A 48992-nucleotide genomic window follows, 5' to 3' on the forward strand; every position below is an offset into this window, starting at 1 on the left:
TCTGTCGGTGTCGCCTCGCCACCAAACCAACTGATGTGATACTGCGAACCCATAGTAAACCCAGAAATACGGCGTAGCTCTGGTTGAGGTTCAGAGCAGGAAGCAAGGAAGACAACACTCAACAGGAGTACAAAGACAGTCTGGAGGTTCTTATTCATTGAAACAAAAGCCTTTTTCATAATTGCACGAAGTATACAGAGTGACTGTAACTTCCACCACGATGGGGAGTTGCTTTTCCGTCTTATAGCCAAAAGCATGGGAAGAATTACGAAATAGAATGACAAAATAACTTAACGGTTATATTTCAGATGCAAACCATACGATATAATGAGACTGAGAATTACTTTTGAAACGATACATCGAGTACCGGACACCATGTCGAACAATGCAGAATCTATGTCAGACGAAATGCTTGAGCTGATTGCACAGCGATTCAGGCTCCTGTCTGACCCTATGCGGCTGAAAATACTTCACCAACTACAGAGCGGCGAAAAGTCTGTCACTGAGCTGGTAGAGAACACCGGCGCATCCCAGCCTAATGTCTCCAAACACCTGTCGACTCTACGCACTCACGGCCTTGTGAAACGTCGCCAGGAAGGCAATATGGCATTTTTCAGTATTGCTGCGCCTTTCATTTTCGATGTATGCAACACAGTATGCGACAGCATGAAGAGCGAGTGGGAGCAGCGATCAAGCCTGCTAGGTAGCTGAATCGCTCATTATGACGGGAGCGACCAGATCGTGCGCGCTCCCTGCCTCACATGCTCGACGTACTCTTCTGATGACCAACCATCCAGTACCCGCCTGAATTGATTCCGCTCGATACGAACACCATCCACTGCATGACTTCCGGGGTTATCCGACAGCAATCTCGCCTTAACCTCAGCAGTCAAAACCTGCTCCATATGCGTTCTGAGACGATCTTCACTGGCACCGAGACGCAACAACGGCAGAACGCTTCTCCAGATTCTGTCTGTCTTCATGGGTAGCTTAACCAACTGGCGAGCAAGATTCCCTCCACGATACACGTTAGCCTGAGCAATCAACTCAATGTCTTTCCGTGGTGGCGTGCCGAGTGGCGCAACTTTCGTTGGAAACGAGCGTTCTGCCATCCTGATACGATCACTGTCGTCGGCGATGTGCGCGAGCGCTTTGACATCGCGCTCCCAGTTCTTCAGGAGGGTTTTCACATGGACGCTTAACTCATCCAGCAAATGCCAGATTTTACCTGACACCTGGCTTCGCACTTGCTGACGCAATTCTTGCAACCTCACGTCACTGGTGCCACTGCCATCCATGCCCGTCTGCATAAGGTAGTAAACAGGCTTGTGCAACGACTGCGCATAAACCAGCTCACGATGCTGAAAACTAATGCCGGTGGGCGTCGTTGGGCCGTAGTTTTCACCCAACAGCAAAAGAAAAGCATCCGCCTGCGCAATCTGCTTTTTTACCAATTCCCAGTCATACTGAGCGTAGCGTGCATCCCAGACAAGTCCTGCGCCCACAGCGCCAGCCAGGGCGACTTGTCGATCGACCTCGAATCGCGCTGCAACATCATCTGGCAGACTGGAGACGTAGACTAGGAGATATTCTTTGCTCGGCATTTCCGTACGAAAGATAGGGTTCTGTTAAGCTGGCAACTATAACAGCCCAGACAGATTCAGAACATAGATAATCGTCGTCACCGTCACGCCTGACCCGAGCGTGGATAGAGCGATCACATCCGCCGTCAGGCGGCTATCAGCATTCATACTCTTAGCCATAACAAACGCTGCAGCTGCCGTAGGAGAGGCAAACATAAGAGCAGCAACCCCCAACGCCGCCCCAGTTATCCCGATATAAACTGCGGAAATAATAATTAATACAGGCAATACAACCAGCTTAAGAGCAACGGCCGACCAGACTACTGAGTCGGCAAGCAATGCTCGATTGATTGTCAGTGATGCACCAATTCCTATGAGAGCCAGAGGGAGTGTTAATCCAGCGAGAATATCGCCTGTCTGAAGAAGCACTTGAGGCAATTCCAGCCCCAGACTGCGGACGACACCCGCCAGCGCAATGGCAATAATCAAAGGATTTCGAGCCGTCGTCATCAGCTGCTGCCCCCAGGAAATATTCTTATCCCCGGAGGCAAGCACCCAGACAGAGAGAAGATTGTAGACTGGTGTAACCACCGCTAATACAAGTGCGCCCAGTATCGCGCCCTCTTCCGGGTATGCATTCAGGCAGAGTGCGAGCCCGACAATCCCCAGGTTCGACCGGAATGCCCCCTGAACAAATGCTCCGTGACGTCGCGGCGAAACGCGAAGCACCTTAGACACAGCAAAAACAAACGCAAATGCAGCGAGCGAAGCACTCAAAGAAAACCACACCAGCGGCAGGTGCTGAGAAACCGCCATATCAGCGGTCACAATCGCCAGAAACATAAGCACCGGCAAAGACACATTGAACACAAGTCGCGACGAGGTCGATACGAAAGCATCATCGATATGCTGCTTATGCCGGAGGTAAACACCCAGTACGACAAGCAGTACGACGGGCACAGTAATGGAGAGAGTCTGGATAAGCAGTGAGATATACATGGCGCGCAGTATACACCCGATGAAAACAGCATGTGAGTCAGGTAAAATGCTCTTTCACTTTTCCTGAAGCAGTCACCATGACCCGTAAAAAGAAAACCCGCTCGCTATCGCGCATCCATCAGGTAAAAACCGGAAGCATCAAAAAGCTGAAGCGAGAGGCTGGCACCGATCGTCAAAGCGGCAAGCGCACCAGCAAAAAGAATAAGTCTGTCTTCGAGAAGTTCCTTGAATCGAATCCAGAAGCCAAAAAGCAACTGAAAGCCGACCAGGAAGCAGTAGCACGCAAGAAGGGAGCTACTCAGCGTGTGGACTCGCAAAAAGACCGTGAACACAAGCGTGAAGAAACCAAAGAAAGAGATCCAGACCTGCTCAGCCTGCTGGATAGCAATAAACGCGACGAAGACCTGTACTGATGCCCCACTGGCCTAAAGCCGACCTGAACCTTCGGTGCTACCCCGATGTGCCTGCCAACGTCAGCATGCCGTGGGATGCTGCTGATGAATTCCTGATTAATGAGGCCGACCAGCCAGTCAGCCTCATATTGAATGATCGCTACGGCGCTCTGTCCTGCGCGTTCCCCGAGGCTCAGTTATGGCATGACAGTTTCTGTGCCCAGGTAGCCACACAACAGAACCGCAGCGAAAACGGACTGCCAGAAGCAAAGTTCCTGAGCCAGCCCGACCTGTCTGATGCCTTCGTTCAGGCCAGCTCAGATGGCGACAACTCAATCGTTCTGATCCGCATTCCCAAGCAAAAAGAGCAGCTATCAGAACAGCTTCACTATCTGTCGAAGATCTCTTCTGATGCCACGATTCTTCTTGCCGGAATGGCGAAGCACATCCCGATACCACTATTAAACTGGCTTGAGGAGCATGCTGGCCACTACGAACAGCTGCCAGTAGTCCGCAAAGCCAGGCTAATAAAAATACGGGGGTTAGCCGGATTCAGAGACCTGCTACCATCCACCCGCAGCTATGAAATCAACGGCTTTTCCCTGTCAGCACCGGCCGGGGTCTTCTGCGGTGACAGGCCAGATCCAGGAGCGCGCGCGCTGCTGAAGCACCTGCCCGCCAACCAGACCGGAGTCATCTGCGATCTGGGGTGTGGCAACGGCATTCTCTCAGTACACCTTGCCAGCAACAATCCGGAAGCGATCATTATAGGTACCGACGATTCTCAGCTGGCAACCCTCGCAGCCAGAGAAAACCTCAGGGCCAACTCTCTGAAGGGTGATATACGTCAGGGCAACATTTTGTCGTCGGTTGAAGAAACCCTGGATACGGTTATCTGCAACCCGCCATTTCACGATGGCCACAAGCAGCTGACCTCCATCGCAGAAAGCATGTTTCATGAAAGCTTTCATCAACTGCGCAGCGGTGGTGAACTGCTCGTTGTCGCCAATCGCCATCTGCCTTACACCAAAGTGCTGAAGCGGCTATTCAGAAATGTGGAGCTGATTTCCGATGATAAGCGTTTCAATATTTATCGCTGCGTTCGTTGATGCCCGTCTTTCCGCTCACCAGTTTCACTTACGAAACAGAAGTCAAAAACAGTCGATTTATCGCTGAGGTGCTGCCAGTGACAGACCCTGAAGCGATCAGATTGCGCCAGCAAATGCTGAAAGGTGCCCATCCTAAAGCCAATCACGTGTGTTACGGCTTTCGCGTGATGAATGCTGAAGGCCAGGTTTCCGAAGGATTCAGTGACGATGGTGAGCCCGGCGGAACCAGCGGTCCGCCAATACTGAGAGTGATGCAACACCATAACCTGATTAATTGTGCGATTCTGATTACTCGATACTTTGGTGGTATAAAGCTGGGAATGGGCGGTCTTCAGCGTGCGTACAGTAGCTCTGCGTCCGATGCCATCATAAACAGCCAGCAGGATAACTGGGTTGAATGGCGTCCCGTCAAATCACTTTGCCTTAAGTGCGATTTCAGAAATGAGGCGCAAGCCCGCTACATTGCGGGCGAAGCAGGCGCCAGCATCGATAAAGAAGAGTACTCTGCGACTGGCGTCAGCCTGACGCTATCAGTTACAGAAGATCAGGAAGCCTCCCTACGGAGTCACCCGGATGCAAGGTTGTTCGAAATCGCGTCAGGCGCGTCTTAGAATTTCTGGAATCTCGCATGGCTCGCGGACGGGATGAATATTGATATTACCAACGCCTGCACCAGCCAGACGATTGTAGATATCGCATGGAGAAGCATCAAAACGCAGGCACAGTACCGATTTATCCGCGCATATACGTCTCACCGAATGAACGCGACAGACGCCAAGGCTTTCCGGGCGGACTTTCTGTACATCGTTAGAGGCACGCAATTGCATCTCGAATTCACGAAACCGGCCACTCTCATCCCGCAATTCTGCGAGTTCACGCTGACTGATTATGCTCTCAAATCCCATTGGGGTGAGCTGATTAATATCGACTGATAGTTGCGTGCCGGTGACATCTACCAGTGTAAGCTCAGTATTCATAGGCCTTGCCGCTTCACTGTACACACTTTAGACAATAGACAACCTTGAGATTTATGCAAAGTCAAGACTACATGGCATGCCACTTTGTAAAACGAGAACTGTCGTACATGCTTCACCATGACCTTGTGATCAAACTCTCATTACTACTTTTTCTGTACAATAACCTCCTACCAATAATCACGGAGCTTAATCAGTGCCATCCGATACCCACCTCAGTCCGATTGCCCGCAGTGCCTGGTGTCTCGCGCTTATCGACAGCTGCATTCCCCATCTGACCCTTGAAGAGAGCGAGACGGCTTCAAACTTTGATCACTGGAAAAAAGCAATATCAAAACTCAGGGCTTTCATCTGTGGTGAGCTGAAGTCAGAGTCGAACCTTGAGCGGTTCTACAACGCATTTTCTGACTGGGAAGCCACCTTCGAGAATGCTGACTCCCTTAATGGGCGCATCTCTGCTTTGGTGTTTTCTGCGACCCACACAGCGTTTGCGGCTCTGTTTGATGAAGACTCGGATGACACCTCGCTCATACGAGGCAACATTAACGATTTGCATCAGGAGCTTGAAGCTCTCGGCGGCGATGGTGAAGGACTGGCCGACTATTGGAAGGAGCTGGACGACGAATGGACATCAGCCCTGAGCAATGTAAAGCAAAGACCCATCTCTGGCGCCATTCTGCGCTCGCTCACAGACGTTGACACCTCGCCTTTTGGCTTGTCCTCCTGATCCGTCGCAGCTGCCAGAAATACTAAATTATGCTAGTCTCCGCGCTCGAATTTGCGCGGAGGCTACACCATGACCTTTACCCCAGAACTGCTATCGCCCGCTGGTACGCTGAGCAACATGAAATACGCGTTTGCCTACGGTGCTGACGCGGTATACGCCGGCCAGCCAAGATACAGCCTTCGCGTTCGCAATAACGACTTCAACATGCAGAATCTTGCCACCGGGATCGAGTACGCTCACAACCTTGGCAAGCAGTTCTATGTAGCGAGCAATATTGCACCACACAACTCAAAGATCGCGACCTATATGCGTGATATTGAGCCTGTCATTGAGATGAAGCCAGACGCGCTGATCATGTCCGATCCAGGCCTGATTATGATGGTCAAAGACAAATGGCCGGATCAGGTGATCCACCTGTCTGTTCAGGCAAACGTCGTCAACTGGGCCAGCGTTGAATTCTGGCGTCGCCAGGGCGTCAGCCGCATTATTCTGTCGCGCGAGCTGTCGCTTGAAGAAATTGCTGAAATCCGCGAAAAGTGCCCGGAGATGGAGATCGAAGTCTTTGTTCACGGCGCACTCTGCATTGCTTATTCGGGCCGCTGCCTGCTCTCTGGCTATATGAACCACCGCGATCCGAATCAGGGCACCTGCACCAACGCCTGTCGCTGGAAGTACGACGCCCACGAAGCGGAAGAAACCGCACAAGGGGATGTTGTCCCTAAGGGCGTGAACGAATTCGACCCAACTCTCGGGCGCGGTGCGACCTCGGATAAGATTTTCCTGCTTCAGGAAGGCAACCGCCCGAACGAATACATGCCAGCATTCGAAGACGAACACGGCACCTACATCATGAATTCCAAGGACCTGCGGGCCATCCAGCATATTCAGAAGCTGGTGGAGCTGGGCGTGCATTCGCTGAAGATCGAAGGCCGCACCAAGTCACACTACTACGTTGCCCGCACCGCACAGGCGTATCGCAAAGCGATTGATGACGCTGTGGCAGGCAGAAGCTTCGACAAAGGGCTGATGGATACACTGGAGAACATGTCGAACCGTGGCTACACCGAAGGTTTCTTCCGCCGTCATGTGCATGACGAGTATCAGAACTACGAACGCGGCAACTCAGCCTCCGTGCATCAGCAGTTTGTTGGCCAGGTCACTGATATTCGCAATGGTCGCTTAACTATTGAAGTAAAAAACCGCTTTCAGAATGGTGACACCGTCGAACTTATGACTATCGCGGGCAATGTGACCTACACCCTCAAAGACATCCGTGACACGGGAGGCAATCCGCGCGACGACGCGCCTGGCTCAGGTTTTATCGTGACCATTCCTGCTGACGGACTTGAGCACCTACCCATGGAACGCGCCATGTTGATCCGCAACCTCCCGGATGCTCCTGACCAGAACGCAGTGATCGCTGCAGAAGAGAGTCAGGCCAGGCCATGAGCGAAGGGCGACATACTTCGAGACGGGACACCAGCCACATTCCAAACGATGGACTGATCCCCCCGCTCTACATCGACGACGACATCATTGTCGTCAATAAACCCGCGGGTCTCTTGAGTGTGCCGGGGCGCTACCTGAAAGATTCGTGCGTCAGCCGCTTAGAAGAGCGCTACGGCGAGATACTGGTGATTCACAGGCTGGATCAGGACACCTCGGGCATCCTCGTATTTGCCCGTGATAAAAAAGCCCTCAACACCGTGCAGCGCCAGTTCGAAGCGCAGACCACGCGCAAAGTCTACGAAGCGGTGGTTACGGGTGAAATATCCGGAAATCAGGGCTGCATCAACCTGCCCATTATTGTCGACTGGCCAAACCGCCCATTGCAGATGATCAGCCACACCGACGGGCGCTATGCCCTGACGCGCTGGAAGAAGCTCTCTGTCGAAAATGGAAATACTCGCGTAGCACTGTTTCCGAAGACCGGACGCTCCCACCAGTTGCGCCTGCATATGCAGCAGATCGGCCATCCGATTGTTGGCGATACACTCTATGCAGGAAAGTCGGCTGAAGCAGAGCCTCGCCTGTGTCTGCATGCCAAAGAACTGGATTTTGATCACCCGACGACAGGTGAGCGAATGGAATTCAGGTTGGAACCAGACTTCTAAATCAAATTTTCAGAAGCCTGCGTACAAGCGACAAATAGCCCACAAATATAAGCAAACCAACAAAACCAATCGTCGCCCCTATCCCACCAAACAGATCGGGCGCCTTCATCATGGTACTCATCAGCGACTCCTGATAGTAAAAGAACCATTGATGGTCATCCGGGAAGATCCAGACGTGCAGCTGGTAGAACACGGCGGTCGGGCCAGCAATCAGAAGTACAAGACCAACAGCCGCGAGCAGCCCACCAAGCAATAGGCCTTGTTGCTTCCACTGGATCGCGATTCGGCGGCGAACCAGCATAAAGGTGCCGATGGCGGCAATCAGAAGACTCACCGCGCCCGCAACCGAAAGAACATCAATCAGATTGGCGACGTCCTGAAGGTGCACGATTTCTGGCTCGCGCAGCAGCGGCTTAGTGCGGCCTCGATCGTCGGTAAATTCGAGTTCTGCAAGCCCTTCCCCCTGAGCGTGAACGGCATCAACGATACCGCCAAATAGATGGAGGTGCTGTTCCCGGTCGAGATCGTCAAATCCACGAATGTAGCGGTTTTTCGGCCCAAAGCGGTCGATATGGCCACGAATATCCATCTGGTCGTACCAGAACCCATAGCCGTAATCGACGGGCTTGTGAAGCATCCAGCTAGTTGCAAGAGACGCCAGTAAGGCGCTCACAAGAACGATAAACCACAATGACTGTTGTATGGCAGGAGTGGAGCGCATCAGAGTCCTTTCCAGAAAGTGATTACCGCATCGGCAATTGCCGGGGCGGTCTCCTCCTCCAGGTGAAAGTGGTGATGGCCGGGCAACTGCAAAGAATCGACATTCTGCAGGTATCCCATGCGATGTTCAAAGAACTTGGCGGGTAACAGTCCGCTCTCTGCACGAATACTCAATACAGGACACTTCACCGCACGCATGAGGTGTTCAACCTGAGTTTCGCTCAAACGAAGGTCAGAAGTCAGTTTCAGCTGCGGGTCCGTTCGCCACTCATAATGGAATTCACATTTCGCCAGATTACGTTCAACCAGTATCGCCAGTGCGCTATCACTGAGTTCAGGAGTCGCTTTCTTTCTGGCGCCGACAGCGTCAGCAACAGAAGCAAACTGCCGCGATGGGCGCAGCTTATCGCGAGAGAGAATACCGTCTCTCAGTTGCGATGCGATTTGATCCTCGGGCGTGACCATAGGGCCCGGGGAATCAAGAAGAACGATGGAGCGGACAAGTTCTGGGAATGCAGCGGCAAGACACAGAGCCAGAGAGCCACCCAGAGAATGAGCAACCAGATCAACCGGTGACGCCATCGAATCGGCAACCGCCTTAAGCTCATGCGTGTAGCCCCAAACGGGGTATCCCTGGCCAGCAGCATGCCAAGGAGACTTGCCATGCCCGGGTAAATCAACCGCCACAACGGAATCACCCAGCAGATTTGCTAGCCTGTCCGCTAATACAGCAAAGCTTGCGGCATTATCCAGCCATCCATGAAGACAAAGAACTTTGCTGTCTCCCTGCCCCCAGCAAAGACCAGCCAGCAGCTTTTCTTTTAACTCAACGGCCACCCAGTAACTCTCTGATTGTGTGATGAATAAGATCAGCCGTCGGTTCAGGGTTCTCCAACGGAAACATATGAGTCCCCTCAATCCAACGAAGTTTCATGCCAATCGCCTTCATATATGCGCCATTCACAGGCTTGAAGTATTCACTGCTTCTGCCGCCGATCACCGCAGCAGGCACCTTCAGCTTACCCTTAACCCGTGAGTGGATGTTGTGAGGAATGGTGCGCCAGATATTGGCTTCCAATTGCGGGTCGTAAGTCAGCTTAAGAACCCCATCCTCTTCCCGGGTACCGCTACGAATATAATCCTCGAGGCAGCGCGGATCAAAATTCTTCATCAGAGACTTACCGCTGAAATACTCCCGCGCATCATCGAAATCAGCCCATTCGGTTTTACGCTCTTCGATTCTGCGGATAGGAAACAACCTCTCATTCAGGCGCGTTAGCTTGAGAAAACGCATGCCGTGCGCCTGCCAGGCAGGCATCACGGGAGAGTCGAGAATGATGAGTGCTTTGACGAGATCAGGCCGGCGCAAAGCAACCAACAAACTCAGCACACCGCCTAACGAATGGCCAACTGCAATCACCGGCTGATTAAACTGAGTTTCGAAGTGATGAATCAGCTCCTGAACCAGATGATTCCAGTTATCAGTCACCGGATACTTCGGGTTATGTGCTATCTGGTCAATAGCATCGACGCGATAATGTTCCGACAACCGGTTGGCGAGAACCTTGTAGGTTCCGCCTGTAAATCCATTGGCGTGGGCAATATGTAGCGCTTGAGTCATAACGTGTCGCTGTAGAAATAAAGAAACGCCAGACACTACCCTGCCATATAGCGGACCTCAAGGTGAAAAAAGTCCTTTATTCAGTGATTTGATGCCTCTCCAAGCCGCCTGTCCAGAGCCGGATACCAGATCTGATCAACCATCATACAGCCAGGCGCAAATAGATCGCCACTCAGAAGCCAGCCTTCTGCCGGCGACCATGGTTGATCCAGTGACCTTCCATCAACCAGCAATGAAGCAAGTCGCCCTACAAGCGGCAGATGAGATACCACAATTACATCGCGGGTTTCTTCTATGAGAAGATCAGACACGACATCGGGATCTCCCGAGGGCGTTAGCTCGGCCCAGGTTTCTACCTCAAACGGCGTTGCAAGAGCCTGCGCGGTCTGTTGCGCCCTCAAATATGGACTGACAATAAGGCGAGTACCTTCTGAAAGAAGCGGCGCCAACCATGCGCCAGCGCATCGCGCTTCGTTCTCACCGGCGGGAGTAAGCGTTCGATCTGAGTCCAGGTCCATGCCCGGAACTGCCGTACCATGTCGAAAGATGAAGAGCCGAGGCATACATACTCCCCCTGTAGTTGCAGACAACCACGGGGGGTCGCCTTAGATTTTATGGCTGGGTAAAGCAAACTCTACATCGGACGCAAATGCGCCTGTCATAAGCCCTTTAGCCACATCTTTGGGATCAGCATGATTAAACAGAATCTCATACGCCCCCATCACCAGAGGCATATATATATCAAGTTCGAGGGCTTTTTCCCTGACATAGCGCAGGGTATTCACACCTTCGGCAACTTCTCCCAGCTCATCCACCGACTCTTCGAGTGACTGCCCTGAACCAATGGCGTAGCCAACCCGATAGTTGCGACTCAAGGGCGACATACAGGTAACAACAAGATCGCCAACGCCAGCAAGACCGAGGAACGTCAGAGGGTTCGCTCCCATCGCTTCAGCAAAACGGCTCATCTCAGCCAGAGAGCGGGTGATAATCATGGACTTGGTATTCTCACCCATCCCCAGCGCAGCAATAAAGCCCGATACAATGGCGTATATATTCTTCAGCGCCCCACCAAGCTCAACACCATAAAGATCATCTGAAGCATAAACACGGAAATAGTTGCAGCTCAAAGATTCCTGAAGATTCCGACGTAAGTCACTGTTTGTACTAGCAATAACTGTTGCGGCAAGCTCGCGCTTGGCAATTTCTTTAGCCAGATTAGGGCCACTGATAACCGCTACCGGATTGTTCGGGCAAAGCTCCTGAAGAACCTGACTCATCAATAGGAAACGGTCCGGCTCGATACCTTTCGTCGTACTGACCAAAGCCTGAGTAGGGTCCAGGTCATCAACAAAAGACCCGACGACCTGGCGCACGAACTTGCTCGGCACAGACACGAAGATGACCTCAGCCCCCCTAACAGCTTCCTGCAGGTCCGTCGTTGCTTTCAATGAAGGATTTAACTTGGTATCGGGAAGGTAATCGGGGTTTACGTGTTCGTGGTTGATAGACTCAGCAACCGACTCGTTGCGCATCCACTGTAAAATTTCGACGCCATTGTCTGCGAGAATATTCGCAATAACAGTTCCAAAACTACCCCCTCCAATGACGGCAGCACGCTTAATAGACACAACATCCCCCTGGTGTGTACATGGTTCTATCTGATTAACTCAGCGGCCCGCTTCTAGCGTGTCCACTAATTCGCGAAAGGTTTCTTCGTTTTTATGATTAAGGCTCATCAGTACTTTATGCGCCTCGATCACTTGCTCGCGAGCGCACTCTTCATCCACCGCATCCGCAGCCCAGCGCTCAAAACCCCCGTCGTCTTCAATTTCGCTATCAACGATATGAAATACCTGATCAAACCCCATACTGAGAAGGATTCGGGTAATACCAGTATTAGGGCTGCTTATGGTGGGAGTTATATCGAAACGATCACGGCAAAGAATGGATATTTTAGCAAGCTGACCCAGCGTCGTGCTGTCGATCCCTTCCGCGGCAGCGAGATCAATCATCACATTGTGAAAATGACCCTGCGCCAGAAATTCATCAACATAGCGTTCAAGGGTTGAGCACAGGTTTAACCTGACATCTCCACTTAAGCGAATAACGTGTACACCTTCTTCAAAGGCGACTTCAACCACACCTGATGTCATAAAACACCTCTGCACACTGTGGCTACGGCTATATCGTCCGGCACTTCTTCGTGCCCGGCAACGCCTGCTATTGACCAGAAGGTGTCCAGCTTACCTTCCGACTCACTGGCCATCGCCAGCAACCTACTCTCCTTATCATTCAAGGACGCTTCATCAATTATTTCCAGTATTCCATCTGAAAACATCATAAGACGAAAGTCATCTGCCAACTCGACATCAATCGACTTGTACTCCGCCTCCTTGAATAACCCAACCGGCATCCCGCGCCCTTCAAAGAACCGTGCCTCGCCATTACTGATCAGGACAGGCATAGGAAAGTGTCCTCCTACAGAGTACGAGAGAACACCCGTCGATAGCGTCAGCACTCCGTAAAACATCGTCAGGTGTTTATCGAGTTCAGACGCCAGCAGCTCATTATTAATACGACCAAGAACCAGATCTGGTTTAAGAATGTCGTCACTCGAGCCCCGCTGAAAGTTTCTTTTCAATCGGTAGGTAAGGTTCTTAAGAAGAACAGTGACAAACGCCGACGACGCTCCATGCCCTGACACGTCGGCGATATAAAACGCCAGGCGGTCATCGTCAACTTCCATAAAATCCAGAAAATCGCCACTGAGCATGAGAGATGGCTGAAGCTTATGCTCACAGAAAACATCATCCATATTCAATGGTTCAGGAAGCATGCGCAGCTGGGCATGACGTCCAGCTTGCTGGTCGGCACGAAGCTCGTCCAAGCCGAGCTTCAGCTCACGATTCGTTGCTTCCAGATGCTCCCGGTAGGCCTTATTTTCGCGCTGCAACGTCTGGTGACTCAGGGCTTTGCGCAATGAATGAACCAACACCTCCAGATCCAGGATTGGCTTCACCAGAAAGTCAGCAGCTCCGAGGCGCAACGCACGCACGACATCATCCATCACTCCTGCACCGGAAACAACGATCACGGGCAGATCCGGGTGGTTTTCGCGTAGCTTCTCGAGAAGCTGAATACCATGCATACCCGGCATCTTCAGATCGCAGATAACTGCGTCCGGAACAGCAACTTCAATCACGTCCAGTGCTTCTTGCGCACTGCCCGCGGACTGCATGTGGTAATCACAGTCATCAAGGTAAGCAACTACACTGTCCCGAACAGTGGAATCATCATCAATGACCAGCACGGTCGCGGCCATCAGCCTCTCCCCAGCGTCGAATATCTGGCGAACGGTACCTCTAACTCATAAGCAGTGCAACGGTTATGAAGCAATTGTCAGAAGCGCCGCAGGCTGAGCTGGCGATGGCATGAACTCTGCTTGATATCTGCTATAGATGTAAAAATAGTTTTGAAACATACCGCCGCCTACCTGAGGGGACCGCATGCAAACATTGTCTCGCACCTACGAAGAAAAACGCCGCCACATGAGAATGCAGATCGACGCGCCGGCTCAATTAATCACCAACGACGGCGAAACGCAGCAGGTGACCTGCATCGACCTCAGTAGTCATGGGATTCAATTAGAAAGTCATACTGCGTTAAAAGACGGGGAGCTGGCTGACTTTGTGCTGGCACCCGGCAGTGGCCCAGTGACGCCCTTACAGGCGAGAATTCGCGTCTGTCGCGTCCGGGAAATTGCACCGCAGGTATTCCGCGCCGGAGCAACGTTTGAATCACTCCAGTAGGTGCTACCCGAGGTAACCAGAGCCGCACAGAAAAGTCGGTTTCTGTTACCTCGAGACACTGGCGTGAAGGGTATTTAAAAGACTATGCAATCGTGCCGGTGGGGTTCAGGTGCCCAGACTGGGGCACCTGACAGGTATTACTTGAAACAGGTATTACTTAAAGTAGGCGTTTTCAGTCTGCGTGTGGTCGGTCACGTCACGCACACTCTGTATCTCGGGCACTTTCGCTACCAGCGTCGCCTCAACACCATCTTTCAGTGTCATATCTACGGCACTGCACCCCTGACAGCCTCCACCAAACTTAAGAATCGCCACACCTTCTTCAGTTAACTCGACAAGGCTGACCTCACCGCCATGAGAGGCAAGTCCGGGATTGATCTCAGTGTAGAGAATGTAGTTGATTCTTTCCTCTACCGGGCTGTCTTCGCTGACTTTGGGCATCTTCGCATTCGGAGCCTTGATCGTAAGCTGGCCGCCCATACGGTCTTTCGCGAAGTCGATCTTCGATTCTTCGAGGTAAGGAATGCTCATTGCCTCAACATACACATTGAGCTTATCCATCTTCTGCAGTACGTCACTCGGATTCACCTCATCCGGGCGACAATACGCCAGGCATGTCTCTGCGTGGCGGGTACCGGGCTGAGTGATAAATATGCGTACAGACATACCTTCGACTGTCTGTTTTTCAAGAAGGCCTGCCAGATATTCTTCAGCATCCGGCGTAATCTCAACGTATGTAGTCATATGACTCCCTCGTAAACTTGCGCGCATTGTAACGTATATGGGGGCTCTTACGAAATACCCAAGCAAAACAGTCGGGTTTTACTCTGCTGCACCACTCAGCCCGAAAACAGGACACAAGACATCCACTCTGGTAATATTTGCCGCCATTTTTCGCCAGTTACCCGATAGTGTTATGAGTTCAAACAACGACAACCTGATCCAACAGCGTCAACAACGAATCGCGACCCTGAAAAAGAACATGCAGGAGCGCATTCATATTCTCGATGGCGGCATGGGGACTCTTATTCAGAGCCATCAACTGGAAGAAGCCGACTATCGGGGCGAACGCTTTGCCGACATCAGTCAGGACGTCAAGGGTAACAACGACCTCCTGGTGATCACCCAGCCTGAAATCATTGCAGGCATCCACCGTCAGTATTACGAAGCCGGGGCGGATATCGTTGAAACAAACAGTTTCAACTCAACGCGAGTCTCTCAGGCTGACTACGATATGGAGGATCTGGTACCTGAACTCAATCGCGCCGCAGCGGCAGTGGCTCGCCAGGTCGCTGACGAAGTAGAAGCCGAAACGGGCATCCCGCGTTACGTTGCTGGTGTTCTGGGCCCTACCAGTAAAACGTGTTCCATTTCACCGGACGTAAACGATCCGGGTTATCGAGCCATCACCTTCGACCAGCTCGTCGAAGAATACATCGAGGCCACCGAAGGCCTGATGGACGGCGGCGCCGACATTATTCTGATCGAAACCGTATTCGACACCCTGAATGCTAAAGCGGCCGTCTTTGCGGTCCAGGAAGTCTTCGAGCAGCGTGGTGAAGAACTGCCGATCATGATCTCGGGTACGATTACTGACGCCTCTGGACGTACGCTTTCTGGCCAGACCGCAGAAGCTTTCTACAACTCGCTGGCGCACGCCAAGCCACTGACCATCGGTCTGAACTGTGCTCTGGGTGCAGAAGAGCTGCGCCCGCACGTCGAAGAGCTGTCCAATAAATCGAACTGCTACGTATCCGCACACCCGAACGCGGGCCTGCCCAACGAATTCGGTGAATACGATCAGTCGCCGGAAGAAATGGCGGTCATCGTTGAAGAATTCGCAGCCAGCGGCTTCCTGAATATCATCGGTGGTTGCTGTGGTACTTCACCGGCGCACATCAAAGCCATTGCTGAAGCCGTGAAGAAGCATAAGCCGCGCACGATCCCTGAGATCAAACCAGCCTGCCGCCTGTCTGGCCTTGAGCCGTTTAACTTTGATGAAACCAGCCTGTTTGTTAACGTCGGCGAGCGCGCCAACGTCACAGGTTCTGCGAAGTTCAAGCGCCTGATCAAAGAAGAAAATTACGACGAAGCGCTGGAAATTGCCCGCCTTCAGGTTGAAAACGGTGCTCAGATCATCGATATCAACATGGACGAAGGCATGCTCGATTCTGAAGCGGCCATGGTTCGTTATCTGAATCTGATTGCCTCTGAGCCGGACATTGCCCGTGTTCCAGTCATGGTCGACTCATCGAAGTGGGAAATCATCGAAGCTGGCCTGAAGTGCATTCAGGGTAAAGCTGTCGTGAACTCCATCTCGCTTAAAGAAGGTGAAGAGGAATTCATCGAGAAAGCCAAACGCTGCAAGCGATATGGCGCCGCCGTTGTTGTCATGGCGTTCGATGAAACAGGCCAGGCCGACACCGAACAGCGCAAAAACGAAATCTGTGAGCGTTCTTACCGCGTTCTCGTCGACAAAGTGGGCTTCGCGCCAGAAGATATTATCTTCGATCCGAACATTTTCGCTGTGGCCACCGGCATCGAAGAGCACAACAATTACGCTGTGGACTTTATTAACAGCTGTAAGTACATCACCGAAAACCTGCCACACGCCAAAATCTCTGGCGGCGTGAGTAACGTTTCCTTCTCGTTCCGTGGGAATGAGCCGGTACGTGAAGCCATCCACTCGGTATTCCTGTACTACGCCATCAAGAACGGTCTGAGCATGGGTATCGTCAACGCTGGTCAGCTGGCGGTGTACGACGACTTACCGGCAGAACTTAAGGACCGCGTCGAAGACGTCATTCTTAATAAGCGCGAAGACGGTACTGACCGCCTTCTCGAAATTGCTGAAAAGTACCGCGGCGATGGTTCTGCTCAGGAGAAAGAAACCGAAGAGTGGCGTTCACTGCCAGTGGCTGAGCGCCTGACCCATGCCCTAGTAAAAGGCATCAACTCGTTCGTCGAAGAAGATACCGAAGAAGCCCGTCAGATGTTCGATCGCCCGATTGAAGTGATCGAAGGTCCTCTGATGGACGGCATGAATGTGGTCGGCGATCTGTTTGGCTCAGGTAAAATGTTCCTGCCTCAGGTCGTAAAAAGCGCCCGCGTAATGAAACAGGCGGTTGCCTACCTGCTGCCGTACATCGAAGCAGAGAAAGACGGTAAGTCTGAGTCTCAGGGCAAGATCCTGATGGCCACTGTTAAGGGTGACGTACACGATATCGGTAAGAACATCGTGGGCGTGGTCCTGCAGTGTAATAACTTTGAGGTCGTTGACCTTGGCGTGATGGTCCCTGCCGACAAGATTCTGAAAGTCGCCAAAGAAGAAAACTGCGACATCATCGGCCTCTCTGGTCTGATCACTCCGTCACTCGACGAAATGGTCCACGTTGCACGTGAAATGCAACGTCTCGACTACCAGATCCCACTGATGATTGGTGGTGCGACAACGTCTAAGGCGCACACGGCCGTTAAGATCGAACCTCAGTTCCAGAACGACATTGCGGTCTACGTGCCCGACGCATCCCGCGCGGTAGGTGTCGCCCAGAAGCTCGTTTCTCCTGAAGCCAAGAAGTTGTTTATTGAAGAACGCCGCGAAGAGTACATCGCTGTGCGTGAGCGGAACGCAAACCGCAAGGCCAAGGCACTGCTTCCGTACGAAAAGGCCTGCGAAAACGCATTCACGGCTGACTGGGCGAACTATCAGGCACCGAAGCCAAATAAGCCTGGCCTGAGTGTGTACGAAAACTTCGATCTCGCCGAGCTGGTTGATTACATCGACTGGACGCCCTTCTTTATGTCGTGGGAGCTGGCCGGTAAATTCCCGCGCATTCTCGAAGACGAAGTGGTTGGTGAAGCCGCAACTAACCTGTTCAAAGACGCTCAGGCAATGCTGAAACGCATCGTCGATGAGAAGCTGTTCAATGCCCGTGGCGTTGTCGGTCTCTGGCCAGCCAACAAGCGCGGTAACGATGACATCGTCGTCTTCAACGAAGATGGCTCGGCGGAACTCGCTGTACTGCATCAACTTCGCCAGCAAACCGACAAGCCAACGGCACAGCCAAACTACTCACTTGCCGACTTCGTTGCTCCCGAAGGCACAACCGATGACTACATGGGCGGCTTTATTGTTACTGCAGGCATCGAGGCTGAAAAACTGGCCAACGATTACGATGCGAACCATGACGATTACAACAGCATCATGATGAAAGCCCTGGCCGACCGCCTGGCCGAGGCCTTTGCTGAGCGTATGCACGAAATCGTCCGCAAGGATCTCTGGGGCTACGCGCCTGACGAGGCTCTCGACAACGAAGCGCTCATCAAAGAAAAGTATCAGGGTATCCGCCCGGCACCAGGCTACCCGGCTTGTCCGGACCATACCGAGAAAGCGACCCTCTTCCGCCTGTTGGACGGAGAAGCGAATACCGGTGTGTCTCTGACTGAAAACTTTGCCATGACACCAGCAGCGTCTGTCAGTGGCTGGTACTTCTCCCACCCTGAGTCGAAGTACTTTGGCCTGGGTAAGATCGACAAAGATCAGGTCACGGACATCGCTGCCCGCAAGGATATGGATCTGGAGCAGATGGAGCGCTGGTTAGCGCCAAACCTGTCTTACGACCGCTAAGGAGTTCTGAGCTGATATGCAGTTCAGCCGTCTCTTACTGTCGAGGCTCAGCCGCGTCGAACTGACGCGACTGAACCGCATCCTTATCATTGGCATCCCAATTATTGGCAGCATGCTCTCTCAGAGCATCACCAACCTGATTGATGCCGCGATGGTCGGCCAGCTCAATGACGTGGCCCTGGCTGGCGTCGGTATCGGTAGTTACGCCAACTTCCTGTGTGTTTCCGTCATGATGGGACTGTCTGCCGCCGTGCAGGCCATCGTATCCCGGCACTACGGCGCCCGACGCCACCACAGGACCACTGAGCCTCTCTTCGCAGGCCTGTTCCTGACGCTTCTGATCGGTATTCCCTCGACCATCCTGTTTATTGCATTTGCAGAACAGTACATCGGCCTATACACCAATGACGCAGCCGTTATTGCTGTGGCGTCCGAGTACTTTTCATGGCGCACCGCCGCCCTCACCTTCGTCGGCATGACCTTTGTATTCAGAGGGTTCTGGAGTGGTATCGGGGAAAGCGCGGTATACCTGAAGATTGCACTCATCATGCACCTGAGCAATATCGTGTTCAGCTATTTCCTGATCTTCGGACTGACAGCCTTTGGGACTACCTATTGGGAAGGTTTCGGCGCCGTAGGTTCTGGCATGGGGTCAGCGGCATCGCTCGTACTTGCCGCAGGACTCTTCTATTGGCGTACGTTTGCGCTGGACACCCGCTTCCGCCAGCTTTATCACTTAAGCCGCAAGACCATCCGCCAACTGGTGCGCCTGGCAATTCCAAACTCGGTTAGCCAGACACTGTTCGCTCTCGGCCTGAGTGTACTCTTCTGGATCATTGGTTTAATCGGCACCCAGGAGCAGGCGATTGGCCACATTCTAACGCAGCTGTCCCTGCTACTGATCATGCCTGCCGTAGGCCTCGGCATCGCTGGCGCAAGCCTTGTGGGCCATGCTCTTGGAGCAGAAGAAAAGGAAAATGCTCACCGCTGGGGCTGGGATGTCCTGAGAGTATCTGTCGTCATCATGGCCCTTCTCGGCCTGCCGATGTGGATAGCCCCACACGCGGTACTGACTATCTTTACGAACGATGCCGCACTCATTGAACTTGGCACATGGCCTTTACGTATTCTCGGCTTCGCCATCGCTTTTGAAGTCGCATCCATCATATTTAACCAGACACTTCTCGGCGCAGGCGCCAGCAAGCAGGTCCTCAAAATCAATCTGGTGATGCAGTGGGCGGTTTTCCTGCCGCTCGCCTGGGTTATCGGACCATACCTTGGACTTGGCCTGACAGGCATCTGGATTTTACAGGCTTGCCAGCGCATGGCTCTCGCGATCATTTACGGAACCATATGGAGCCGTAAGCACTGGGCGCACATCAAGGTTTAATGATCTAAATTTGTCTTGCTCAGGGAAAGATCACGTATTAGCGTATGCGGATAAGACGGACTCAGAGTTTACTTTATGCCTGTTCAGCTACCTGGAACACCGCCATCAGCCTATAAAGGTATTTCGCGGGTGATCGCACACCGTGGAGCAAGTGGTAGCGCACCGGAGAACACAGCGTCGGCCATGATCGAAGCCGTTCGTCAGGGCGCAGACTGGGCAGAAGTCGATGTCACTATCAGTGCTGACGGTCACGCCATCATTTTCCATGACCATAACCTCGTTCGATGCACCGATGGCAAAGGTCTGGTGATTCAGAAGACATTGGCAGAGCTGAAAGCGCTCGATGCCGGTAGCTGGTTCTCCCCCTTTTCATCCGACGAACGGATACTGACGCTTGAAGAGTTGCTCATTCTGGCGGACTCACTCAATCTCAGTCTTAACCTCGAAATAAAACCCACTATTGGCCGCGAAGCTGAAACCGTCTGGGCGATGCAGCAGGTTTTACGCAAGACCCCTTTTGGTCAGTCGATACTACTCTCCAGCTTTAACTACTTCGCTTTAAAGGAAGCGCAGTCGCTACTCTCTCATTACACCCGCGCTCTGAACGTTGAGGCGATTCCTGCTGACTGGCAGGACCGCATGGAATCGGTGGGCGCAACCGGCCTACATTTCGATGCCGAATTTATTGATACCGACATGATCGGGGAAGTAGTCAGCGCAGGCACTCCACTCGCCTGCTTCACCGTTAATAGCCTTGAGTTAGCCCAGAAGCTTTACCGCGCTGGTGTGTCCTCCGTTTTCACCGATTACCCAGACAGACTCCTGCTTGATGCGAGACCTGTTTCCCGCCATTGAGCGCAACAAGAATAATCGGCAAAACCGATTAGTAATATTCGCATTTTCTGATTTTCAGATAAGCCGTTTCAGTTTAAAGTTCGCCCCTATTCCTATAATTCCAATTACTGCAACCGGATCACTATGTACGTATACGATCAGTACGATCAGCAATTGCTGAACGAGCGCGTCGCCCAGTTTAAGGGCCAGATGGAGCGCTATCTGGACGGTAAGATCTCTGAAGAAGAGTTTCTGCCGCTGCGACTTCAAAACGGCATTTATGTGCAACGCTATGCACCTATGCTGCGCGTGGCTGTGCCATATGGCGCACTTAATTCCGCTCAGGTGCGCAAGCTGGCTTATGTTGCCCGCACTTACGACAAAGGGTATGCGCATATCTCTACGCGCCAGAACGTCCAGTTTAACTGGCCAGAACTGGAGCAATGCCCTCAGATTCTCGCGGACCTCGCTGAAGTACAGATGCACGCTGTTCAGACCAGTGGTAACTGTATCCGTAACACCACGACTGACGAGTACGCCGGTGTGATCGCTGAAGAAATCGTTGATCCACGCCCTTACTGCGAGATCATTCGCCAGTGGTCAACCTTTCACCCTGAGTTTGCCTTCCTGCCGCGTAAGTTCAAGATCGCTGTAAACGCAGTACCTGGACAGGACCGCGCAGCCATCACGATGCATGACATCGGCATCAACATTGTTAAAAACGATGCGGGTGACATTGGCTACCGTGTTCTCGTTGGTGGTGGCCTTGGCCGCACCCCGATTCTGGGCGAAGAAATCTGTGCCTTCCTGCCAGAAGAAGACCTGCTGGCCTACCTTGATGCCGTTATTCGCGTGTACAACCAGTTTGGTCGCCGCGACAACAAGTACAAAGCTCGCATTAAAATCCTGGTTAAGGCCCTTGGCGTTGACCGTATGCGCGAGCTGGTCGAGGAAGAGTTCAACCGTCTCAAAGATGGTGAAGGCAAGCTGACTCAGGCTGAACTGGAGCGCGTTAAGCAGCACTTCATCGACCCTGAGTACAAGACGCTCAGTGACAACCCGGTAGAGCTCACTGCAGCTAAGGAAGAGAACAAAGCCTTCTCACGCTGGATGGAGCGCAACGTGCGTCAGCACAAGAAAGCTGGCTACGCTGTCGTTACTCTGACCTTGAAGCAGATCGGTACGCCACCGGGTGATATCACCGCAGAGCAGCTCGATCAGGTTGCTGACCTGGCCGATGAGTACAGCTTCGGCGAACTCCGCTCTACCCACAACCAGAACCTGGTACTGGCTGACGTCGAACAAACCGAACTGTTCGGCTTGTGGCAGAAACTGAAATCATTAGGCATGGCGACACCAACGCTGGGTCTCCTGACTGACATGATCTGCTGCCCGGGCGGTGACTTCTGTGCGCTTGCAAACGCCAAGTCTATTCCAGTTGCAGAAGCTATCCAGGCACGTTTTGAAAATCTTGATTACCTGTGGGATCTGGGTGAAATCGACCTGAATATCTCAGGCTGCATGAACGCGTGTGGTCACCACCACGTTGGCAATATCGGCGTTCTGGGTGTCGACAAAAAAGGCGAAGAGTTCTACCAGGTATCACTCGGTGGCAACTCTGGCGGCAACGATGCAGATGGCTCTTCACTGGGCAAGATTCTTGGACCTTCGTTCGCACGTGAGGCCATGCCTGATGTGATTGCCAAAATTCTCGATTTCTACGTAGACCAGCGTACTGACGGTGAATCTTTCCTCGAAGTCTATCGCCGCGTTGGCCACACCCCATTTAAGGAGGCTGTCTATGGCAAACCTGATTAATACCCAGGGCCCGGTTCAGGACACGGAGCTTACAACTGTAACACTCGAACAGTGGCAGGAAGAGAAAGCTTCTTTCGCTGGTCAGTCACTTGAACTGACCGTTTCCAGCGACCAAACGGCAGATCTCTTTGGTGAAGATGCGGCGAATTTCGCACGCATCTCCATCGATTTCCCTAAGTTTGCCGATGGCCGTGGTTATTCTGCGGCCAGATTGCTGCGTGAAAAATACAAATATACCGGTGAGCTGCGTGCCGTCGGTGACGTACTGATTGATCAGGTATTTTTCATGAAGCGTTGCGGCTTCGATACGTACGCACTGCGTGAAGACCAGATCGTTGAAGACGCTATCGCCGCCTTCTCAACCTTCACCAACCCGTACCAGAATGACGTCCATGATCAGCGACCGCTGTTCAGACGCCGCCTGAGCTAAAACACGCTCTCTTTTCTGTGGCGCTCCCGCCTTCTGTGTCTTAACCTTAAGTCACATTTGGGGGAGTTATGCCACAGGATATCGTTTTTTCTTTCTTTCTTATTTTTGCCGGTGCACTCGTTCTCGCGACTTTCGCACTCTACACACGCCAACCCATACTCGTCGCCTACATAGCACTCGGTGCCATTGCAGGCCCGTATGGCATGGGCTGGATTGAGCACCCAGATGAGCTCACAGACATGGCTCATATCGGGATTATATTTCTTCTCTTTCTCCTCGGGCTGGATATGCAGCCTTCTTCGCTGTTTGCGGTACTGAAGAAAGCGATGTCCGTTGCACTACTCAGCTCGTTGCTGTTCTTTGGCGTAGGGGCCGGCGTCACACACCTGCTTGGCTACGGATTTATGGATGCCATCATCGTTGGCCTGGCGCTTATGTTTTCGAGCACCATCATTGGTTTAAAACTCCTGCCCACGACGGTTCTCCACCACAAACACAGTGGTGAACTCATGGTCGGTCTTCTCCTGATTCAGGATATGATCGCTATCCTGACTCTCATACTACTTGGCGTGCTGAGCGGTGAATCCGACCAGCCTGTCTGGCAGCCGTTTCTGGCCCTGCCTGTACTCGCGGCAGCCTGTTACCTGATCGTGAAGCTAATTCTTCTTCCGCTCATTCAACGCTTCGATCGCTATCAGGAATACCTGTTCATTATGGCCATCGGCTGGTGTCTGGCTGTTGCCGAGGCCGCTGCTGTGATCGGACTTTCCGAGGAGATAGGTGCATTCATTGCCGGGGTGACTCTGGCAACCAGCCCTATCGCTCAGTTTATGGCGATCAGCCTTAAGCCACTGAGAGACTTCTTTCTGGTCATGTTCTTTTTCACACTGGGTGCGGGCGTCAATCTTGGAATGCTGGAGGAGGTGCTGGTTGGCGCAGTGTTACTGGCGGGGGCTGTTATGACGCTGAAACCATTGACGTTCCGGGTGCTTCTCGGGCGCTTCAGTGAGACGCCGAAGCTAGCCTGGGATGTTGGTTTCCGGCTGGGGCAAATCAGTGAGTTTTCACTGCTGGTGGTATTCGTGGCAATTGAGAGCGCACTCCTCACGGAGCGCGCATCCCTCCTGGTTCAGGCAACAGCGATTATCACATTCGTCCTGTCCAGCTATATCGTCGTATTCAACTACCCCAACCCAATCGCCATCAGCGACAAGTTGAGGCGTGATTGACTAGTCTTTATTCAGGTTAACGCGGTAACGACCGACGCCTTCCCCTTTGATGATCCGGGAGAGAACACCAGGAAGTTCTTTCCGTCCGATCTCAGTGGTCATGGTTTCAAGGCTTTCCAGCTTCCAGTCGCCAGCAGCCTTATCCAGTACCGCTTGCTTGTCCGCTCGTGGAATCTCAACCGAATCCACACCGAGAAGACTAACGCCACGCAGAATAAACGGGAACACACTCGCTTCAACCTTGACGCCAGCAATCATACCGCAAGTAGTCACGGCGCCCTCAGGCATCAGCTGCGGCAGTATGGCTGACACCATATCCCCACCGACGGTATCAACAGCCGCCTGATAAACAGGCTTCGCCATCGCTTTACCTTTCAGTGACAGCACGTCATCGCGGCTTACGATGCGTTTTGCACCAAGAGATTCAAGCCAGTCGTTTTTATCTGCTTTACCTGAAAGAGCAACAACACTGTAGCCGAGTTTAGACAGCAGAGAGACAGCCACAGAACCAACGCCGCCTGTCGCACCCGTAACCAATACAGGGCCGCGATCTGGCGAGATACCTGCGCGTTCAAGTTTTTGTACGCTCAGAGCCGCAGTAAAGCCAGCGGTACCCCACGCCATCGCCTCTGACGCTGAAATACCCTCAGGTTTCTTCAGCACCCATGCGGCAGGCACACGAATATGCTGGCCATAACCGCCGTTTGTATTCATGCCCAGGTCGTAACCGAATACGACAACCTCGTCACCCTTCGAGAACGCGCTATCACTGCTTTCAAGAACAGTACCTGCGGCATCAATACCCGGTGTGTGCGGATAGGCTTTTGTGACGCCACGATTACCACTCGCTGAAAGTGCATCTTTGTAGTTCACCGAAGAGTAGGCAACCTCGATAAGGACGTCCCCCTCCGGCAAGTCGGCATCTTCCTGCTCAACCCACGAAGCCTCGAATTTCTTATCCGCTTCCTCTACCCGATATGCTAGAAAACTCATCGTATTACCCTTTTGTCTGCATCTGATTCTGAACGGCAGTCAGGACTCGCGTCACGGCACGCTCAAAGCCTGCCTGAGCGGCAAAGCCCATACGCTCCTGGAATGACCGACGGTACTCATACGCGACCGTATACACATCCGCGCGTTCGCATGCTGAGACAAGATAATCATCACTTGTTCCCACTTCGTCTATCAGCTTTTGGTCGAGTGCCTGCTGGCCGTACCAGATATCTCCGGTAGCAACCGCATCAATGTCAACACGAGGGCGGAACTGTTTCACATGCTGCTTGAAAAGAACGTGGGTATCGTTCAGATCAGACTGAAATTTCTCTCGCGCTTTATCAGTATTTTCACCGAACATGGTTACTGTGCGCTTATATTCACCCGCAGTGAACATTTCGAAATCTACATCGTTCTTTTTGAGAAGCTTATTGAAGTTCGGGAGCTGGGCCACAACGCCAATAGAACCAACAATTGCAAACGGAGCAGCAACCACCCGGTCTGCAAGGCAGGCCATCATGTAGCCGCCGCTTGCGGCGACTTTATCGATGCATACAGTAAGCTGGATACCTTTGTCACGGATGCGCTTTAATTGCGATGCAGCAAGGCCATAGGAGTGCACCATACCACCGCCACTTTCGAGGCGGACAACGACTTCGTCGTCCTTGGTGGCCATGGTCAGGATAGCCGTAATCTCACGGCGCATAAGGTCAACATCAGATGCTTTGATGTCACCATCAAAATCGATGACGTACACACGTTTTGTTTCTTTGGAAGCATCCGCCCCAGCAGAGGCTGCTTTCTTCTCTGCCTTCTGTTTCGCCTTGTCTTCTTTCTTCCGGTCTTTTTCCAGCTGTTTCAGAGTAGCTTCTGTATTGATCTCATTTTCGAGCTGCTCTTTATAGTCTTCCAGCTGCTCGTTCAGCTTACGAATTTTCAGTTCACCCTCGGAGCCCGACTTTTTCTGTCGGCTACCTAGTGCGATCATTCCACCGGCGACCACCAGAATGGCCACGACGAGTGTAACTGTCTTCAAGAGAAAGCTGCCGTAATCTGCAATAAACTCCACTCAGATATCCTTTAATCCTGTATTTGGGAAGAGCCAGCATAACGAAAACCGGGCGTGCCGCAAGCTCTGTCAGGTAAGAGAAGTAACCGCAGTCTGAAATTCAAACAATCGTTCGAATTTCGTTGACACCCTCCAGAGGGCCACTTAGAGTGTCGACAGGCCTGAACGGGCACGAATCAACGGCAGTACTTCCGCCGCCGTAGAACAACACGTAAGTAACCGAAGGATATTGATATGTCATCTGCTGCTGAATTCATCAATGAAATGAACGCTAAATTCAACCCAGCTGCCGCTGAAGGCCTGGATCTGGTTTTCCAGTTCAACATCGAAGACGCGGACAACTACCACCTGATCGTTAAAGACGGCGCCTGCGAAGTTGTTCAGGGTGAAGCGGGTGATCCAAACGTAACTCTGATCATGAACAGCGAGACCCTGCAGGGTATCGTTAATGGTGATCTGGACGGCATGATGGCATTCATGTCTGGTCAGCTGAAAGTCGAAGGCGACATGATGCTGGCGACTAAGCTGGGTGAACTGTTCCCTGCTTAATATCGACAGATACGATAAAAGCGGCCGATGGCCGCTTTTTTTGTACTTGTGTTTTACCACTGCCCGGCGATGGCGCTCTCCGCAACGTCATTCACCGGCCGAGCGACCAGTCCTTTCGTGGTCCGGACAACACTGAACACAGCACCATTCTCCATAGGCATATAGACTGCGCTGCCAAAATCTGCATCCAGCCACAGATCGTAGTTGCGTAACCAGCTCCAGACATCAAAGCCTTCGGAACCACCAAACCCATAAACCGTTCTAGGTGCACTACGTTCCTGCTCAAGACTCAGATAACGCCCTGACAAGCGATCAAACCGATACAAAGGTTCCTTGCCCAATGCCAGTAATGGGCCAGTCCATACCAGCATACGTACATCGAGCTGCCATTGATCGCCTTTTACAACGAAGCGCTCTTCTTCGCCTTCAGAGTCAACCAATGTCAGATCAAATACCTGTGGCTCGATTTCATAAATGCTTACCGACGCCAGAGGCCGTTCCTGAATGGCGGATCGATAGCTGGCCAGATCCCACACGACCAACCCTAACCAGATAGCCCCAGCAATAAGAATCATTCCTGTAGTGCCTCGGAGCCACTGCCTGAACCAGCCTTTGCCGGCCCAGAGAAAGAGTGCCACAACGACCGCAATTAGAATTGCGCCACTGCTGATTAGTGTAAGACTAGTTTGCAACATGACCGGCTCTCAACTGCACCATACTCTCTTCAGCCATGCGTAATGCATCACTGCCGCCAGAGGCTGGAGAATCATACGTGTCCAGATAGTACTCAACTGCAGTTACTGCGTCAGCAAAGGCATCCATATCCTGAGACGAAGGTGCCACTCTTGAGTCCATCACCTGATGCTCGACGAACTCCTCAAGCTCGAGCAACATCGCGCGGAGATCGGCCTTACCCAGAAAAATAACTGCACCACTTACGTCCCGCAGGCTCTTGCCTACATTCTTCACGTGCAGTTTATCTCCGCTATCAACATAGGAAGCCACGGCTCTTTTCACCATCACTAGCGCTGTCACCGACTCAGAGACCACAGCGATATTCGCCTCTTTAAGCGTGACGGGATCAATAACCTGAGAACCTTTCAGGCTGTTAGACTGAACAATTGCCTGAACATCCTGTTCGATACGGATAATGTCGTCAGCCAGCCCTTCAATATCCGCCTGTCCCGACCGTATCTGACGGATTACTCCGTCAGCGAGCTCGGCCGTCGGATTCATATCGACCATGATCAGGGTATCTGAGATACGCTCCAGCCGCTCGATCAACTCAGAGTCTTCGACAGCAAGTTCGGGGTTGCGCTGACTGCGATCAATGATGTCTTTTAATGCTTCAATTTCGTCCTGCAGAGCGCGTGCGAAGGACACCAGCGCAGACTGGTCCGGACCACTAAGATCGTTACGGGTGACCCTCAACTCCCGTTCGCGAACATGATCCGCCAACTGGAAACTGCTGTGCAGCAGTTTCAGACGGTCAGACTCAGGCTGAGCCAACGCAACCAGGTACAGGAACTCTTTCAGCAAAGCGTCAGATGGCTGCTCGTTGAATGCTGCACCTTCAGTTGCCTGAAGTTTACGGACCTGACGATCCAACTGACCAACCAGAGAGATACGCTGTGGTGTGACGTCGAATTCATCCTGCTGCAAAGCATCCAGCGCTCCAGAAACAACTTCCCAGAATATCCAGCTGTGAGATCCTCTGGCCGCCACCTCAAGACGTTCAACAGCCCTGACGAGCACCTGTAAGGGGCCACGTTTGCCGGAGCCACGAATTAGTCCCAGCAAGCCCAGTTGAAGCATTTGCCGCACACGACGATAAGCGACTGCACGATTCGCAGCGGCCCGCGGCTGGTCCAGTTTCGGGCGTAGGTTATTTAAAAAGAAGTACCCCTCGGGCAAGCCTTTTTCTGAACGCTCTCGCCGTACAAGATTGATAGTCGGAATCAACAGCGAGGGGGCAACATCCTGACCTGTGATTACAAATTCGATGTATCGTTTCAGGTACACCACTGCCTGAGTGGACGCATCAAGAAGGCCTTCACTGACACCTGAATTGAGTGATCGGCGGATGGTTTCGGTAAGCTCCTCACACAAGCGCTCACCTGCACGGAAGTCGAGCATCTTAAAAGTGCCGCGAAGCTGGCGAATTTCTTCCAGAAAAGTACGGATGGTCTCTTCACTGCCATCGCTACTGTAGGTATCCAGCTGAACCGCCGCATGGTCCAGCGCGTTTTCAATCTCTTTGCGCACCACGTGTAACGACGATGCGAATTGATTTGAAACTTCTGCGCTAGGTAAATCTGCCATTTTTATTGTCTTCCTGTCCGGCCAATAATGCCGCCGGGTTGTTTATCACTGAATAGTCTCTCTGGCGGATTCTACCGGAGTGATGGGTGTCTTCATCAACTGGCGGACAGACGCACCGATATCCCGTAGAAACGGCATAGTTCAACATAACGTGCCTGGTTGATAAATCCGTGCTCGCCTTCGCAGTTTCGCTATTCAGTTTTTTATTATTAAGAGCGACGCCACAGCGCCCCTTCACTTTTCTTATCAATCAAATCCAGAAACGCCTCGTGGGCGGCTGTTTCCTCTGTAGTGGCCTTTACTACTTTCAATGCCGCTGCATCGACTTTGATGTCGCCCAGATCAAGCTCGACAACCCCCGAATCTGATTCGTCCTCCCCAAGGGCGAGATCCGTCTGGCCGCCGGTCATCATCAGATAAACATCGGCCAGAATTTCGGCATCGAGCAAAGCGCCGTGGAGTTCACGGTGCGAGTTATCAATACCATAGCGTTTACACAAGGCATCAAGGCTGGCACGTGCACCCGGATGCATCTGGCGGGCCATCACAAGCGTATCGAGGATGCCACAGAAATCGCGTGTTGGCGTCATATTCAGGCGCGAGAATTCCGCATCCATCATACCAACGTCAAACGGCGCGTTGTGAATAACAAGCTGAGCGCCATCAATAAACGAACGAAAATCATCAACGACCTGACTGAATACAGGCGCGCCCTGTTCAATCAACCACTCGTTGGTAATGCCATGAACCTCTGCTGCCTCTTCATCAATAGGCCGCTCAGGGTTGATATAAACGTGATAATGCCGTCCGGTCAGCTTGCGTTTAATAACCTCAACACAGCCGATTTCGATGATTCTGTGACCATCGCCAATACCGGTGGTTTCCGTATCAAGTACTACCTGTCTCATTTAACTGCCTCTGCTGCACCCCGATTTGCCAGTTGATCCGCACGTTCATTGCCATCATGGCCGGCATGCCCTTTTACCCAGTGCCATTCAACCTCATGGCGCGAGCACTCCTTATCGAGAGCTTGCCACAAATCTTTATTTTTCACCGGTTGTTTTGATGCCGTCTTCCAACCGTTTTTTTTCCAACCAGCCAACCACTGATTAATGCCTTGTTTTACGTACTTCGAGTCTGTTGTCAGAACAACCTGACAAGGGCGGGTCAAGGCCTTCAGGCCCTCGATTGCGGCCATGAGTTCCATACGATTGTTCGTCGTATTGTTTTCGCCACCCCACAGCTCTTTTTCGTTTTCGCCGTATTTTAACAATGCGCCCCAGCCTCCCGGGCCCGGGTTACCTTTACACGCACCATCGGTGAACAGCTCTACTTTCATGTTTTACAGTGATCCTTTGATTCTGGATACAGGCTTTCTGGTCGTAGGAATCGCGAAGCCCAGTTTCGGTTCGCGCCGCACTTTACGCCCTGAACGTATAGTTGTCATGCCTGCTACCGTTTTCCGTGCCACCAGAAGGTATATATTTCCGGCGACCATCCGATTGCCTGCCAGAACACGATCAACCCGGCGGCTCATAGCTTCTGATCCAATTTTTACAGGCCATAAATGCGCAGCGGTAGTGATATTTTCAACCCGAAAGTCCAGTAGCATCAGCCAGTCTGACAAGCGTAACGGTGCGACAGGGTTCGACACCCAGGGCAATTCTGTCGACATGGTCCGCAGCCACCGAACCCCCCCCCAGGTGCTGTAGGGATTAAATCCAACAACAACCAGATAACCGCCCGAAACAAGCGAGCGAGTGGCCTCCCGCACTAACTGATGTGGCCGGCTTGTCATATCGAGCGCATGCTGAAGAACCACGACATCAAGCGTTTCATCAGGGAACGGCCAACGCGTATTATCGATCTGAGCCTGACAATCAACCAGGCCTTTCTGCCAGGGCAAACCCACGCGAAAGGTATGATCAGCCCGACTGCGCCCCAGAAACTTAGGATCAGTATCTACGCCGGCGTAAAGAAGATGACGTCCTCTTAAGTGGGAGACTCTTTCCTCAAGCCACGAGCCCTCCAGCGCCATCAGTCTTTGTGTATCCATGCGACTCAACCATCGCTTCTGAACCTGAGTTTTTATTCTGTGGCCGTGTTTCATTTGACACTGTTCGCCTTGCGGGCATGGATTATGCTGATAGACTGACAGGAAAACGTAGTCAGACACCAGTTGTATGAAGTTATTGCAAGTATGCCTGCTGACGGCAGTCCTGTCAGCGTGCAGTTCCATCGCCCCTAAAAACGAGCCTGCCTCTGAAGACAACATCGCGGGTATCGCGCCAGAACAGGCAACCAGCGACATATCGTCAACCCCTCAAACCGACCCGGAACCCAAAGAAGAGTTTACTGAGCCTCTGGCGCCGGCAACGTCATGGGATCGGGTCGTCAGCAACTTCGGGCTTGAGCTGGACACGTCAAATGAGCGCGTAAAACGCCACATGGGTTGGTATCTTAAGCATCCCCGCCACCTGGAGCAGGTATCGGATCGTGCCCGTCGCTACCTTCATTACATTGCAAGCGAAGTTGAACGTCGCGAGATTCCGGGCGAACTGGCTTTGCTTCCGGTTGTAGAGAGTGCTTTCGACCCCTTCGCCTACAGTCATGGTCGTGCTTCAGGCGTGTGGCAGTTTATACCGTCGACAGGTCGCGCCTACGGGCTGCATCAAGACTGGTGGCATGACGGTCGCCGCGACATTCGCAGCGCTACCAACGCAGCCCTCGATTACCTCGAATACCTTGCAGGTCGCTTCGATGGCGACTGGATGCTCGCGCTCGCCAGTTACAACTCTGGTGCAGGCACGGTAAGAAAAGCCATCAGAAAGAACAAGCGCAAAGGGCTGGATACCGATTTCTGGAGTCTGGATCTTCCTAAAGAGACCCGTGCTTATGTGCCTAAGCTCGTCGCTATTTCCTACCTGTTAAAGCACAGGGAAGATTACGACATAGCCTGGACAGATATTGAAGACGCTCCCTACTTCGCTATCGTACCAACAGGTGGTCAGATTGACCTGTCACAGGTCGCCGAACTGGCGGACACCGACCTCGATGAGATCTATCGCCTGAATCCACAATTTAATCGCTGGGCAACTCATCCTGACGGCCCTCACGAAGTCCTTATTCCTGCGACGCAGGAGTTTATCTATCGAGAGAACCTCGCCAACCTGGATGAGAACTCGAGACTGAAATGGCAACGCTACGTGGTTCGTTCGGGCGACAGCCTGATCACCATTGCCCGTAAACACAAGATTACTGCTGAGGTTGTGCGCAGCGCCAACCAATTGAAATCAGACACCATTTACGCGGGCCAGCAACTTCTTATTCCTTCGGCACTGAAAGCCGGCGGCGAGTATGGTTTAAGTCTGAATGAGCGCCTGACTCGAAAACAGAACTCCGGCCAGACAGCGAATCGATCACAACGTGTCGATTATCGCGTTAAGAATGGGGACAGCTTCTGGAAAATCGCCCGCATGTATGACACCTCCGTGAACAAACTGAGTCGCTGGAATGGTATGGCACCGGGCGATCCATTGAGAGTTGGCCAAAAACTTACGATCTGGACAACCGAGTCTGACGGACATCGCGAAGAGGTTCGCAAGGTGTATTACAAAGTACGCAGCGGCGACAATCTGAGCACAATCGGTTCGCGCTTTAATGTCACGGTCTCAGACATCAAGCGTTGGAATTCAAGCAAGCTTGGGGGGCGTTACCTTAAGCCCGGCCAGAACCTGACCTTGTATGTAGATGTTATTCGCTAAACCCTGCCTCGCTGCACTGGCGCTCTGGCTAACCCTGAGCGCCTCCGCATCCCTCGCTCTCGACGTATTCATCGAAGATGCACAAACATTACCCGAGCTACCTGTCGTCGATGTCATAGAATCAGAGTCAGCCGTCAAGATAGCAGGTGCGTTCACCACCCTCACCGCTACGCTACCAAAAAACTGGAAGCGCCTGCCGTCAACACCATCAGACGACCTCCTTGACGATCTTTATGTTCCTCTGGCAGGAAAGCCTGGGGCGGATGGTCTCCGGCCACCGCTTCTGGCAGCAAGCTGGCGTGACGAGCCAGAGAGCCACAAAATTATTTTTCGCATCCATCCAGAGGCAACCTGGAGCGATGGCATACCCGTCACAACTAAAGACGCCATATACACCCTTTTCTACTTGTCAGAGTTAACGTCCGGGACACCCTATCAACGTCAGCTGATTAATCAGTCTCTGACGGGGATTACGCAATACGATGCCGAACATTTCGCTCTCCACTACTCACAAAAATATGACAGAGCACCCGAAGCATTATTTGGATTACGAATCATGCCCGGGCACGCCGCGGGCATGGCCGCTGATGCACGTCCACCAGTAAACGGCCCTTACCTCCCTGCCGATCTGAATGGCACCACCATGAGTCTGGAGAGAAACCCTGACTGGTGGGGAGACAATATACCTGCACTGAGTGATCGATTCAGAATACGGAGAATAGTTTTTCATAAAGGTTCAGCGGAGAGGTTCGATCAATTCATACAAGGCCAGGTTGACTGCATCAGCACGACATCAAAATCAGACAGCGCCGATGACTGGCTGAAGACACTGCTTGAAATCAAAAACATTACTCACATTGTCAGTGAAGCCGCGAACCCACTCAGCGTCTTACTGATTACTTCTGGCAGCCTGGATCAAGATCGCTTTACTCTTCTGAAGGAGCAAGTATTCAGCGCAGTTGATGGTGAGAAGTCCGAAGGCCTGGTTGCCGATGTTATTTTCAGCCCCGCACCAACACTGAACTGGGCCAGCCAGGCTGGATACTCTGAAGTGCCACCACGGATATTCAAATCCCGGATACGAACTGGGTTTTATGAGGCGGCAATAATCGCCCTTCCGCAAAGCAAGATCGCAAACCATGCAGAAGTACTACGTTATCTTTCGTCGAATGACAGCAACCTCCATATTGCCGCTCTATACGACATTCCCTATTATCAATATGCCTGCTGGCCATGGGTAACCCTCCCCCAGCCCGGAGAGGGAAAAGGGAATATTCTTTCTCCCACAGATATATACACCGGGGGCTACATAGGGCTAGACAGGCGCCAGCGGGCCCGAGTTCTGGGCCGGCCAGACAGGGATAACGACGAAGAACCTACCGTCGTCCGCTATCCCGCAACTAACAACACGACACAACCAGAATAACAGGAGCCTACCGTGGGTCTACTCAGTGGCAAAAAAGCCCTTATTGTTGGCGTTGCCAGCAAACACTCTATCGCCTACGCCATTGCTGAGGCATTTCATAGAGAAGGTGCAGAACTCGCATTTACCTATCAGGGCGACAAGCTCGGCGAGCGGGTAAAAAAAATGGCAGCAGACTGGAATTCAGATCTATGTTTTCCTTGTGATGTTTCTTCAGATGACGACATTCAGGGAGTGTTCGATTCACTCAAAGAGACATGGGATGGCATCGACATTCTGATCCACTCCGTAGGGTTTGCCCCTGCCGAAGAACTTAACGGCGACTACCTCGACGTCACCAGCCGCGAAGGATTCCGGGTGGCACACGACATCAGCTCATACAGCTTTGTGGCGCTGGCAAAGCATGCGAAACCCATGATGGAAGGTCGTAACGGAGCCATGCTCACGCTGACGTACCACGGCTCTCAGCAGACATTACCTAACTATAACGTCATGGGGCTCGCCAAAGCCTCGCTCGAAGCGTCTGTGCGCTACCTCGCAGGCTCAACCGGCCCCGATGGCATCCGCGTCAATTCGATTTCTGCCGGGCCTATTAAGACTCTGGCCGCGTCCGGCATTAAGAGCTTCCGTAAAATGCTCAAGAAAAACGCAGAGCGTGCTCCACTCAAACGAAACATTACGGCTGCGGAAGTCGCAAATACCGCGGTATTTTTGTGTTCCGATATGGCTTCCGGTGTAACGGCGCAGAATATCTATGTCGACGGCGGGTTTAACACCTGTGCCATGAGTCTGGAAGAGATGGACGATTAATAAATCGTTTTGGGTTAGTGACCCGACTAACCAATAAAAAAGGCAGCCCACGGCTGCCTTTTTTATTGTTCGGACTAACTACTGAATTACCTTACTGGGAAATCTCAGTATTAGCTTTTGACCATGCCTGGTAGCTCACCATATCGTCACGGGCAGACTGATTACGAACAGAGGTTTTAAGCTCATCCGTTACCGCCATTTCTTCCCATGACTTACGATCAACAGACGTCAGTTTGACCACTGTATACCCAGCAGGTGAAGACACTACATCTGACTCGCCTTCAGCCAGTGCAAAGGCCTTCTGCTGTGCAACACGAGGCGCATCTGTTGATTGACGCAGTGTCGTCGTCGCCTCACTCCAGTCAGCATCTGCCTCACCTGCGAGAATAGCTTCAGCCTTCTCAGAAGCAGCCTCAAGCGCTTTCTGGCTGGTCAGAGCAGCAACAACCTGACCACGAACTTCATCGAGTGGCTTAGGCTGAGCATCCTGATAATCATCAACAACGAACACCATAGAGCCAGCTTCCAAATCAACAAGGTCACTCAGCTCACGATCAAGCTTCATGTTATCTTCAAAGGCTGCCCGGCGAACCTGATCTGAATCAGCAACACCCTGACCGCTTGTCTGAGTGAAGTAGTCACTGGTCTGAACCTCAAGGCCTGAACTTGCTGCCAGCTCTTCAATCGTTTCAGCGGAGAAAGCTGAATTAGCGAGTTCCTGGCTACGCTCAGCGAACAGGAAGCCCGCCTTCTCAGCTTTTACGATATCGACCAGTTCGCCACGAACGTCAGCCATCGCGGGAACATCTGCAGACTGAACGGATACAGCCTTGATAATGTGAACACCGAATTCAGTCACGACTGGCTCAGACACTTCACCTTCTTCGAGCGCGTAAAGAGCATCGTCGAACGCTGGGTCAAACGCACCGCGAGGGTTAACGCCCAATGAGCCGCCCATGTCAGCCGAGCCGCCATCTTCTGACACATCCGCTGCCACCGTCGCAAACGACTCACCATTATCGAGGCGCGTACGAGCTGCTTCTGCCAGCTCAAGGGCTTCGCTTTCAGAACGGTCTTCGGTCAGGAATAGAATATGTGCAGATTCACGCTGTTCATTCTGTTCGATATCAGCAACGTAATCCTGATATGCCACTTCGAGATCTTCTTCAGTGACTTCCTGTGCATTTTCAATGCTGTCGCGTGACAGAAGCACATAACGAATGCGCGCACGCTCTGGAGTCATGAAACGCTGAATATTCTCGTCGTAATACGCAGTAATTTCGTCATCAAGCACTTCGACAGAATCTTTAAACTGATCTGCAGATACCGAAGCGTAAGAGAATGTGCGCTGTTCATTTTCAAGAGACTGGCGCAACTGCATTTCGAATGGGGTTTCAATGGTCGACAGCATGAATGCTGCACGAACCTGGTTCTGACGAACACTGTCAGCCAGCATTGCACGGTACTGCGCAACCGAATAACCATTCATCCGCAGAACCAGCTTAAATTGTTCCGGATCGTACTCGCCCGCCGTCTGGAACGAAGGCGTATTTACGATCATCTGATCAACGATGCCTTTCGCTGCGTACAGGTCGAGTTTATCCGCCTGAGTCTGTGCAACTTTCTCGTTAATCAATTGTTCTACCGCAGACTGCTCAAGAAACTTTTCATTGAACAGGCCTTCGTCGTACTGATCGCCAAACTGACGACGCAGCTGATTTTTCTGTTCAGCAACCTTCTGCTGAACTTCGACGCGGCTAATCTCATAGTCGCCAACCGTCGCTACGGGTTTTTCGCCACCGCCAAGATTGACAATACTTTCAACACCCCAAAGTGCGAAAACAACAATAATAAAACCTACGATGATTTTGGCGATGATGCCCTGCGCATTATTACGCATGGTCTGTAGCATGTTTCCTCCCTAATGCCCGGTGATTCCGGACTTAGTGCCTACCGCGACAAGCGGCATTAATAATTATGAGAGCTGATCGTCAGCAACAGCACTATACACAAAAAAAGCGCATCAAGGATGCGCTTTATTCTGGCGGACCGGACGGGACTCGAACCCGCGACCCCCGGCGTGACAGGCCGGTATTCTAACCAACTGAACTACCGGTCCTAACCCTTACAACGGTGTCTTAGTTGACAGCGTCTTTCAGCGCTTTACCAGGCTTGAAGCCAGGTACTTTAGCCGCTTTGATTTCGATCGGAGCGCCAGTCTGCGGGTTACGACCTGTACGAGCAGCACGCTCTTTAACCAGGAAAGTACCAAAGCCAACCAGAGCAACCTGGTCACCTTCTTTCAGAGCACCGCCCACTGCCTCAATCATGGCATCCAGAGCACGACCAGCCGCTGCTTTTGGCAGATCAGCAGAAGCCGCAATAGCATCAATCAGTTCAGACTTGTTCACACTTATCCCCTTATTGCATCCATATCTTTAGTTTTGTTGTGCGACTGGATGATCGCTACAGAAACTTGAGAGCGTTGATTTATACCAACTACCCCCAAGAGCGTCAAGCGACCTTAGTGTGTACTTGGCCGACCTGAGTCATCTTTTTTCGTGTTCGCATCGTCAGTGGTCATAATTTCACCAATTACATCCTCTGGCTTGCTCTCAAGCGCGACATCCAGAACTTCGTCAATCCAGTCGACAGGCAGAACCTGCAAGTCTGCTTTAATGTTATCTGGAATATCCTTCAGGTCTTTTTCATTCTCTTTTGGAATGACAACCGTCTTAATTCCACCGCGATGAGCCGCAAGAAGCTTCTCTTTCAGACCACCGATCGCGAGTACTTTACCGCGCAGAGTGATCTCACCCGTCATGGCAACATCGGCGCGAACCGGAATACCCGTCATAACAGAAACCAGGGCGGTAACCATACCAATACCGGCACTTGGACCATCCTTTGGTGTAGCACCTTCTGGTACGTGAATATGCAGATCGTGCTTCTCAAAGTAATCTTCCGCGATACCCATACCCGCAGCACGCGAACGAACGACCGTGAGTGCCGCCTGAATAGACTCCTGCATCACCTCACCAAGCTTACCGGTTTTAACGATACGCCCTTTACCTGGCGTTGCAGCGCCTTCAAGAGTCAGCAGTTCACCACCAACAGATGTCCACGCGAGACCAGTCACTTGACCAACCTGATTATCGGCAGCCGCCAGCCCGTAGGAGAACTTGCGCACACCCAGGTAATCCTGAAGCACTTCTTCACTGATTTCGCGCTGCGCATTCGATTTATCAAGCATATTTGCTTTCACTACACGACGGCACAGTTTCGCGACTTCACGCTCAAGGCCACGGACACCCGCCTCACGTGTGTAGTAACGAATAATCTCGCGCAGACGATCATCAGACACTTCAATTTCACTGTCTTTGAGGCCATTCAGCTTAATCTGCTTAGGCAGCAGATAACGACGCGCAATATTTACTTTCTCGTCTTCGGTGTAGCCCGGGATACGAATAACTTCCATACGATCCAGCAGCGGACCAGGAATATCCATACTGTTCGAAGTACAGACAAACATCACATCAGACAGATCGTAGTCGACCTCGAGATAATGATCGGCAAATGCAGTGTTCTGCTCCGGATCAAGCACCTCAAGAAGTGCCGAAGCCGGATCACCACGATGATCCATGCCCATTTTGTCGATTTCATCCAACAGGAAAAGTGGGTTCTTCACTTCAACCTTGGACATTTTCTGGATCAGTTTGCCCGGCATAGAGCCGATATAGGTACGACGATGACCACGAATCTCAGCTTCGTCACGCACGCCACCGAGCGCCATTCTTACAAACTTACGATTGGTCGCACGGGCAATGGATTTACCCAGTGACGTTTTACCCACACCCGGAGGCCCTACCAGACACAGCACCGCGCCCTTCACTTTCTTAACGCGGCTCTGTACTGCCAGGTACTCAAGAATACGTTCTTTTACTTCCTCAAGACCGAAGTGATCCGCATCCAGGATCTCGCTGGCCTTAGCGATATCGTTGTTTACCCGACTACGCTTTTTCCAGGGAATATTGATCAACCAATCAAGATAACCGCGAACCACAGAGGCTTCTGCAGACATTGGTGACATCATGCGCAGCTTCTTCAGCTCAGCGTCAGCCTTTTCACGAGCGTCTTTGCTCATGCCCGACTCTTCAATACGATTCGTCAGTTCTTCAAATTCATTAGAGCCGTCTTCCATATCGCCAAGCTCTTTCTGAATGGCTTTCATCTGCTCATTCAGGTAATACTCACGCTGGCTTTTTTCCATTTGTTTCTTAACGCGACCGCGAATCCGCTTCTCAACTTTAAGAAGATCAATCTCAGACTCCATCAGCTCCATCAGGTGCTCGACACGATCTTTCGCATTGAGAACTTCAAGAACATCCTGTTTCTCTTCCAGCTTAAGGGAAAGGTGTGCGGCAATGGTATCGGCCAGACGGCTGGCATCTTCGATATTGGAGATAGTTGAAAGAACTTCACTCGGAACTTTCTTCGACAGCTGAACATACTGTTCGAAATGACCGGTTAATGAACGGAGCAGCACTTCATTCTCGCGCTCGCTTAATTCTTCCTCTTCGACAACCGTGATGTCACCGCGGTACATGTCACCGGCGTCGACCAGATTGTCCAGTCGAGCACGGACATCACCTTCAACGAGTACTTTCACAGTACCGTCAGGGAGCTTCAGTAGCTGCAGAATGGTGGCTAGCGTTCCTGTCTCGTGCATACCTTCAAGAACAGGTGCATCGTCGGCGGCATCGCGCTGTGCAGCCAGCATGATGCGTTTATCTCCATCCATTGCCTCCTGCAGTGCGTTGATCGATTTTTCACGTCCGACAAACAGAGGAATGACCATCGCTGGAAACACCACGACGTCACGGAGAGGCAATAACGGAAGGTTTTGCTGTGACATATTTACAACCTGTTCAAAGTATCTGTAACACTATTGATATTGGGGATGGCAACAGAGGATTACAAGGGGACAGAAAAAGAAAAGGAGCCATTCGGCCCCTTCTCTGTAACGCAATTCTAAAAGTGTGGATCAGTCGTCATCTGGTGAGACTTTACCAACATCATTGCTTTCATAAATAATGAGCGGTTCGGCTTCGCCGCGGATAACGGAATCCTCAACCACTACTTTCGCAACATGCTCTTCTGACGGTACGCGGTACATACTATCAAGCAGCGCCGCTTCAAGAATTGAACGCAAGCCACGAGCACCGGTCTTTCTCTCCATCGCCAGTTTAGCGATAGCGTCCAGCGCAGTGTCACGGAACTCGAGCTCAACGTCTTCCATTTCGAAGAGACGCTGATACTGACGTACAAGCGAGTTCTTCGGTTCGGTCAGAATACGCACGAGTGCGTCTTCATCAAGCTCATCCAGCGTTGCCACAACCGGCAGACGACCTATGAACTCAGGAATCAGACCAAACTTAACAAGGTCTCCTGACTCAATTTCGCGCAGAACTTCACCAACCGCCTTCTCGTCTTCTTTGCCCTTCACGGTGGCAGAGAAACCGATGGAGCTCTTCTCAGAGCGGTCACGAATGATATTGTCCAATCCGGCAAAAGCACCACCACAGATGAACAGGATATTGCCCGTATCTACCTGTAGGAACTCCTGCTGCGGATGTTTACGTCCACCCTGAGGCGGAACAGAAGCAACTGTACCTTCGATCAGTTTCAGAAGTGCCTGCTGAACACCCTCACCCGATACGTCACGAGTGATCGAAGGGTTGTCAGATTTACGCGAGATCTTATCGATTTCGTCAATGTAAACAATGCCACGTTGTGCCTTGTCGACATCGTAATCACACTTCTGCAGCAGCTTCTGAATGATGTTCTCAACATCCTCACCCACATAACCCGCTTCAGTCAGCGTTGTTGCATCGGCGATAGTAAATGGAACGTTCAACAGACGCGCCAGCGTTTCAGCCAGCAGCGTTTTACCACTACCGGTCGGACCGATCAGGAGGATATTACTCTTAGAAAGCTCTACGCCAGTCTTGCCACCATCGTGCTGCAGGCGCTTGTAATGGTTGTACACGGCAACAGCCAGAACCACTTTCGCCTTGTCCTGGCCAATTACGTATTCATCCAGAGTCGCCTTGATCTCCTGCGGAGTTGGCAACTGATCTGAGCTCCCTTTTGTTTCGGCGTCCTGTACTTCCTCACGAATGATGTCGTTGCACAAATCAACGCATTCGTCACAGATAAACACCGAAGGCCCGGCGATCAACTTACGGACTTCATGCTGGCTTTTACCGCAAAAAGAGCAGTAAAGCAGCTTACCGTCGTCGCCTTTGCCTTTTGTTTCGTCGGTCATTCGACTGCCTCGTCGTCTTACTTACTGTTTATTCAAAGATGGATGCTTCCGACGGCAATTTCAAGCCGTCGGAGAGAATTAACGCGGAATATTTCGTTATGCCCGTTTTGTCAGGACTTCGTCGACAATCCCGTAGGCTTTAGCCGCTTCTGCATCCATAAAGTTATCGCGTTCGGTATCCGCAATAACTTTGTCCAGAGGTTGGCCCGTATGTTCCGCAAGAATGCGATTCAGGCGATCTTTCGTGTCCTGAATGTTCTGAGCATGGATAAGAATATCGGTCGCCTGGCCCTGAGCACCACCACTTGGCTGGTGAATCATCACGCGTGAATTCGGTACGCTGTAACGCTTACCTTCAGCACCCGCTGCAAGCAGGAATGCACCCATAGAGCACGCCTGACCAATAACCATAGTGCTCACATCCGGCTTAATGAACTGCATGGTGTCATAAATCGACATGCCCGCAGTGACCGAACCACCCGGCGAGTTGATGTAAAGGTGAATATCTTTATCCGGGTTCTCAGACTCAAGGAACAGCAGCTGAGCTACGACCAGGTTTGCCATATGATCTTCGACCTGACCTACCAGGAAGATGACACGCTCTTTCAGCAGGCGTGAGTAGATATCGTAAGAGCGCTCGCCGCGCGCGGACTGCTCTACCACCATTGGTACCAGAGCGTTATCGATAATTTCTGATTGTTGCTTCATGGAGTCAAACATTCGACCCTGCACTCCCTGACGTGAGTAAAAAGAAAAACAGCCGTTATCCTTAAAGGATAGCGGCTGTCTTTCAGTTTAGCCATGTCTTGGCTGAAAGTCAGGTCTGAATGGTAAGTTCTTACGCAGGCTGGTTAGCCAGACGCACAACTTCCTCATAATTAGACTCAACTTCGCTCACCTGAGCAGACTCAAGAACCTTCTCTACTACCTGGTCTTCAAGGGCCAGAGCTTCAACCTGAGCTTTCTGCTGCGGGTTGCTGTTGTAGTATTCGCGAACCTGTTCTGGCTCCTGATAAGCAGACGCCATCTCTTCGATCAGCGCTTCAACTTTCTCTTCGTCTGGTTTCAGATCAGCAGATTCAATTGCTGCATTCATCAGCAGGCCGATAACAACACGCTTTTCAGCCTGTTCTTTGAACAGTTCAGCTGGAAGCATGCTTGCATCCATCTGCTGACCACCACCAAACTGCTGAACAGCTTGCTGACGCAGACGATCAATTTCCTGATCAACCAGTGCAGAAGGAACTTCAACTTCGTTGTTTTCCTGCAGGCCAGCAATAACCTGCTGCTTGGTCAGGTTGCGGATCGCACGACCGAGCTCACGCTCCATGTTCTTACGAATCTCAACCTTGAACTCTTCCAGATCAGCAGTTTCGATACCGAAACCTTTGAAGAAGTCTTCGTTCAGCTCGGGCATTTCAGGCTTCTTAACTGCTTTAACAGTCACCTTGAACTGAGCTGGCTTACCCTGAAGGTCTTCTTTGTGGTAATCCGCTGGGAAAGCAACATCAAGTGTTGTTTCTTCGCCTGCTTTCTTACCAACCAGGCCGTCTTCAAAACCTGGGATCATAGAGTTAGAACCCAGAGTCAGGTTGTAGTCATTTGCCTGACCACCTTCGAACGCTTCACCGTCGATGAAACCTTCAAAATCTACAACAACCTGGTCGCCATCAGCGGCAGCTTCTTCGCTTTCGTTCCACTTAGCCTGCTGCTTCTGCAGATTCTCAAGCATAGTGTCGAGGTCGGCGTCAGTAACTTCAGCGCTGCGCTTCTCGATTTTGATGCTGTCAAAGCCAGCCAGAGCGATCTCTGGGTACACTTCGAAGACTGCTTTGAACTCGAGATCTTTTCCTGCTTCATCAACAGTAGGCTCAAACTTAGGCATACCTGCCAGCTTGATTTCCTGCTCCTGAACCGCCTTGAAGAAAGTCTGCTGCATCTGGTTGTAAACAGCTTCCAGGCGAGCCTGCTTACCGAAACGCTGCTTCAGAACCTTCGGAGGCAGAGGCTTACCAGTACGGAAGCCAGGAGTTTTCTGGTTTTTCTGGCTTTGTGCGATGCGCTTTAACTCTACAACTTCTTGCGCTTCTACTTCCGCAGCGGGTACACCAACGGTCATGCAACGTTCAAGACCAGAGGTTGTCTCAATGGACACTTGCATAGATGCCTCTCATATCAGTTTTCGTGGGAACGGCGAGCCTCCGGCCAACCGTCAATAAATAAAGGTCGCGGATTATAGCTCAAGGAGCAATACGTTAAAACCACCAGAAATAGAGGAACGAAGATAGGCCCGAAAGGGCTAGGAAACTATCAAGACTAGGGGGAGAAAGTGGGGTGGCCGACGGGGATCGAACCCGCGACAACAGGAATCACAATCCTGGACTCTACCAACTGAGCTACGGCCACCACATAGACTGCTGAGCTGCCATTAAAATGGCGCACCCGGCAGGGCTTGAACCTGCAACCCTCGGCTTAGAAGGCCGATGCTCTATCCAGTTGAGCTACGGGCGCATGTCCATCTAATCCGAGAGATTAAATGGTCGGGGTAGAGAGATTCGAACTCCCGACATCCTGGTCCCAAACCAGGCGCGCTACCAGACTGCGCTATACCCCGATCTAACAACTTAAAAGGCTGTGCCCCTCAAGTGGATGCGCATATTATAGATGGCTTAGATTCCCGTCAACGGGTTTTTCAAAAAAATGTTTAAAAACAAATGCTTCGGTTAATTTCTCACCAGACTGATGAAAGTCCGCCCCGCCCCCTTTGTTTTACGGCCCGGGCATGAGAAAATCGCGCGCTTTACAGCTTACTGTTAGGGTTGATACTCAATGACCGCACAACTGATTGACGGCAACGCCACCGCCAAAGCCATGCGCGAATCCATTAAAGAGCGTGTTGATGCACGCCTTGAGCAAGGCAAGCGTGCTCCCGGCCTCGCCGTCATTCTGGTTGGTACCGACCCGGCATCTCAGGTCTATGTATCGCACAAGCGCAAAGACTGTGAGCAGGTAGGCATAAACAGCAAAGCATTCGACCTCCCGGCAACAACCAGTCAGCAGGAATTGCTCAATCTTATCGACCAACTCAACAACGACAACGACGTCGACGGCATTCTGGTTCAGCTGCCGCTACCGGCAGGCCTCAAATCTGACGAAATTCTTGAGCGTATTGATCCAACCAAAGACGTCGATGGTTTCCACCCATTCAACGTTGGCCGTCTGGCTCAGCGCATGCCACTTCTGCGCCCATGCACACCTGCAGGCGTGGTTGATCTTCTTGATGGCACCGGCCAGGACATTACCGGCATGCATGCAGTCATCGTAGGCGCATCAAACATTGTCGGTCGCCCTATGGGCCTTGAGCTTCTGTTGAAGGGCTGCACAGTGACCACCTGCCATCGCTTCACAAAAGACCTTGAAGGCCACGTAAGACAAGCAGACATCGTTGTTGTAGCCGTCGGCAAGCCTGGCATCGTTAAAGGCGAATGGGTGAAAGACGGCGCCATCGTCATCGACGTAGGCATCAACCGTCTCGACAGCGGCAAGCTGGTTGGCGACGTTGACTTCGATGCGGCTGCAGAGCGCGCATCACACATCACCCCTGTTCCCGGCGGCGTTGGTCCAATGACTCGCGCCAAGCTGCTTGAGAACACCCTCTTCGCTTGCGAAGAACTGCACGACCAGTAATCGCAATAGAAGTTACACATCAAAAAAGGGCGCACATGCGCCCTTTTTATTTAGCTCTACAAACCAACTCACGCCTCAACGATTATGAACACCTTCTAAACGCTCAGCCAGCCAGACCTTAATAATAGATTGGCGCGTCACGCCGAGGCGAGAAGCCTCCTTATCCAGAGACTCAATCATCCAGACTGGGAAATCGACATTCACACGCCGCTGGCTCTGATTTGGGCGCTTTAGCGCGGCCAAGTTCAGGTTATCGGTGACATCCACCTCGCCGGCGTCAAACTTTTCATCAAACTGTTTAGCTTTCATACAAAGCCACCTCTGAACGACGCGAACGTCTGACCGAAATAATCCGTACGTTACCACCTCGATAGGTGATCACCGCCGACCAATGCTTATGCCCAAGACGGGCAACGATCAGGTATCGCGACTCATCTGCAACCAATGCAGGAACCTCTATCAAATCTGGGTCATCCCAGAGTTCCTGCGCAGCATTAAAATCTATACCGTGCTTAGCGAGATTAGCCTCACTTTTCGCCAGGTCATATTCGAATCCATTCATGTATAAAAATTATACCTTTTTTAAAAACAGCGCAAGCGCCGGGCGCTAGTCAAGCCTCCACAGCTCACCCGCATCCGTAGCAATAAAAATGAAGCCTTCACTATCTTCAAGCAACGCACGTAGCCTCTGACCACGTTCTTCAAAGTAGCGCGCTTCACCCACAGGCTTACCGTCCTTCATAACAATTCTGTTGAGATGCGTCAGCTTGAGCGCCCCAGACAACAAATCGCCCTTCCAGCCGTACTTGTCGCTTCTGACTGAGATCAAGCTCCCCGGCGCAATCGACGGCACGTAAACTTTCGCCGCTGGCTTCATTCCATCCTTTTCCTTAACGCCGACATCAAAAGGCCCCCAGTATTCCTTACCCTGAGAAACCACCGGCCAGCCATAATTCTCACCTTTAGCAATCAGATTCAGCTCATCACCACCCCGAGGGCCGTGCTCGATAACCCACAGGCGCCCCTCTGCATCAAAAGCAATACCTTGAGCATTGCGATGACCATACGACCAGATTTCAACCAGCCCCTGCTCCGACTCAATAAAAGGATTATCCTCAGGCACAGAACCATCGCGCTTCAACCGGATCACAGTGCCAGCGTGTGTCCTGAGATCCTGGCCATTTTCACGGACACCGCGATCACCGACAGTAAAAAACACATGATCGTCATCAAACGCAATACGACTGCCAAAATGGCGGGACGTGTCCGATACCGAGGTAGTCACCAACAAAGTCTGACGGTCGGTCAACATACCGCTTTTGAGATTTAACTTTGCTCGCGCCAGAGCGGTTGCAGCCTCACCCTGAACAGGGGCGCTGTAGGTAAAATAAATCCAACCACCGGTTTTATAATCACTCGGAACAGCCACATCGAGAAGACCACCCTGACCATTCGCGACGACCTTGGGTGCGCCAGCGATGTCACGTGCATCCCCAGACTGAACATCAACAAGAACGAAGTTACCCCCCTTCTCAGAGACCAGCAGCTTACCCGGCGCAACCTCAGCCATTCCCCAAGGGCTATCAAGCCCGCGATAGACGACCTGAACCGAAGGCGCAGCTGATACAAAAGAAGAGAAGCCTGCCAGGAGAACAGACAGACCTAAAAGAAAGAAATTAAAGAGACGCATAATCCATCATTGCCCTGCTTAAGAGTTTCTGTTTAATGCCCACTATATCGGCATTATGTAGTCACTATGTCGACAGCAAGGTGCAAAATAGGTTCGCAGCTTTCCTATGAGCCAGTAGTGACAACCTCAGTCATGCCAGCCCAACCCACACCAACCCAACTAAGCCCAACCCAACTAAGCCCAAGCCAATCAGGCGGGCCACAGCATACGGGTTAACTCTTTTGCAGAAACTTCACGACAACCGCTTCTCACGGTACCTGACCACAAAGGCGTAAAGTCCGAGCGACCGACACCCTCCGCCGCGGTGCGCAATGGGCCTAACGCCACTGAAGCGTAAGGAAACTCAGGAACTCCCGAAAAGACACAATCAAGGTCATTCATCACCCGGTTTTTAATTCCGCGAGCGAGGCGCCCGGAGAACACATTCGTCAGCGCCGTGACCGAGCTTTCATCCCTAATCGCAGCACGATGCAGAACGCTGGTCTTTGCTTCATTGCAAAGCAGATAAGACGTACCAACCTGAACCGCCGGAGCCCCCTGACCTAAAAGCGCCTTAACATCAGCGGAAGAGGCAATACCACCGGCAGCAATCACAGGGATAGACAGCTCAGCAAGGAGACCAGAGATCAACTCTGCCAACGGCAACTGAGAGTCAGCATCGTCGGTAAGAAACATCCCACGGTGACCGCCAGCTTCAACGCCTTGTGCAATAACAATATCGGCGCCATTCGTCTGAAGCCAGACACCCTCTTCAACCGTTGTTGCAGTAGAGAGAACGGCCGAGCCCCAGGACTTCACTCGATCAAGCAACTCAGGCGACGGAAGACCAAAATGAAAACTGATGACAGGCGGCTTAAATTTCTCAATCGCATCCGCAACTTTATCGTCAAATGGCAAACGAAGGCCTGACATACCTTCTGGAGGCGGCACGTCAAACTCGTCATAGTAGGTAGCCAGGGTTTTCTTCCAGGCACTTAGCGCAGACTCATCAACGCCTGGCATCTCATGACAGAAGAAATTCAGGTTGTAAGGTTTCGTGGAGCGCGCGGTAAAACTCTCTACCTCAGACACGACCTGGTCGACCGACAACATACCGCACGGGATAGACCCCAGCCCGCCCGCTTCTGAAACAGCGAGAGCCAGCTCCCAATTCTGAACGCCCGCCATTGGGGCCTGAATAATCGGGATATCAATACCCAGAATTTCGCAGATGTCCATTTAAAGCACTCCTGATGACAGTAGCTCAATCCTAAACACTATTAAGCGGAGAGTCTTTAAGCGGAGACTCTTTGCTTTTCACCCGAACTCTCACCGATATTCCTGGCGGCATTCCCTCTACCTTCAGCAATCCCAGCCGTCCCGAGGTTCTTTTCTGAGATGAATATGCCTGACCAGCCGGATCGACGGACGAATCAAAAACTGAAAACTCCCGAGAATAAACAACCAGATCGCCGCATGCTCAAATTGAGGAAACAGGAACAATATACTGCCCACCAAAAACCAAAGAGCAATCACAAAATCATTAGCGATACTGATTACTTCGTATCTACGCTGAATAACCAACCTCTCCTGACCGATACGCAACGTCAGCTGATCTTCAGACTCAGAGTTACTCATGTCACCTCCTCTGTTTAACCAATCGATAAACCTGGCGCGTTAAATAATGCCGTAGAGGGTCGACAGCAATCAGTGAGAGATGTTCAGGTGAAGGGTGAGAAAGCAGGATTTATGAAGGACTGACAGAGGTCAAGGACAGTTCCGAGCGGATCAAGAGGCTTCCGCCTCACTCGTGAGACGTCTACTTTTCATGAGCAACTCGACCAGTCAACGTTGAGCACAGCGCCGCGCGGGACGAGAGTCCGGCGCTGCAGGCGCGTACTGATGCGGCTTGTATGGTTCAATTTCATTGTTAACCGCTATTCCCTCGACAGTTTTATATATAAGGTGAAGCCCGTAGCTAGCGGCAACTAGTTACCGG

At 51.9% G+C, this 48992-nt stretch carries 49 protein-coding genes and 4 tRNA genes (1 of these 53 only partly in view); 19 read left to right on the plus strand and 34 right to left on the minus strand.

Annotated elements, in window-relative coordinates; genetic code table 11:
• Positions 1-158, minus strand: partial view of an FAD:protein FMN transferase gene (locus BW941_RS15955; protein WP_076517841.1) — the start only. 874 nt of this gene lie to the left of the window's left edge; 158 of the gene's 1032 nt are visible here — the first part of the coding sequence; its start codon is at positions 156-158; its stop codon lies beyond the left edge, outside the window.
• Positions 159-375: 217 nt separating this feature from the next.
• On the opposite strand from BW941_RS15955, the gene BW941_RS15960 reads away from it, so the two are divergent.
• Entirely contained in the window at positions 376-711 is a 336-nt protein-coding gene (locus tag BW941_RS15960) for an ArsR/SmtB family transcription factor (protein WP_084189078.1), read from the plus strand.
• A gap of 8 nt (positions 712-719) precedes the next feature.
• Here BW941_RS15960 and BW941_RS15965 read toward each other — a convergent pair whose 3' ends face one another.
• Both BW941_RS15965 and BW941_RS15970 read right to left on the minus strand, forming a co-directional pair.
• Positions 720-1604 (minus strand): DUF4062 domain-containing protein, encoded by an 885-nt coding sequence (locus BW941_RS15965; protein ID WP_076517762.1) that lies wholly within the window; start codon positions 1602-1604, stop codon positions 720-722.
• Between the two features lie 36 nt (positions 1605-1640).
• Complete coding sequence (locus BW941_RS15970) at positions 1641-2582, minus strand: AEC family transporter (RefSeq protein ID WP_076517764.1); 942 nt, start codon at positions 2580-2582, stop codon at positions 1641-1643.
• A 77-nt stretch (positions 2583-2659) separates the two neighbouring features.
• Here BW941_RS15970 and BW941_RS15975 point away from each other — a divergent pair, with 77 nt between their 5' ends.
• From BW941_RS15975 to BW941_RS15985, 3 genes are read left to right on the plus strand one after another with little or no spacing between them, the layout of a single operon-like run.
• Positions 2660-2995, plus strand: a complete 336-nt coding sequence (locus tag BW941_RS15975) for a hypothetical protein (protein WP_076517766.1) — start codon at positions 2660-2662, stop codon at positions 2993-2995.
• Positions 2995-4083, plus strand: a complete 1089-nt coding sequence (locus BW941_RS15980) for a class I SAM-dependent methyltransferase (protein ID WP_076517768.1) — start codon at positions 2995-2997, stop codon at positions 4081-4083. The genes BW941_RS15975 and BW941_RS15980 overlap by 1 nt, the downstream gene beginning before the upstream one ends.
• Positions 4083-4694 carry an IMPACT family protein gene (locus BW941_RS15985; RefSeq protein ID WP_076517770.1) on the plus strand — a complete coding sequence of 204 codons (612 nt, stop codon included), beginning with the start codon at positions 4083-4085 and terminating at the stop codon, positions 4692-4694. Before BW941_RS15980 ends, BW941_RS15985 begins: the two co-directional genes overlap by 1 nt.
• Here the strand turns inward: BW941_RS15985 and BW941_RS15990 are convergent.
• Entirely contained in the window at positions 4680-5060 is a 381-nt protein-coding gene (locus tag BW941_RS15990) for a hypothetical protein (RefSeq protein WP_076517772.1), read from the minus strand. The two genes, BW941_RS15985 and BW941_RS15990, sit on opposite strands and share 15 nt — an antisense overlap.
• Positions 5061-5253: 193 nt before the next feature.
• On the opposite strand from BW941_RS15990, the gene BW941_RS15995 reads away from it, so the two are divergent.
• From BW941_RS15995 to BW941_RS16005, 3 genes are all read left to right on the plus strand, one after another.
• Positions 5254-5784 carry a hypothetical protein gene (locus tag BW941_RS15995; protein ID WP_076517774.1) on the plus strand — a complete coding sequence of 177 codons (531 nt, stop codon included), beginning with the start codon at positions 5254-5256 and terminating at the stop codon, positions 5782-5784.
• A gap of 69 nt (positions 5785-5853) precedes the next feature.
• Positions 5854-7233, plus strand: coding sequence for a prephenate-dependent tRNA uridine(34) hydroxylase TrhP (trhP, locus tag BW941_RS16000; protein WP_076517776.1), 1380 nt, complete (start codon positions 5854-5856; stop codon positions 7231-7233).
• On the plus strand, positions 7230-7898 hold the full coding sequence (locus BW941_RS16005; protein ID WP_084189080.1) for an RluA family pseudouridine synthase: 669 nt from the start codon (positions 7230-7232) through the stop codon (positions 7896-7898). Before trhP ends, BW941_RS16005 begins: the two co-directional genes overlap by 4 nt.
• A 1-nt stretch (position 7899) precedes the next feature.
• On the opposite strand, the gene BW941_RS16010 is transcribed toward BW941_RS16005, so the two are convergent.
• The 7 genes from BW941_RS16010 to BW941_RS16040 form a co-directional block, all read right to left on the minus strand.
• A complete protein-coding gene (locus BW941_RS16010) occupies positions 7900-8619 on the minus strand; it encodes a lipoprotein intramolecular transacylase Lit (protein WP_084189082.1) in 720 nt (239 codons plus the stop codon).
• Positions 8619-9455 (minus strand): alpha/beta fold hydrolase, encoded by an 837-nt coding sequence (locus tag BW941_RS16015; RefSeq protein ID WP_076517778.1) that lies wholly within the window; start codon positions 9453-9455, stop codon positions 8619-8621. Before BW941_RS16015 ends, BW941_RS16010 begins: the two co-directional genes overlap by 1 nt.
• Positions 9445-10239 carry an alpha/beta fold hydrolase gene (locus BW941_RS16020; RefSeq protein ID WP_076517780.1) on the minus strand — a complete coding sequence of 265 codons (795 nt, stop codon included), beginning with the start codon at positions 10237-10239 and terminating at the stop codon, positions 9445-9447. The genes BW941_RS16015 and BW941_RS16020 overlap by 11 nt, the downstream gene beginning before the upstream one ends.
• A gap of 80 nt (positions 10240-10319) precedes the next feature.
• A complete protein-coding gene (sixA, locus tag BW941_RS16025) occupies positions 10320-10802 on the minus strand; it encodes a phosphohistidine phosphatase SixA (protein ID WP_076517782.1) in 483 nt (160 codons plus the stop codon).
• A gap of 42 nt (positions 10803-10844) precedes the next feature.
• Positions 10845-11870, minus strand: a complete 1026-nt coding sequence (locus BW941_RS16030; protein WP_076517784.1) for an NAD(P)H-dependent glycerol-3-phosphate dehydrogenase — start codon at positions 11868-11870, stop codon at positions 10845-10847.
• A 39-nt stretch (positions 11871-11909) separates the two neighbouring features.
• A complete protein-coding gene (locus BW941_RS16035; RefSeq protein WP_076517786.1) occupies positions 11910-12395 on the minus strand; it encodes an STAS domain-containing protein in 486 nt (161 codons plus the stop codon).
• Entirely contained in the window at positions 12392-13564 is a 1173-nt protein-coding gene (locus BW941_RS16040; protein ID WP_076517788.1) for a SpoIIE family protein phosphatase, read from the minus strand. The genes BW941_RS16035 and BW941_RS16040 overlap by 4 nt, the downstream gene beginning before the upstream one ends.
• A gap of 184 nt (positions 13565-13748) precedes the next feature.
• On the opposite strand from BW941_RS16040, the gene BW941_RS16045 reads away from it, so the two are divergent.
• A complete protein-coding gene (locus BW941_RS16045; RefSeq protein ID WP_076517790.1) occupies positions 13749-14051 on the plus strand; it encodes a PilZ domain-containing protein in 303 nt (100 codons plus the stop codon).
• Positions 14052-14204: 153 nt separating this feature from the next.
• On the opposite strand, the gene nfuA is transcribed toward BW941_RS16045, so the two are convergent.
• Positions 14205-14795 (minus strand): Fe-S biogenesis protein NfuA, encoded by a 591-nt coding sequence (gene nfuA, locus BW941_RS16050; RefSeq protein WP_076517792.1) that lies wholly within the window; start codon positions 14793-14795, stop codon positions 14205-14207.
• 172 nt (positions 14796-14967) lie between these two features.
• On the opposite strand from nfuA, the gene metH reads away from it, so the two are divergent.
• The 6 genes from metH (at position 14968) to BW941_RS16080 (ending at position 24379) form a co-directional block, all read left to right on the plus strand.
• On the plus strand, positions 14968-18678 hold the full coding sequence (metH, locus tag BW941_RS16055; RefSeq protein WP_076517794.1) for a methionine synthase: 3711 nt from the start codon (positions 14968-14970) through the stop codon (positions 18676-18678).
• Positions 18679-18694: 16 nt separating this feature from the next.
• Complete coding sequence (locus tag BW941_RS16060) at positions 18695-20068, plus strand: MATE family efflux transporter (RefSeq protein WP_076517796.1); 1374 nt, start codon at positions 18695-18697, stop codon at positions 20066-20068.
• Positions 20069-20143: 75 nt separating this feature from the next.
• Positions 20144-20923, plus strand: coding sequence for a glycerophosphodiester phosphodiesterase family protein (locus BW941_RS16065; protein WP_076517798.1), 780 nt, complete (start codon positions 20144-20146; stop codon positions 20921-20923).
• A 123-nt stretch (positions 20924-21046) separates the two neighbouring features.
• A complete protein-coding gene (locus BW941_RS16070; RefSeq protein WP_068443540.1) occupies positions 21047-22720 on the plus strand; it encodes a nitrite/sulfite reductase in 1674 nt (557 codons plus the stop codon).
• On the plus strand, positions 22704-23150 hold the full coding sequence (locus BW941_RS16075; protein ID WP_068443537.1) for a DUF934 domain-containing protein: 447 nt from the start codon (positions 22704-22706) through the stop codon (positions 23148-23150). Before BW941_RS16070 ends, BW941_RS16075 begins: the two co-directional genes overlap by 17 nt.
• Before the next feature lie 68 nt (positions 23151-23218).
• The gene (locus tag BW941_RS16080; RefSeq protein WP_076517800.1) at positions 23219-24379 is read left to right on the plus strand and encodes a cation:proton antiporter; all 1161 of its coding nucleotides are present in this window, start codon (positions 23219-23221) and stop codon (positions 24377-24379) included.
• Here the strand turns inward: BW941_RS16080 and BW941_RS16085 are convergent, their stop codons facing one another.
• Together BW941_RS16085 and sohB are read right to left on the minus strand one after the other, a co-directional pair.
• A complete protein-coding gene (locus BW941_RS16085; RefSeq protein WP_076517802.1) occupies positions 24380-25372 on the minus strand; it encodes a YhdH/YhfP family quinone oxidoreductase in 993 nt (330 codons plus the stop codon). It lies immediately after the preceding gene.
• A gap of 4 nt (positions 25373-25376) precedes the next feature.
• Positions 25377-26441: a protease SohB gene (sohB, locus tag BW941_RS16090; protein WP_076517804.1), complete on the minus strand. Its 1065-nt coding sequence runs from the start codon at positions 26439-26441 to the stop codon at positions 25377-25379.
• Between the two features lie 234 nt (positions 26442-26675).
• On the opposite strand from sohB, the gene BW941_RS16095 reads away from it, so the two are divergent.
• The gene (locus BW941_RS16095) at positions 26676-26990 is read left to right on the plus strand and encodes an SCP2 sterol-binding domain-containing protein (RefSeq protein ID WP_068443527.1); all 315 of its coding nucleotides are present in this window, start codon (positions 26676-26678) and stop codon (positions 26988-26990) included.
• A gap of 53 nt (positions 26991-27043) precedes the next feature.
• On the opposite strand, the gene BW941_RS16100 is transcribed toward BW941_RS16095, so the two are convergent.
• The 5 genes from BW941_RS16100 to BW941_RS16120 all read right to left on the minus strand — a co-directional run bounded on the left by BW941_RS16100 (position 27044) and on the right by BW941_RS16120 (position 31368).
• On the minus strand, positions 27044-27565 hold the full coding sequence (locus tag BW941_RS16100; RefSeq protein WP_139325875.1) for a cation/multidrug efflux pump: 522 nt from the start codon (positions 27563-27565) through the stop codon (positions 27044-27046).
• A gap of 106 nt (positions 27566-27671) precedes the next feature.
• Positions 27672-29312, minus strand: coding sequence for a FimL-related protein (locus BW941_RS16105; RefSeq protein WP_076517807.1), 1641 nt, complete (start codon positions 29310-29312; stop codon positions 27672-27674).
• A gap of 209 nt (positions 29313-29521) precedes the next feature.
• On the minus strand, positions 29522-30220 hold the full coding sequence (dnaQ, locus tag BW941_RS16110; RefSeq protein WP_076517809.1) for a DNA polymerase III subunit epsilon: 699 nt from the start codon (positions 30218-30220) through the stop codon (positions 29522-29524).
• Positions 30217-30651, minus strand: a complete 435-nt coding sequence (gene rnhA, locus BW941_RS16115) for a ribonuclease HI (RefSeq protein ID WP_068443516.1) — start codon at positions 30649-30651, stop codon at positions 30217-30219. The genes dnaQ and rnhA overlap by 4 nt, the downstream gene beginning before the upstream one ends.
• A 3-nt stretch (positions 30652-30654) precedes the next feature.
• Positions 30655-31368, minus strand: coding sequence for a methyltransferase domain-containing protein (locus BW941_RS16120; protein WP_076517811.1), 714 nt, complete (start codon positions 31366-31368; stop codon positions 30655-30657).
• Between the two features lie 127 nt (positions 31369-31495).
• On the opposite strand from BW941_RS16120, the gene BW941_RS16125 reads away from it, so the two are divergent.
• From BW941_RS16125 to BW941_RS16135, 3 genes are read left to right on the plus strand one after another with little or no spacing between them, the layout of a single operon-like run.
• Positions 31496-33076, plus strand: a complete 1581-nt coding sequence (locus BW941_RS16125; protein WP_076517813.1) for a lytic transglycosylase — start codon at positions 31496-31498, stop codon at positions 33074-33076.
• The gene (locus BW941_RS16130) at positions 33063-34502 is read left to right on the plus strand and encodes an ABC transporter substrate-binding protein (protein ID WP_076517815.1); all 1440 of its coding nucleotides are present in this window, start codon (positions 33063-33065) and stop codon (positions 34500-34502) included. Before BW941_RS16125 ends, BW941_RS16130 begins: the two co-directional genes overlap by 14 nt.
• Before the next feature lie 12 nt (positions 34503-34514).
• Entirely contained in the window at positions 34515-35309 is a 795-nt protein-coding gene (locus tag BW941_RS16135; RefSeq protein ID WP_076517817.1) for an enoyl-ACP reductase FabI, read from the plus strand.
• 91 nt (positions 35310-35400) lie between these two features.
• Here BW941_RS16135 and BW941_RS16140 read toward each other — a convergent pair whose 3' ends face one another.
• The 10 genes from BW941_RS16140 to BW941_RS16185 all read right to left on the minus strand — a co-directional run bounded on the left by BW941_RS16140 (position 35401) and on the right by BW941_RS16185 (position 44251).
• Positions 35401-37221 carry a SurA N-terminal domain-containing protein gene (locus BW941_RS16140; RefSeq protein ID WP_076517819.1) on the minus strand — a complete coding sequence of 607 codons (1821 nt, stop codon included), beginning with the start codon at positions 37219-37221 and terminating at the stop codon, positions 35401-35403.
• Positions 37222-37351: 130 nt separating this feature from the next.
• A tRNA-Asp gene (locus BW941_RS16145) sits at positions 37352-37428 on the minus strand.
• Positions 37429-37447: 19 nt separating this feature from the next.
• Positions 37448-37720, minus strand: a complete 273-nt coding sequence (locus BW941_RS16150) for an HU family DNA-binding protein (RefSeq protein WP_068443502.1) — start codon at positions 37718-37720, stop codon at positions 37448-37450.
• A 113-nt stretch (positions 37721-37833) separates the two neighbouring features.
• Positions 37834-40224 carry an endopeptidase La gene (lon, locus tag BW941_RS16155; protein ID WP_076517821.1) on the minus strand — a complete coding sequence of 797 codons (2391 nt, stop codon included), beginning with the start codon at positions 40222-40224 and terminating at the stop codon, positions 37834-37836.
• Positions 40225-40353: 129 nt separating this feature from the next.
• A complete protein-coding gene (clpX, locus tag BW941_RS16160; RefSeq protein ID WP_068444342.1) occupies positions 40354-41637 on the minus strand; it encodes an ATP-dependent Clp protease ATP-binding subunit ClpX in 1284 nt (427 codons plus the stop codon).
• Positions 41638-41733: 96 nt separating this feature from the next.
• Positions 41734-42357 carry an ATP-dependent Clp endopeptidase proteolytic subunit ClpP gene (gene clpP / locus BW941_RS16165; protein ID WP_068444339.1) on the minus strand — a complete coding sequence of 208 codons (624 nt, stop codon included), beginning with the start codon at positions 42355-42357 and terminating at the stop codon, positions 41734-41736.
• A gap of 118 nt (positions 42358-42475) precedes the next feature.
• A complete protein-coding gene (gene tig / locus BW941_RS16170) occupies positions 42476-43798 on the minus strand; it encodes a trigger factor (RefSeq protein WP_076517823.1) in 1323 nt (440 codons plus the stop codon).
• Positions 43799-43967: 169 nt separating this feature from the next.
• A tRNA-His gene (locus BW941_RS16175) sits at positions 43968-44043 on the minus strand.
• Between the two features lie 28 nt (positions 44044-44071).
• A tRNA-Arg gene (locus BW941_RS16180) sits at positions 44072-44148 on the minus strand.
• A gap of 26 nt (positions 44149-44174) precedes the next feature.
• A tRNA-Pro gene (locus BW941_RS16185) sits at positions 44175-44251 on the minus strand.
• Between the two features lie 215 nt (positions 44252-44466).
• On the opposite strand from BW941_RS16185, the gene folD reads away from it, so the two are divergent.
• Positions 44467-45324, plus strand: a complete 858-nt coding sequence (folD, locus tag BW941_RS16190) for a bifunctional methylenetetrahydrofolate dehydrogenase/methenyltetrahydrofolate cyclohydrolase FolD (RefSeq protein WP_076517825.1) — start codon at positions 44467-44469, stop codon at positions 45322-45324.
• Between the two features lie 75 nt (positions 45325-45399).
• Here the strand turns inward: folD and brnA are convergent, their stop codons facing one another.
• From brnA to BW941_RS16215, 5 genes are all read right to left on the minus strand, one after another.
• Complete coding sequence (gene brnA / locus BW941_RS16195) at positions 45400-45633, minus strand: type II toxin-antitoxin system BrnA family antitoxin (protein ID WP_076517827.1); 234 nt, start codon at positions 45631-45633, stop codon at positions 45400-45402.
• Positions 45623-45886: a BrnT family toxin gene (locus BW941_RS16200; RefSeq protein ID WP_076517829.1), complete on the minus strand. Its 264-nt coding sequence runs from the start codon at positions 45884-45886 to the stop codon at positions 45623-45625. Before BW941_RS16200 ends, brnA begins: the two co-directional genes overlap by 11 nt.
• Before the next feature lie 45 nt (positions 45887-45931).
• Positions 45932-47014, minus strand: coding sequence for a PQQ-dependent sugar dehydrogenase (locus BW941_RS16205; protein ID WP_076517831.1), 1083 nt, complete (start codon positions 47012-47014; stop codon positions 45932-45934).
• Positions 47015-47203: 189 nt separating this feature from the next.
• Positions 47204-48232, minus strand: coding sequence for an NAD(P)H-dependent flavin oxidoreductase (locus tag BW941_RS16210; RefSeq protein WP_076517833.1), 1029 nt, complete (start codon positions 48230-48232; stop codon positions 47204-47206).
• A gap of 123 nt (positions 48233-48355) precedes the next feature.
• Positions 48356-48631: a YrhK family protein gene (locus BW941_RS16215; RefSeq protein ID WP_076517835.1), complete on the minus strand. Its 276-nt coding sequence runs from the start codon at positions 48629-48631 to the stop codon at positions 48356-48358.
• Positions 48632-48992 lie beyond the last annotated feature (361 nt).

It is taken from the genome of Thalassolituus maritimus (genome assembly GCF_900156675.1).
Classification (GTDB): domain Bacteria; phylum Pseudomonadota; class Gammaproteobacteria; order Pseudomonadales; family Oceanobacteraceae; genus Thalassolituus; species Thalassolituus maritimus.

What these genes read in the sequence shown, in the direction of transcription:
- tig (WP_076517823.1), bottom strand. Translation starts at nt 43,798, where the DNA reads ATGCAAGTGTCCATTGAGACAACCTCTGGTCTTGAACGTTGCATGACC.
- BW941_RS16200 (WP_076517829.1), bottom strand. Translation starts at nt 45,886, where the DNA reads ATGAATGGATTCGAATATGACCTGGCGAAAAGTGAGGCTAATCTCGCT.
- BW941_RS15970 (WP_076517764.1), bottom strand. Translation starts at nt 2,582, where the DNA reads ATGTATATCTCACTGCTTATCCAGACTCTCTCCATTACTGTGCCCGTC.
- BW941_RS16140 (WP_076517819.1), bottom strand. Translation starts at nt 37,221, where the DNA reads ATGCTACAGACCATGCGTAATAATGCGCAGGGCATCATCGCCAAAATC.
- BW941_RS16080 (WP_076517800.1), top strand. Translation starts at nt 23,219, where the DNA reads ATGCCACAGGATATCGTTTTTTCTTTCTTTCTTATTTTTGCCGGTGCA.
- BW941_RS16005 (WP_084189080.1), top strand. Translation starts at nt 7,230, where the DNA reads ATGAGCGAAGGGCGACATACTTCGAGACGGGACACCAGCCACATTCCA.
- BW941_RS15975 (WP_076517766.1), top strand. Translation starts at nt 2,660, where the DNA reads ATGACCCGTAAAAAGAAAACCCGCTCGCTATCGCGCATCCATCAGGTA.
- BW941_RS16020 (WP_076517780.1), bottom strand. Translation starts at nt 10,239, where the DNA reads ATGACTCAAGCGCTACATATTGCCCACGCCAATGGATTTACAGGCGGA.
- BW941_RS16100 (WP_139325875.1), bottom strand. Translation starts at nt 27,565, where the DNA reads ATGATTCTTATTGCTGGGGCTATCTGGTTAGGGTTGGTCGTGTGGGAT.
- BW941_RS15980 (WP_076517768.1), top strand. Translation starts at nt 2,995, where the DNA reads ATGCCCCACTGGCCTAAAGCCGACCTGAACCTTCGGTGCTACCCCGAT.
- clpP (WP_068444339.1), bottom strand. Translation starts at nt 42,357, where the DNA reads ATGTTTGACTCCATGAAGCAACAATCAGAAATTATCGATAACGCTCTG.
- BW941_RS15965 (WP_076517762.1), bottom strand. Translation starts at nt 1,604, where the DNA reads ATGCCGAGCAAAGAATATCTCCTAGTCTACGTCTCCAGTCTGCCAGAT.
- BW941_RS16010 (WP_084189082.1), bottom strand. Translation starts at nt 8,619, where the DNA reads ATGCGCTCCACTCCTGCCATACAACAGTCATTGTGGTTTATCGTTCTT.
- BW941_RS16060 (WP_076517796.1), top strand. Translation starts at nt 18,695, where the DNA reads ATGCAGTTCAGCCGTCTCTTACTGTCGAGGCTCAGCCGCGTCGAACTG.
- BW941_RS16210 (WP_076517833.1), bottom strand. Translation starts at nt 48,232, where the DNA reads ATGGACATCTGCGAAATTCTGGGTATTGATATCCCGATTATTCAGGCC.
- rnhA (WP_068443516.1), bottom strand. Translation starts at nt 30,651, where the DNA reads ATGAAAGTAGAGCTGTTCACCGATGGTGCGTGTAAAGGTAACCCGGGC.
- BW941_RS16075 (WP_068443537.1), top strand. Translation starts at nt 22,704, where the DNA reads ATGGCAAACCTGATTAATACCCAGGGCCCGGTTCAGGACACGGAGCTT.
- BW941_RS16035 (WP_076517786.1), bottom strand. Translation starts at nt 12,395, where the DNA reads ATGACATCAGGTGTGGTTGAAGTCGCCTTTGAAGAAGGTGTACACGTT.
- lon (WP_076517821.1), bottom strand. Translation starts at nt 40,224, where the DNA reads ATGTCACAGCAAAACCTTCCGTTATTGCCTCTCCGTGACGTCGTGGTG.
- BW941_RS15960 (WP_084189078.1), top strand. Translation starts at nt 376, where the DNA reads ATGTCGAACAATGCAGAATCTATGTCAGACGAAATGCTTGAGCTGATT.
- BW941_RS16085 (WP_076517802.1), bottom strand. Translation starts at nt 25,372, where the DNA reads ATGAGTTTTCTAGCATATCGGGTAGAGGAAGCGGATAAGAAATTCGAG.
- BW941_RS16120 (WP_076517811.1), bottom strand. Translation starts at nt 31,368, where the DNA reads ATGGATACACAAAGACTGATGGCGCTGGAGGGCTCGTGGCTTGAGGAA.
- trhP (WP_076517776.1), top strand. Translation starts at nt 5,854, where the DNA reads ATGACCTTTACCCCAGAACTGCTATCGCCCGCTGGTACGCTGAGCAAC.
- BW941_RS16040 (WP_076517788.1), bottom strand. Translation starts at nt 13,564, where the DNA reads ATGGCCGCGACCGTGCTGGTCATTGATGATGATTCCACTGTTCGGGAC.
- folD (WP_076517825.1), top strand. Translation starts at nt 44,467, where the DNA reads ATGACCGCACAACTGATTGACGGCAACGCCACCGCCAAAGCCATGCGC.
- dnaQ (WP_076517809.1), bottom strand. Translation starts at nt 30,220, where the DNA reads ATGAGACAGGTAGTACTTGATACGGAAACCACCGGTATTGGCGATGGT.
- BW941_RS16130 (WP_076517815.1), top strand. Translation starts at nt 33,063, where the DNA reads ATGTTATTCGCTAAACCCTGCCTCGCTGCACTGGCGCTCTGGCTAACC.
- nfuA (WP_076517792.1), bottom strand. Translation starts at nt 14,795, where the DNA reads ATGACTACATACGTTGAGATTACGCCGGATGCTGAAGAATATCTGGCA.
- sixA (WP_076517782.1), bottom strand. Translation starts at nt 10,802, where the DNA reads ATGCCTCGGCTCTTCATCTTTCGACATGGTACGGCAGTTCCGGGCATG.
- BW941_RS16095 (WP_068443527.1), top strand. Translation starts at nt 26,676, where the DNA reads ATGTCATCTGCTGCTGAATTCATCAATGAAATGAACGCTAAATTCAAC.
- BW941_RS16215 (WP_076517835.1), bottom strand. Translation starts at nt 48,631, where the DNA reads ATGAGTAACTCTGAGTCTGAAGATCAGCTGACGTTGCGTATCGGTCAG.
- clpX (WP_068444342.1), bottom strand. Translation starts at nt 41,637, where the DNA reads ATGACCGACGAAACAAAAGGCAAAGGCGACGACGGTAAGCTGCTTTAC.
- BW941_RS16205 (WP_076517831.1), bottom strand. Translation starts at nt 47,014, where the DNA reads ATGCGTCTCTTTAATTTCTTTCTTTTAGGTCTGTCTGTTCTCCTGGCA.
- BW941_RS16070 (WP_068443540.1), top strand. Translation starts at nt 21,047, where the DNA reads ATGTACGTATACGATCAGTACGATCAGCAATTGCTGAACGAGCGCGTC.
- BW941_RS16105 (WP_076517807.1), bottom strand. Translation starts at nt 29,312, where the DNA reads ATGGCAGATTTACCTAGCGCAGAAGTTTCAAATCAATTCGCATCGTCG.
- BW941_RS16065 (WP_076517798.1), top strand. Translation starts at nt 20,144, where the DNA reads ATGCCTGTTCAGCTACCTGGAACACCGCCATCAGCCTATAAAGGTATT.
- BW941_RS15985 (WP_076517770.1), top strand. Translation starts at nt 4,083, where the DNA reads ATGCCCGTCTTTCCGCTCACCAGTTTCACTTACGAAACAGAAGTCAAA.
- brnA (WP_076517827.1), bottom strand. Translation starts at nt 45,633, where the DNA reads ATGAAAGCTAAACAGTTTGATGAAAAGTTTGACGCCGGCGAGGTGGAT.
- BW941_RS16045 (WP_076517790.1), top strand. Translation starts at nt 13,749, where the DNA reads ATGCAAACATTGTCTCGCACCTACGAAGAAAAACGCCGCCACATGAGA.
- metH (WP_076517794.1), top strand. Translation starts at nt 14,968, where the DNA reads ATGAGTTCAAACAACGACAACCTGATCCAACAGCGTCAACAACGAATC.
- BW941_RS15990 (WP_076517772.1), bottom strand. Translation starts at nt 5,060, where the DNA reads ATGAATACTGAGCTTACACTGGTAGATGTCACCGGCACGCAACTATCA.
- BW941_RS16125 (WP_076517813.1), top strand. Translation starts at nt 31,496, where the DNA reads ATGAAGTTATTGCAAGTATGCCTGCTGACGGCAGTCCTGTCAGCGTGC.